Raw genomic sequence first — 57671 nt, 5'->3', positions numbered from 1 at the left:
GATACAACCTGTTGATTTCTTCTATATATGCATTTAGCTTGGGCTTGAGTAATGGTTATTTAAATGATTTTCTAAATAAGAAACTCTCCTGGACGGAACAAACCCGACTGAGAACGATTCTGGGAATTATAGCAACCATTATAGTCAATTTTATAGTCGTATATGCCTGTAATTATGTCAACTATGTTATAATCCAAAAAGTGGCTTCCACAGAAGATTTTTTATCCGGAAAGTATGATTTTACCACTTGGTTTATGATCAACTTTGCCTTGATGATTTCAGCTTTTCTTCATGCCAAAGGCTTTATGGAAGAATTAAAAAAGAATACGAAAAAAGAGGTGGTGGAACAAAAGCTGATTGCAAAATCAGCCAACGCCCAATTCGAATCGCTTAAGAATCAACTGGATCCTCATTTTCTTTTCAATTCTCTTAATGTCTTAACCGCTTTGATTGATGAAAATCCAGAACAGGCACAGAAATTCACGACATCGATGTCGAAGATTTACCGTTATGTTCTGGAACAGAAAGATAAAGAAATGGTAAAAGTGGAGGATGAGATAGAATTTGCGAAAATCTACTGCAACCTTCTGAAAACCAGATTTGAAGATAGTGTTGATTTCACTTTTAATATCAATTCTGATGATTTGCAAAAAATGGTTGTTCCACTTTCATTGCAATTATTATTAGAAAACTGCATCAAACATAATTTCGCAACATCTGGCAGACCTTTAAATATCAGAATCTTCACGGAGGGCAGATTTCTTTGCATCGAGAATAATCTCCAGGTGAGAGAGCAACTGACAGAAAGTGCCGGAATCGGTTTGTCAAACATCGTCCAGCGTTATGCATTGCTTACAAAAGAGAATGTTTTCATAGAAAAATCAGAACACAATTTTAAAGTTAAAGTTCCAATATTAATAAAAAAAGATACGCATCAAATGACAACTTACACAGCACAATCCACAGAAAACATGGCTTACGAGAAAGCCGTAAAAAGAGTAAAAGAACTGAAGGGATTTTACGGAAACCTGATCTCATATTGCATTGTGATTCCGTTTTTGGCCATCATCAACCTCATCACTTCACCAAAAGAAATTTGGTTTTACTGGCCGATGCTGGGATGGGGAATAGGAATCCTGGCTCACGGAATGAACACTTTTGCCATCGGTAAAAACTGGGAAGAAAAGAAGATCCAGGAAATAATGAACAATCAGAAATAATTTAAAAATCAATCATAATGGAAAATATAAATAAAGAAAATCCACGTTACGCAATAGCCGTGGAAAGGGTACAAAAAATCAAAAAATTTTACACAGGACTTTTGGTTTTCGCCATCGTATTTGGAGTAATTTACGGAATCAAATATTTCAAACACGGTTTCCCACAAAATCTTGGAGAGATGCAGATTTCCTGGGTTTTTATCGTCTGGGGATTGATTCTTGTCATTAAAGGCATCAAGTTGTTTTTCTTAAATTCTGATTGGGAAAATGATATGATTAACAAAGAAATCAAAAAACAAAACAATGGAAATTATTAATGATCGGGATAATATCAAGTATCTCGAAGCCAGGAAAAGGGTGAAAAGACTCAAAGGTTTTTATACCCATGTGGCGATTTATGTCCTTGTAAACCTGCTGATTGTATTTATTAATTATCAGGATTTAAAACCGGGCGAAAGTTATTTTCAACCTAAAAATTTCATGACTCTATTTTTTTGGGGAATAGGTTTGATAGCGCACGGGTTGAGTATTTTTGTTCCGCAATTTATTTTAGGAAGAAATTGGGAAGAGAGAAAAATTCGGCAATTGATGGATAAAGAAAAATAATATTTTCCTAAATTTCGATTCAATAAAAAAGAAACTGTTTAAAATGATAAGAACGATAATCATCGAAGATGAAAAACCTGCAGTCAGAAGGCTTGAAAAATTGTTAGGTTTATTCTCTGACTTAGAAGTAGTTGCAAGCCTTAATTCTGTGGAAGAAGCAGTAGGTTGGTTTCAGGAAAATGAACATCCGCAACTCATTTTTTCGGATATCGTTTTAGGCGACGGATTATCGTTTGATATCTTTGATAAAGTTTCAACCAAAGCTTTTATCATTTATACCACAGCCTTTGACCAATATACTTTGAAAGCTTTCAAACTCAACAGCATAGACTATCTTCTGAAGCCGATTGAAGAAGAAGATCTTGCAAAAGCCATTGAGAAGTTTAAATCATTTCTGCCGGAAGAAGGAACAGTTAATTCTCAGGAAATCAGACAAATTGTTCGGAAAGAAAAATCGACGCTTTCCAGAATTTTGGTCAAGATCGGCTATAATCTTAAAGTCGTTTCTATCAATGAAGTCAGTTGTTTCTACAGCGAGAATAAAATCGTTTACCTTCAAACCAAAGAACGAAATTATCCCACAGATTTCACTTTAGATGAACTGGAAAATGTTTTAGACGAAACCAAATTTTTCCGTGTCAATAGACAGTTTATCATCAGTTCGGATTACATTAAAAACATCCATACTTCCCCAAATTACAAAGTCGATTTGGATTTCCAGCCGAATGAAGAGATTACGGTAAGTAGAGAACGAGTGAAGGATTTTAAAGATTGGCTAATTAAATCGTAATAAATTTTATAAATTTGTCAACAGTCAAAAACTAATTCATGAAAAAACTATACTTTCTGCTGACTTTTATGTCAGTATTTATTTATTCACAAAATCAAATCAACTGGGAGGTTCTAAGCCCAAAGCCAACATACAATTCAGGAAAGGATTTACATTTTATTAATGAAATGCAAGGTTTCTTTTTAACAGGAAAGGAGCTAATCGAGACAAAAGATGGTGGTACAAATTGGACGGTCAATAAAAACTTTACTTACGCCAACAGTTTCGATTTACTAAATGATGTGGGAATTGTTGCTCAAAACTTTTGTCAGGTATCAATCACTAAGGATCGAGCTTCTACTTGGCAAACTCAAACTTTGGGAGCACAGGATAATCTGATATATGCAAAGGTTTTTGATAATGATAATTTTGTTGTCGCTTCGAAAAATAAAATCTATTCTACAGTAGATGGCGGCACAACATGGATTACAAAAACGTTTAATATAAGCGCAGCAAATATCGTTTACTTTACCAATAAAAATACTGGTTTTGTGGGCACTACAAATGGAAGTATTTTTAAAACGACAGACGGCGGAAATTCTTGGTCACAAAAAATTTCGAGCAATACTATTCCATCAGATTACTTTACTATGTATTTTTATAATACACAGATTGGTTATGCAGTGCAAGGACATGGAAATGTCATGAAAACTGTGGATGCTGGAGAAACTTGGTTAAAAATCTCAAATCCCAGCGAAAATATTTTTGCCATACAGTTTCTTTCCGAAAGCATTGGTTATGCTGTGGGAGAATATGGGGTGGTATATAAAACAACAGATGGGGGAATTACTTGGCAAACTCGTCTTTTTCAGAATGGGTATATCTATGGAACGTCAATGTTTGGTTTGCACTTCTTCAATGAAGACAAAGGGTTCATTGTTGGTTCTGCAGGAAGAATTCTTAGAACAGATAATGGAGGTTTCAATTGGACACAGTATTCACCATTTTATTCAAGTGTAAACTCTTTAGAGATTACAGAAAATAGTATTTTCGCAAAAGTTGGACTTGATATATTTAAGACTTCTGATTCCGGAGGAAACTGGTCGAAACTTAGTAGACCAGATGATTTACAGCCTACATCGGTTCAGCCTTATGCTAGAGATGTGAAATTTGTTTCGGATAATATAGGATATATAATTGGTGGTAAATATAACACCGAGTCCAACCTTTATAAAACTACCGATGGAGGAATTTCTTGGACCAAGAAAAAGAATTTTTCTGCCTCTGGATTAACTGGTTTTGATTTTTTAAACGAAAATTTTGGAATTATTTGTGGTGGGCAAGGAACGATGACTTATGGTTTGTACAAAACTACAGATGGTGGTGAGACTTGGGTGGAATTAAATGGTCAATATAGCTTTCGTTCTATCAAAATTTTTAGTGAACAAATCATCTATGCAGCCAGTTACAGTCATCTTTACAAAAGTTCTGATGGGGGATTATCTTGGAATTTATTGTTTACTTATGACAACCAAGAGATTGCTGATTTCTTTTTTTTAGATGAGAATAACGGATTTTTAATTGGCGATCCGGATGTAAATTTGAACAGAACTGTAGATGGTGGTGTAACTTGGATAAGGGAACAAATACCTTATGAATGGTATAAACAAATTAAATTTTTAAATAAGAATGTAGGGGTTTTAATAGATGAAGAAGGGCAAATAAATGTCTCGTATGACGGAGGTAGAACCTGGAAATATGACGGCAATCATTATTCTTTTAACTCATTGAAAATTGTAAATAACAAAATTTATATTACCGGAGAAGGTGGCAGAATTTTAAGAGGAAATTTTTTAAACGTACCACAAAATGTAGTAGTAACAAAGCCGGTTGTTGAATACTTTAATGACAGGGCAAAACTTAAGGGATCAGTAGCGAATAACGGAGTAGAAGAACTCACAGATATAAAATTTGAAATTAGTACAACACAGTTTTTTGCGCAACCCTTTTATATTGAAGCGAATCTTTCCCAAGTTTCTTCTAATGATTCGAAAGATATTATTGGTGCAGTCTCAGGTTTGCAACCTAACCAAAAATATTATGTGCGACTTACCGCAAAAAGGAACGGGTTAAAAATCAATGGGAATACTGAAAACTTTACTACTACTGAAAATTTCACACTAAATATATCGACTCCAATGATTTATGGTGATGCCTCAAAGGTTAAACTTGAGGGATTAGCAACAGCAAACGGTGATGATTTATTAGATTTGGTTTTTGAATACGGACTAACGGAAACAGATTTTTCCAATCAGGTAGTTTCTGTGCCAAATGAGGTATTAAAGGAATCTGGACAAAAAACATTGACTGGAAATTTGGTAAATTTATTACCTGCGACAAAATATTATGCTCGAATTAAAGGGCATTATAAAGGAAGCGCGGTTTATAGCAACACCATTTCATTTACTACGAATCAGGAATTTAGTTTTTCTATATCTAATGAGATTGCGAATGAAAAAATATTTTTAAATGCTTTTGTAGATGCATACTATAAAGATATTACTGAATTGAAATTTGAGTACGGCACCTTAGATTTTGAAAATAGTGTTGCTGCTTCACCTGATAATGTTGTTGCTTTATCAAACAAACAGGTTAATGCTTCAATCAATATTTCTTCAATAGATCCTAACAGACCATATTATTATCGTCTAAGTGGAAAAACTAACGGGAGAATTGTTTATAGTGAAAACTCAATATTTACAACTAGTCCTACCACTCCAATTCTTATTAAAGATTCTGTAGTTCCGATAGACAATACCTCAGTGAAAATGAAAGGATTGGTATATGCTGGTCAAAAGTTTCTAACATCAGTAAAATTTGAATATGGCTTAACTCCCGATTTGGGATCTTTGTCGCCAGTTGTTCTAAATTATGTTTATGGAAACGCTGTTCAGCCAATTGAATTTACTTTATCTGGACTCGATATCAACAAGATTTATTATTACAAAATTTCTGCGATGGATGGGTCTGAGAAAATTTATTCGGAACTATATAGTTTCAGAATAAGCGAAATGTTAGGTGTCCAAGAAGATTCATTCACTAAGATTAAAATTTATCCAAATCCTGTGATTGATTTCCTGCATTTTGATTCTCAGGATAAAATTAAAGAAGTTAAAATATTCGATAGTAATGGGCGATTAATTAAAATGCTATCTCTTTTAAATAATAGTAGTGTTGATGTTACATCTCTCACTACCGGAATATATTATCTGGAAGCTGAAACTGATACGAAATCGCAAAGATTCAAGATAATTAAGAGATAAAAAAAGTAATCCGCTTCAATTTTGAGGCGGATTATTTTATTTGTACAGCATAAATATGAAATCTAATCTCGCTTAACTAATCACCCCACTTCCAATCAATTCATCATCAATATACCAAGCAGCAAACTGCCCTTCGGCAATCGCAGATTGAGGATTTTCAAATTCCATATAAAATCCATCTTCGAACTGATAAATGGTTGCTTTTTCCAAAGTTTGTCTGTAACGGATTCTTGCCATTACTTCCATAGATTCGCCAACTTTTAATCTCAAATCTTCCCGAACCCAATGAACTTCAGAATTATCTATTTTTAAAGCTTTGCGGAAAAGTCCAGGGAAATTTCTGCCTTCGCCAACAAAAATAATATTGTTTTCCATTTCTCTGGAAATGATGAAGCAAGATTCCTTATGACCTCCAATTCCTAAACCTTTACTTTGACCAATCGTAAAAAACTGCGCCCCCTGATGCTTACCAATCACTTTTCCATCTTCTCTTTTATAATTGATTTTTGCCGACAAATATTCCAATTCTTTCTGTTTTGAATTGAAAGTTGGCTGAGGTTTATGATATTCTGCAAAATCATTGAAAATTTCTACAATTTCGCCTTCTTTCGGAACTAATTGCTGTTGCAAAAAGGTAGGCAAACTTACTTTTCCAATGAAACAAAGTCCTTGCGAATCCTTCTTGTCTGCGGTTACCAAACCTTGTTCTTTCGCAATTTCACGAACTTCAGGTTTTGTTAATTCCCCAATCGGAAACAAGGCTTTTGACAATTGGTCTTGACTCAACTGACAAAGGAAATAACTTTGGTCTTTATTATTATCTTTTCCTGCCAAAAGGTGGAAAATCTCCTTCCCATTTTCATCAAAAGTCGAGGTAACGCGCGCGTAATGTCCGGTTGCAACTTTCTCAGCACCAAGCGATAAAGCCGTTTTCATAAACACGTCAAATTTCACTTCTCGGTTACAAAGCACATCGGGATTCGGCGTTCTGCCTTTCTGATATTCCTCAAACATATAATCCACAATTCTCTCTTTGTAGAGCTCGCTCATATCGATAACCTGAAACGGAATTCCTAATTTTTGTGCGACGAGAAGCGCATCATTACTGTCTTCTATCCAGGGACACTCGTCCTCCAAAGTTACCGACGCATCATTCCAGTTGCGCATAAAAAGTCCGATAACCTCGTGACCCTGCTGTTGCAAAAGATAAGCGGTCACGCTAGAATCTACACCTCCGGAAAGGCCTACTACTATTTTCATGTGATTTCAATTTTACGAAACTCTTGACGGGAGTTCTTAGTTTGATGCTGCAAAAATACGATTAAAATATTCGCCAAAAAACCATAATTTTAGACATTGAGAAAATCGATAGTGTGAGATAAGGTATAATTAATTTTAATTTGGGCAACTATTCCGCCTTCCACTCCCGCTATTTTTTGCCATCGCTTTTCCAGCCACAAAAAATGAGCTCCGTTCAAGTCGGGTTGCAAGAGATTCGGTTTTCCAAATTCGAGTGATAAATTAAACTCAAATATTATGAAAAAACATTTCACTTTACTATTGATGCACATTAGCTTTTGGTCATTCGCGCAAATTGCAATGAGTTCTGGAAATCAAAATAGCCGTTGGACTTTTGGAGGTGGTTTAGGAGTTGGATTCGGGAGTGATTCTTATTTCAATCTGCAAGTTTCCCCGAGAGTAGGTTACAAAATCACAGACCAATTGGAAGGAGGTCTTTCCGGCAATGTTTCCTGGCAGTCATCCAATTTCTATAAATCGACGATGTTTGGTTTCGGACCATTTGCCAATTATTATTTTGGGCGTTCATTTTTTATTGGAGCTAATCTTCAGCAATATTTCATTAACTCAACTGAGAAATACAGTAATTATAAATTCAGCACAGATGAAACAGCGCTTTATTTAGGAGGCGGTTATATGCAAAATGTAGGTAATAATGCCTTTGTTCAGATCGGGTTGATGTACAATGTGCTTTGGAAAGAGAACAGAAGTATTTTTAGCAGCGGTTTTGTTCCGAGCGTTGGCTTTGTAGTAGGTTTATAAAAGTTCATCGTAAAAAATAAAAAAACCACCTGATTCAGGTGGTTTTTAATTAAATCTATTTCACACTTTCTTTCGTTCCTTTTTCTTTTTGAGGTTTTCCGATAAGTCCGTCTTTCAGTTCATTCACTTCCAGAATAACTTTTTCGCCTTCACCAAATTGTTTGTTTACCAGCATCTCTGCAAGCAAATCCTCAATGTATTTTTGGATAGCACGTTTCAGAGGTCTTGCACCGAAATCTTTGTCCCAACCTTTTTCTGCTATGAAATCTTTGGCTTCATCAGTCAGTTCAACTTTGTAGCCTAATTTTTCAAGTCTGCTGTAAAGCTTTCCTAACTCAAGATCGATGATTCTTCTGATATCGGTCTGCTCAAGAGAATTGAAGATAATAATGTCATCAATCCTGTTCAGGAATTCTGGTGCAAATGCCTTCTTCAGTGCACTTTCAATCGTGGATCTTGCTCTTGCGTCAGAATTCGTTTTCTTAGCACTGGTTCCAAATCCGACACCATCTCCGAAATCTTTCAGATCTCTGGTTCCTATATTAGAGGTAAGTATAATAATGGTATTTCTGAAATCAATTTTTCTGCCTAATGAATCCGTAACGTGACCCTCATCCAGAATCTGTAATAAAATATTGAAGACATCAGGATGTGCTTTCTCGATCTCGTCCAAAAGAACAACTGCATAAGGTTTTCTTCGCACGGCTTCAGTCAGCTGTCCGCCTTCTTCGTATCCAACATATCCCGGAGGCGCACCAACCAATCTTGACACTGCGAATTTTTCCATGTATTCACTCATGTCAATTCTGATCAACGCTTCATCGGAATCGAATAATTCACGAGCCATTACTTTCGCTAATTCGGTTTTACCAACACCTGTCGTTCCGAGGAAGATAAAAGTTCCGATTGGACGGTTCGGATCTTTCAGTCCGGCTCTGTTTCTTTGGATGGCTTTCACCACTTTCTTAACAGCATCTTCCTGACCGATCACTTTGCCATTAAGTTTTTCGTCCATCTGGGCCAGTTTATCCAGTTCGTTTTTACCAACTTTGGTTACAGGGACACCACTCATCATAGACACCACTTCCGCAACATTTTCCTCGGTCACTTCTTCTTTTTTCTCCTTCACATCTTTGTCCCATTGTTCCTGAGCGATGTTGAGTTCGATTTGTAGTCTTTCCTCTTCATCTTTCAGTTTTCTGGCTTCCAGGTAATCCTGAGCTTTCACAGCTTGTTGCTTGAGTTCTTTAACCTCTTCGATGCGCTTTTCGTGATCGATGATTTCTGTAGGCACTTTCATATTTTTGATATAAACTCTGGATCCTGCTTCGTCCATCGCATCAATCGCTTTGTCCGGTAAGAATCTGTCTGTTATATATCTTGCTGTTAAATTAACACAGGCATTAATGGCTTCATCAGAATAATGAACATTGTGATGATCTTCATATTTATCCTTGATCTGATGCAGGATCTGAATAGTTTCTTCAATAGAAGTCGGCTCAACCATTACTTTCTGGAATCTTCTTTCCAAAGCGCCATCTTTCTCAATGTACTGTCGGTATTCGTCCAATGTCGTTGCACCGATGCATTGGATTTCTCCTCTTGCCAAAGCAGGTTTGAACATGTTAGAGGCATCCAGGCTTCCTGTTGAACTTCCCGCACCAACAATCGTATGTAGCTCATCAATGAAAAGAATGACGTCTCTGTTTTTCTCCAATTCCGTCATAATCGCTTTCATTCTTTCCTCAAATTGTCCACGGTATTTAGTTCCGGCAACTAGACTTGCTAGATCCAGCGTAATCACTCTTTTACCATAAAGAACCCGGGAAACTTTTTTCTGCTGAATCCTCAAAGCCAAACCTTCTGCAATTGCAGATTTACCAACCCCGGGTTCACCGATCAAAAGAGGATTGTTCTTTTTTCTTCTGGATAAAATCTGAGAAACTCTTTCAATCTCTTTTTCACGGCCAATGACCGGATCCAATTTTCCATCTCTTGCAAGAGACGTCAAATCCCGGCCGAAATTGTCTAAAGTGGGTGTTTTACTTTTCTGTGCGCCAAGATTTCCAGTTGGTTTTTTCATCTGGCTGTATGGCTCTTCCTTCTCCTCATCGTCATCATAAGCGCTGTTCTGTGGTAGCTGATCGGTGTTTTTCAACATCGTTCTGTATGCTTTCTGCACCGCATCATAATCGATATCGTAGGCCTGCAGAATGCTTGAGCTTGGATCTTCTTGTTTATACAAGATTCCCAGCAAAAGATGCACCGTGTTGATATCTGCAGATTGGTACTGGCGGCATTCCAGTTCTGATCTTTTTACAGCCTGATCGGCCATTTTTGTAAAAGAAATACTTCCCATGTTGGATGTGAAAGGGTTAGAGTTCACAGCACTCAGGGTTTCTATTTTTCGCTTTATTTGGGTGAGGTCTGCGCTAAGATTTTCTAAAATCTCTTTTGCAGAATTTTCAGTTTTGATAATTCCTAAAAGGAAATGTTCAGTATTCAGAAACTCACTCTGCAAACGCCTTGCTTCATTCTTGCTTTGCTTGAACACGCGGTTCAAACCGTCTGAAAATTTATAATCCATAATTAAAAATATTCACTAAGTTATGTTTTTTATGAATAATCCTACAATAATTAATTGTAAAATTTACAAAGTTTATTTGCAAATTAATTGCCAATTGAAAAAAACGGACTTTCTGACTTGATTTTTTTATAAACTTAAAAATGTTTAGGTTTGTAGTCCTCAAAAATTAAACTATGAACAATTGGGCAGAATATGTGGGTTATATTGCATCGGCTTTTGTGGTCGGCAGTTTTTTATTAAAACAGATAAAAACAATCAGGTTGGTGAATCTGGTGGGCTGTATCTGTTTTGTGATATACGGTATCTATAGCGGAATGCTTTGGCCAATTATCATTCCAAACGCAATATTAGCGGTTGTTCAGGTTTACCATCTCATTAAGAACGATTAACTGATGAAAGTTATTGTAAGTGTTTTTAATAATCTGCATACCGACCAGCGCGTGGAAAAGGTTTGCAAAACACTTTATGATAACGGTTATCATCCAGTTCTGATCGGAAATAACTGGATGGGTACACCTGATATGGAAAGACCTTATCCATTCTTCCGAATCGATCTGCAATCCAGAAAAACACGGTTCGCTTATATCGAATTCCAGCGGAAACTTTATAATGAACTTAAGAAATATGCTGACAATAAGACCATTTTGTTGGCTAATGACCTGGAAACAATAGTGCCAAATTATCTGATTTCTAAAAAATTAGGGATTCCGCTGGTTTTTGACAGCCACGAGATTTTTACCGAGATGCCAACAATACAGGGTAGATGGGTAAAAAAAATATGGAAAACTATTGAAAAGACTTTCGTTCCGAAAATAAAAAGAATGATCACTGCAAGCGATTCCTACGCAGATTGGTTTGTGAAGGAATATAGGATCAAAAGACCGGTTGTGGTAAAAAATCTTCCGAGAAAATTAAAATTCGAAGGGACAAGTGAAAATTTTAAAAAAATAATTCTCTACCAGGGCTGGCTCAATTATTCACGAGGCGTTGATAAAGCGATTCTGGCAATGCAGTTTATTGAAAATGCAGAGCTGTGGATCGCAGGATGTGGACCGGCGGAAGCAGATTATCACAAAATCGCAGATGAAAATCAGCTGAATCATAAAGTCCGGTTTATGGGAAAACTTTCTCCGGATGAACTTCGGAAAATTACCCCGAAAGCAGATGTCGGAATAAGTATCGAGGAAAATAACGGCTTGAGTTATTACTATTCTCTTCCGAATAAAATCTCAGATTATATCCAGGCCAGAGTTCCGGTTGTTGTTTCCGATTTTCCTGAAATGAAAAAAATTGTCAGCACTTTTGGCGTAGGAGAAATTATTGAAAATCATTCTCCGGAACATCTTGCTGAGAAGCTGAAAATAGTCTTGGGAAAGGGAAAAGCGGCATATCTACACCAACTGAATGTGGCTGCGGATGAACTCTGTTGGGAAAATGAAGAAAACAAAATTCTGATCATTTTTTCCGATGCAGGTAAAGAGATTTTTTAAAGAATTAACTTTCCTGATATTCTGATATCTAAACAAAAACTTTGTATAGTTTTTGATTAAGAATCCAATATAATATTCAAAATGAGAACATTAATTATAATGATGGGCGCTTTTTTTGCAATGCTCAGCTGCAGCTCACAGGTCTATCTGGATCCGCAAACACTGGCTTCTGCTATTGAAAGTAAAGAGTTTGACTTCAATGCAACCAAAGCATTCCCGATGGGAAATGATGCTATAAATGTGATGAATTCTTTACCTGGTTCTAATGCGAACAGAATTATGAATCTCGATCCCGGCTATGGTTTCAATCTGAAAAAAAATCTGTTAAGTGTCTATTTGCCATATTTTGGCAGAGCTTTTAATATTAGTCCTGCAGATGTGAACAATGGCGGAATCAAGTTAGAGTCCAAGGACTTTACGGTTAGTCAAAAGGCAACCAAAAAAGGAAATACCCTTTTTGTAATCACGCCGAGGGATGCGAAAGAAAATTATGTTTTCAATCTGGAAATTTTCAAGAACGGAAGTGCGTTTCTTTCAGTAAGTTCCAATAACAGGCAACCCATTAGCTTTGATGGAAATGTTTCTGTGGCTAAGTAATTTAATTTCCTAATAGTTTTTTAACAAAATCACTGGCCTCGGAACTTGGATTATACAAAAGTTCTGAAGCATTTTTTTTATGCTCCTGAAAAGAGTCTTTCAAGAGATGGTCATTTTTAGCTTTCTCAAGGATATATTCTTTTACCCAAAATTCAAACCGTTTCTGAGCCTGATTTTTTCTGGTTTCTAAAAAGGTTCTGTTTTTAGTTTTCAGAGAAATATAGTCCTCTATTTTATTAAAAATTTCATCGAGTCCGTTTTGTTCTAAAGCTGAACCGAGAATCACCGGGATTTTCCAGTCTTTTTCTTTCGGCGTTATGAATTGTAAAGCTCTTGTCAATTCCGTTTTCGTCATTTTTGCTTTAGAAAGATTCTCGGAGTTGACTTTATTGATGAAAATCAGATCTGCCATTTCCATTATGCCGCGTTTGATACCTTGCAGTTCGTCGCCGGTACCAATGATTTTTAAAAAAAGAAAAACATCCGTAATGTCATTGACTAAGGTTTCACTTTGACCAACGCCAACAGTTTCTATCAAGATATAATTAAAACCTGCCGCTTCGCAGATCAGAAGACTTTCAAAAGTGGTGTTGGCGATTCCGCCCAAAAATCCTGAGCTAGGACTTGGGCGGATAAACGCATTCGGGTCTTTTGCCAGTTCTTCCATCCTGGTTTTATCACCGAGAATGCTTCCTTTGTTGATAGATGAGCTTGGGTCAATGGCCAGAACAGCTACTTTTTTACCTTGCTCAATGGCATATTTTCCAAAACTTTCTATGAAGGTTGATTTTCCTGCGCCTGGAACGCCAGTAATGCCAATCCGAACAGATTTTCCTGTGGAAGGTAAAATTTCTTTCAGGAGTTTATCTGCCAGTTCCCGATGTTCTGGTTTTTTACTTTCAACAAGCGTAATGGCCTTCCCAAGAATCCTTTTGTCAGACGCTTTGATCCCTGCGATGTAATCGTCTAAGCCGAATTGTTTTGCCATTTTTCTGAATTTGGAATTGTTACAAATTAGTGACCAGCGTTATAAGCTGACAACAAATTAATTATTTTTGATAAAAACAAATTCAAAAATAATGAAAAAATACATATATACTTTGTGTCTTCTTGGTGTTATCGTTTATTCCTGTAAAACGCAACAAGCAACAAAAACCGCAGCAGAAGCCACAGTTGTAACTGCAAATCCCAACAATGAGGAAATGTTAAAAGGTGAAGTCTTGTACAATCAGCGTTGCGGAAGATGCCACGATTTGCCAAAACCGTCGGACTTAACAGTAGAACACTGGAAACCCATTATGGCATCCATGGCACCAAAAGCAAAACTATCTGCTGAAGAAACCAACTGGGTTTTGGCGTATGTGAATGCGAATGCGAAGAATTAATTATCTTTTCCAATTATGTCTAAAGAAAAATAATTTTCCATTGGATCCTCACCTTCATTTAGGTTAAGAGCTATTATACTATTATCGGTCATGGCTGAAATTGATTTGTAATAGTATAAATTTTCAAAGTCTAAATCATCATCGAGTCCGCTAAATATTTCCATATTTGATATTCGTGGAAAGTCATCATCTTCATTATTATAAAACTTGACATTGGCAAAATTTTTAAAATTTTCCAGGGATAAAAATCGAAACGTATCAGGAAAAAAATCATGCAATAGCAATGTGATTTCTTTTGCTTCCTGTAATGTTAAGTTGGTTTTGATAAGGAAACATTTTCCGTCGATAAATTTAAAAATGGGATCAGGTTTTTCAATTCCAAAGAGATTTAAAGAGCCATTTTTTAAACTCGCATCTAAGGTTGGGAATGGAAAGCCATCTTTTATAGAAGGTTCGGTCTCAAGTAAAACCAATAGGTCTTGAAGCTCTGTTAAGGTTTTTTTTAAAAAGGTTTCTGGTGTTAGTGCTTTTTTCATCATTTAATTTTTTTATGTTATGTTAAAAATTTTTCTAAAATCTCAACCGCACATTTCGGCAAGTTGGTTCCGGGACCGAAAATAAAATCGGCGCCGTTGGCATATAGAAACTCATAATCCTGTTGAGGAATGACACCGCCTACAACAATCGTAATATCATCAGCACCAAGTTTTTTCAGTTCTTCTACAACCTGGGGAACCAGCGTTTTGTGGCCTGCGGCCAAAGAAGAAACACCCAAAATATGAATGTCATTTTCAACAGCCTGTTTCGCCACTTCTTCAGGCGTTTGGAACAATGGTGCAACATCCACATCAAATCCCATATCGGCAAAGGCTGTCGCGACGACTTTAGCGCCACGGTCGTGACCGTCTTGTCCCATTTTAGCTACCATAATCCTTGGTCGTCTTCCTTCTACATCTTCAAATTTCTGACTTAGAGAAACTGCTTTTTCGAAGTATTCATTTTTTCCTGCATTCATAGCGTAAACTCCTGATATGGTTCTGATATTGGCTTTGTAACGTCCGAAGCTTTCCTCCATTGCATCGCTCATTTCGCCCAACGTTACCCTTCTTCTTGCCGCTTCTATGCAAAGTTCGAGAAGATTTCCGTTTCCTGTTTTAGAAGTTTCCCGGATTTTATTTAGAATTTCTTCGACAGATTTTGGATTTCGTTCGGCTTTTATTTTTTCCAGACGTTCGATCTGTTTTCTGCGGACTTCCGTATTATCGATGTCGAGAATGTCTATTTCAGTCTGTTTGAGGTTGGATTTGAAGGAATTAACACCGATGATGAATTCTTCTCCGCTGTCGATTTTTGCCTGTTTTATTGCCGCTGCTTCTTCGATTCTCATTTTCGGGATTCCGGCTTCAATGGCTTTTGTCATTCCGCCTTCTTTTTCGACTTCATCTATATATTTCATTGCTTCGTCAATCATTTGTTGTGTCAATGATTCTACCAGATGACTTCCGCCCATCGGATCAACTACATCACAAATTCCTGATTCCTGCTGAAGAATAATTTGGGTGTTTCGGGCGATTTTTGCGGAATAATCTGTTGGTAAAGCAATTGCTTCGTCTAAAGCGTTTGTGTGAAGCGATTGTGTTCCGCCTAAAGCTGAAGACAAGGCTTCAATCGTGGTTCTTGTGATATTATTGAACGGTTCCTGTTCTGTCAAACTCCAGCCAGAAGTTTGTGAATGCGTTCTTAAAGCCAAAGATTTTTGATTCTGAGGATTGAAATGTTTCAGCAAAGTTGCCCAAATGTATCTTGCGGCTCTCATTTTGGCAATTTCCATAAAATGATTCATCCCGATTGCCCAGAAGAAGGATAATCTCGGAGCAAAATCATCAACGTTCATTCCGGCTTTGATTCCGGTTCGGACATATTCTAAACCGTCTGCTAAAGTGTAGGCCATTTCCAAAACTGGAGTTGCGCCAGCTTCCTGCATATGATAACCAGAAATGGAAATCGAGTTGAATTTCGGAATGTTTTTAGAAGTATATTCGAAAATGTCGGCGATGATTTTCATAGATGGCGTCGGCGGATAGATATAGGTATTCCGAACCATAAATTCTTTCAAAATATCGTTCTGAATGGTTCCTGAAAGTTTGACCTGAGAAACGCCTTGTTCTTCTGCTGCTACGATATAAAATGATAAAATTGGCAAAACAGCACCATTCATCGTCATAGAAACTGAGATTTCGTCCAGTGGAATTTGGTCAAACAAAATCTTCATATCCTCGACCGAATCAATTGCAACGCCTGCTTTTCCGACATCTCCGACAACTCTTGCGTGGTCGGAATCGTAACCTCTGTGTGTTGCCAGATCGAAGGCTACGGAAAGTCCTTTTTGTCCGGCTGCGAGATTTCGTCTGTAAAAAGCATTGGATTCTTCGGCGGTAGAAAATCCTGCGTATTGACGAATGGTCCAAGGTTTCTGAACATACATTGTGGAATACGGACCACGGAGAAAAGGTGCAATTCCTGCAGAACTGCTCAAAATGCTTTTGTTTTTAACGTCTTCTGCATTGTATTTCGATTTCAGTTCCAAACCATCTTTTTCAAAGGTATAATTTTCTGAATTCGAATTGAATTTAATGTTTTGAAAATCAGGGTTTTGGTTTTTTATTTTGTGGCGCATCTTGCTTTGGTCTTGATGAAAGTAAATGTAAGGATTTTTGAAAATGTGATGAACCACAAAAGGCACAAAGTTTTTTTTTACACTTAAGTTAGCTTGAGTTGATACTAATAAATGGATATTAAGAACACATAAATTTTTTAGAAATGCACTTTGACTCCGCTCAGTGTGACAACTCTAATGCAATCTGTAGAATTTTAAAAGTGTCAGTCTGAGCGGAGTCGAAGACTTTTTACTTGAAGCGACAATTTGTCATTATTTTTTGGATGGTCTTTTTTTTGTGAAGTTTGGTTTGACTGTACAAACCCGCGACAGGGATAGTAGTGGAAATCCTTTTGCTTTTGGTGCTTTTGTTTAATTTGGAAAGACACAAGTTCTAAAAGCAAAAGATTGCAACGGATAGCCCGGTGACAAAATAGCGCAGGGAAAGTTTTGGCTTTTGGCAGTCGCCCGAATGGTGTGGGAGAGTTTGAGAGTGGGAGAGTTTGAGTGTAAACAGTAATTAAAAAAATAAAATAAATATGTCAACAGGAAGTATTAATGTGTCGGTGGAGAATATTTTTCCGCTGATTAAAAAGTTTCTTTACAGCGATCACGAAATTTTTCTGCGTGAGCTGATTTCTAACGCAACGGATGCGACGACTAAGCTGAAGCACCTAACAACAATTGGTGAAGCGAAGGTTGAATATGGCAATCCAATTATCGAAGTGAAGATTGATAAAGATGCGAAAACGCTGACTATCAAAGATCAAGGTCTTGGAATGACGGGTGAAGAAGTGGAGAAATATATCAATCAGGTTGCATTTTCCGGAGCTGAGGAATTCCTTGAAAAATATAAGGATTCGGCAAAAGATGCCGGGATAATCGGGCATTTTGGTCTCGGATTTTATTCGGCGTTTATGGTGGCGGAGAAAGTTGAGATTTTCACTAAATCTTATAAAGAAGACTCGAAAGCGGTTCGATGGGTTTGCGATGGAAGTCCGGAATATACGCTGGAAGAAACGGAAAAATCTGACAGAGGGACGGAAATCGTGCTTCATATTGCGGAAGATTCGACGGAGTTTTTGGAAGAGTTCAGAATCCGTGAATTGCTGACAAAATATAATAAATTCAACCAAATTCCGATTAAATTCGGGACAAAAACGGAGACTTTGCCTTTGCCAGAGGGTTCTGCGGAAGATGCAAAAGCTGAAACGGTTGAGGTTGATAACATCATCAATAACCCAAATCCGGCTTGGACAAAATCGCCGTCTGAACTGAAAGATGAGGATTACAATAGTTTCTACAGAGAGTTGTATCCGATGCAGTTTGAAGACCCGTTGTTTCACATCCATCTGAATGTGGATTATCCGTTCAATTTGACAGGTGTTTTGTTCTTCCCGAAATTGGGCAACAACCTGAATATCGAAAAAGATAAAATTCAACTCTATCAAAATCAGGTTTTTGTGACCGATGAGGTTAAAGGTATTGTTCCCGACTTCCTGATGTTGTTGAGAGGTGTGATCGATTCTCCGGATATTCCGCTGAACGTTTCCCGTTCTTATCTTCAGGCTGATGGTGCTGTGAAGAAAATCTCTTCTTACATCACGAAAAAAGTGGCGGACAAAATGGTTTCTCTGATTAATGAAAACCGGGAAGATTATGAGAAGAAATGGAACGACATCAAAATCGTGATCGAGTACGGAATGATTTCAGAAGATAAATTCTTTGAAAAATCTGACAAATTTGCGCTTTATCCAACGACTGACGGAACGTATTATCTATGGAATGATCTGATTGAAAAAATCAAACCAACTCAGACTGATAAGGACGGAAAGACAATAATTCTTTATGCTAACAATGCCGATGAACAGCACAGCTACATCGAGTCTGCGAAAGAAAAAGGTTACGAAGTTCTTTTGTTGGATTCTCCGATTGTTCCACACCTGATTCAGAAACTGGAGGCATCAAAAGAGAACGTTTCTTTTGCGAGAGTGGATGCTGACCATATCAATAATTTGATTAAAAAAGATGAGCCGAAGATTTCTAAACTAAATGATTCGGACAAGGAAACTTTGAAGAAGAATATTGAGGAATCGATTAATGACACAAAGTTTACCGTTCAGTTAGAGGATTTGGATTCTACAGATGCGCCGTTTACATTGACTCAGCCGGAGTTTTTCAGAAGAATGAAAGATATGCAGGCAACTGGCGGTGGCGGAATGTTCGCAAAGGGCGGTTTCCCAGAGATGTATAATCTGGTGGTGAATTCTAACTCAGATTTTGCCGAAGAATTATTGAAGAAAGATAATGACGATGAGAAAAAAGCAATGATTAATCAGGCTTTGGATTTAGCAAAATTATCTCAGAATCTTTTGAAAGGAAAAGAGCTGACGGATTTTATCAAGCGTAGTTTTGAGGGATTGAAATAATAAAGCATTTCATTGAGCATAAAAAAGCGGAACTAAATTTTAGTTCCGCTTTTTTTATTATTTAATTTTCGAAAGCACATCTACTGTTTCTTCCAGATAGAAATCCCGTTCAAGGTTTTTTCTCCAGTTTTCTGTTTTCTTGGCAAATGCTTCATCTTTTTTGATTCTTTCTGCTTCGTCGGTGTGAAGTGTGAATTTCAATCCGTTATTGAATTTTTCCAAACCTTTGAACTTTTCGATCTGTGCTTTACGCTTTTTCATCAGTTCATTGAATTTGGTTTGATTCAACGTGATGGTTTCTTCTTTGTCTAGTGCTTCTTTCCACTCCGCAGATTCCTGCAACATTTTGTAGTTGTTGTTATCTTGCAACTGTTTGTCCAGTTCTGACTGTAATTGAGGAACATTCAGTCCTGTCAATTTCTTGTAAGAAGTCGTTTCGATTTTATCCCAAGGCAAAGCAAATTGGTCAAAACGTTCTCCAACCTCCGCATAAGAGAAGAAATCTTTCATTTTAAGGTCAGCTTCTACACCTTTTCTCTGAGTCGATTCTCCGGAAACTCTGTAGAATTTTTGAATCGTCAGTTTCAAAGCTCCGAAATCGTCACTGGTATTCAGGAATCTATTCAATTCCACAAAAGTCTGAACAGTTCCTTTTCCGAAAGAACTTGGCGAACCAATCACTGCCGCTCTTCCATAATCCTGGAAAGCACCCGCCAAAATTTCTGAAGCCGAAGCCGATAATTCATTTTGCATCACAACCAACGGACCAGTCCAGATTGGCTCATTCGATTTGTTACTAAGAACCTGAATTTTTCCACGGCTGTCTTTCACCTGAACATAAGGACCAGCGTTCATAAACAATCCCATAATATCGCCAACTTCAGTCAAAGAACCGCCGCCGTTGCTCCTTAAATCAAGGATTATTCCTTCTACATTTTCTTTCTTAAGTTTAATTAATTCCGCTTTGATATCGTCCGATGCATTTCTGCCTTTTGGATTTTCAAAGTCAACATTGAAACTTGGAAGATAGATAAAACCGTATTTTTTACCATTCTTAGAATTAACCACAATGCTTCTTGCGAACGTATCTTCAATTGCCACTTCTTCACGAATCATCGTTACCTCTTTGATGGTCTTGTCTTTTTTCTCAACGGTCAAAGTGACAGGCGTACCTTTTTCTCCTCGGATTAATCTTACTGCTTCGTCAGACAACATTCCGACAACATTCACTGGTTCTTCGTTGGGTTTTGATCTCACTTTCAGGATTTTATCGCCTGCAGTCAATTGTTTTGATTTCCACGCTGGAGCGCCAATTGTCAATTCACCAAGGTATAAATAACCTTTCTTTTCCTGGATTATTGCACCAATGCCAATCACTTTTCCAGTGAACTGCATATCAAATTCCTCCTTGTTTTTCGGAGAAAAATAGTTGGTGTGTGGGTCAAAAACTTCGGTATAAGCATTCATATAAACTGTGAACCAGTCCATTTTCTTTCTCTTTTTGAATCTTCTGAAAGAATCCGTAATCAAATCTTTAACTTCAGAAGTGGCTTTGATGCGCTTCTGTTCCGCTGTTGTTGGCGCGTATTTTATCGTGTCCGGAAGTTTATTGTTTACGACAGAGTCCTTCTTCTTTTTCTGAGCTTCCTCCTTGCTGTTCAGCGTTTCAATTTCCTGAAGGATATTGTACTTGATGTACTTTTTCCATTCTTCACGTTGTTGTTTTGCATCAACAGGATTGGTTCTTTTCTTTGGTTCAAGGATTAATTCGTCATTTTCCTCCAGATTAATTGGTTTGGAAAGAATATCCTGGGTCATTTTATCGATCTCGTCAACTCTTTGATATAGTCTGTCAATTGTGAGTTTATAGAAAACAAGATTTCCCTGATTGAGGTAATCGTCAAGTTTTGTGTAATGCTTTTTGAATTCGTCCATATCAGATTGCAGAAAATATCGTTTGGAAGCATCTACGCTTTCAAAATATTTCTCATAAACATCCTGAGAATAAGCATCGTTGATCGGTTTTGGACTGTAATGAAGATAGGAAAGTGTATTTTTCACGCTTACCATTATGGTCTGCATTTTTTCGTCATCATTTTGTGGGGAGTTGAAACAGAACATCAGCGTCATCAGGGGCGCAAACATCAGCAGTTTCTTGAACTTGATTTTTTTGAACATATAATTTTTAAATCTGTACTTGGATTAGTATTTTTTTCGTTTTGAATGTTACGAATGTATTCAAAAACAAAACCAAATTTAACACCTTATTTTATTTTACTCATTATAATTTGGTTATTTTTGGATAGATTTTAAAAAATCGTCAAAAAAATAAAAAAATAAAAACGGAAAATTATGAAAAGACCATTGATCTTGGTAACCAATGACGACGGAATCACTGCGCCCGGCATCAGAAAATTAATCAATATAGTTAACGAAATCGGAGACGTCATCGTAGTCGCTCCGAACTCTCCTCAAAGTGGTAAAGGTCACGCCATCACTATCAACTCCACACTAAGCTTCGAAGAACTGAATCTGGATGGGCCTCAAAAAGATTTCTCCTGCTCCGGAACACCTGTGGATTGTGTAAAAATGGCTTTGGACAAAATTTTGCCAAGAAAACCGGATTTGGTAGTTTCAGGAATCAATCATGGCGCCAATTCTTCCATTAATGTCATCTATTCCGGAACAATGTCTGCGGCTGTGGAAGCCGGAGTAGAAGGTTTGCAGGCTATAGGATTTTCTCTTTCTGATTTGAAATGGGAAGCCGATTTTGACCAGGCTGAAGATTTCATCAGAGATATTATTCTGAAAACCTTGGAAAACCCAATGCCTAAAGGTGTAGTTCTGAATGTTAATATTCCGAAATTAAATAAATCAGACATCAAAGGCATCAAAGTCTGCAAGCAGGCCAACGCCAAATGGGAAGAAAGCTTCGACGAAAGAACCAATCCGCATGGCAGAAAATATTACTGGCTTACAGGCTATTTCAATAATATGGATGAATCTGAAGATGCGGACGAAACGGCTTTGACAAACGGCTTTATCAGCATAGTTCCTGTGAAATTTGATATGACAGCGTATGAATATATGAACGAACTCAATTCAATTTATAAATAAAAATGGATGGAGTTTATCAGACAATATTTGCTTTCTAAAAAGATTCCTCTTGACGAGAAACAATGGACAGAATTCGCAAAGAAAAATATCCGGACAGAATTTAAAAAGAAAGATGCTATTTTAAAAGTTGGAGAAGTTGAAAATTACCTGTCGTTTGTAGAAAAAGGAACAGCGAGACTTTTCTTCGAAAAAGAAAATAAAGAACTGACAATCAGATTTGTTTTTGATTACCAATACCTCACGGCTTACGATTCTTTCACGCAACGGACACCTTCCAGATGTAATGTAGAAGCGCTGACGGATATGGTAGTCTGGCGGGTTCATTATGATGATCTGCAGGAGCTTTACAGAACGCATACAGTCGGAAATCTTGTCGGCAGATTGACGGTTGAAGCCCTGTATGTGGAAAAACTGAATAGAGAATTTTCTTTCCTGAGTGAAACTGCGGAAGAGCGATATCTGAAATTGATGAAAGAGCAGCCTGAACTTTTTAAACTGATTCCCCTTAAACATATTGCCTCTTACATGGGAATAACGCCACAAGCTTTAAGCCGGATCAGGAAACGAATTTCTTAACCATGGTTCATTTCGCAGGAGTATATTAAACAATACCTTTGCAGACAATTCAGATTAAAAAATCCGAATGAGGGAAAAAAATTGCATTCAGAAATATTCTGAATGCTTTTTTTATTGTGTGAAAAAAACTGTCTGATAGATAATTAATTAAAAGCATTGTCATAAGTCATCGATGAAAAATCGATTTTCAGAATAGCTTTGGAATCTACAGGATTTCCGTTGCATTTTGCCGGGATCCAAGTTTTGTTCACCTTTGTTGCTGCGTCTTTAAGATCTTTCAGGAAGGGTTCGCTATTGGCCACTTTTGGTCCGGCTTCAACTTTGGAAATAACACCATCCTTGGTAATGTCCAGCTTTACAAAAAATAACCCGTTCACAGAATAAGTATTCCAGTTTACATTTTGCTGAAGTTTTTCTTTCAATTCTTTTATATAAGCATCAGAACCTCCGGGATATCTCAAACTTTTAAACTGAGAAGGATTACAAGACTCATCTTTTATCTGATAAATACCGCGAATGCTGTAAGTTACAGAACTTGTAGAAGCATCAGCCATCGGAATGTCAATATTCAGGGACTCTTCTACGTCATTATTTTGAGCGAATGTCAGCGAACCTATAAGAACGCTCAATGAGAATAGTATTGATTTCATAGTATTTTTGATTTATATAATTTTAGAATGAAATTTTATGCCAAAATCATTCTCATTAACAATAATTTATAGAACTTCAATCTGATTTTTTAATAAATCCTCAAACTCATCTCTTTTTCTGATGAGATGCGCCTTTCCATCAAGGAACATGACTTCTGCCGGTTTCAGTCTGGAATTGAAATTAGAACTCATTTCAAAACCATAAGCGCCAGCATTTCTGAAAACAATCACGTCTCCTTCTCTCACTTCATTGATTTTTCTGTCCCAGGCAAAAGTGTCTGTCTCACATATATTTCCAACAACGGTGTAGATTCTTTCCGGACCTTTCGGATTAGAAAGATTTTCGATGATGTGATAAGAATCGTAGAACATCGGACGAATCAAATGATTGAATCCTGAATTAACACCCACAAAAACAGTCGCAGTGGTTTGCTTGATAACATTAGATTTTACTAAGAAATGCCCACTTTTACTCACAAGGAATTTCCCCGGTTCAAACCAAAGCTGGAATTTTTTACCTGTAGATTCTTCGTGTTTTTTAATTGCAACATTCACTTTTTTACCTAGAGATTTTACGTCAGTTTCCAAATCGCCGTCCTGATAAGGTACTTTGAAACCGCTTCCCATATCCAGATATTTCAGATTTGGGAAATGTTCAGCCAATTCGAACATAATTTCAAGACCTTGCAGGAAAACATCCGGGTCTTTGATTTCGCTTCCCGTGTGCATATGAAGACCTTCCACATTGATGTTGGTCGATTTCATGACACGTTCGATATGACGAAGCTGGTGAATGGATATTCCGAATTTGGAATCGATATGCCCTGTTGAGATTTTATAATTTCCTCCGGCAAAAATATGCGGATTGATTCTCACAAAAATCGGATAAGAACCACCGAATTTGTTCCCAAATTGCTCCAAAATCGAAATATTATCGATATTAATATGAACGTTCAGAGACATTGCTTCCTCGATTTCTGCAAGGTCAACGCAATTAGGTGTAAAGAGAATTCTGTCGTTGGAGAAACCGGCTTTCAAACCTAATTTCACTTCGTTGATAGAAACGCAATCCAAAGATGCACCAAGCTTTTCGACATATTTCAGGATGTTGATATTGGTTAAAGCTTTGGCTGCGTAGAAAAATCTTGTGTTCTTCGAGAAAGAAGAAGTCAGTTTTTCATATTGTTCGCGTATCGAATTAACGTCATACACATAAACGGGTGTCCCGAATTCTTTTGCTATAGCCAGCAAATCCTGATTTGTCATAAGGTAGATTTTTAAAAATAAAAAGGCAGATTCTTATAAAAAGAGTCTGCCGCAATAGATATCTTATGCACGCAACTCTTTACACATTCCAAACCTTAGAGAACCTTACAGCTCCCTTTTTTCCGATTTTGCTTTGTTTAAAATATTGCATTGCTTTGTTTAAAAATTTTTGCAAAATTAGAGTTTATCTGTAAAACTCGCAATGTTTTGAGTTGGTTTTTATTTTAAGAACCGTTTGAGCAAGAAATCCCTCCTAGAAAATTAAAGTTTAATTTTCCGGATACTTCAATGCTTTATCGATTTCAATAGGATTGTTATTTTCCCTGATATAACGTTGTCTGGACTCGGTTAGTTCTTTAAATTGACTGATGTCTTTAACATCAACACCATTAATGCTGAATGTAGCATTGGGATTTTTTTTGAATTCTTCGCGAGTGTCGTGATAAGGATCTTTATACTCGTTCATCAGCATCTTATCGATATTTTCCGGAGTTGTTTTTATCGGTTTCTGACCATAAAAACTTTCGATGAACGGCGTTTTATAATTAAAATTCAGCTTAAAACTTTTCACCAATGTAAAATCAAAATTATTCCTGTCATCATAAATTTGAAAAATCATTCCGGGCAAACCACGGAATTTATATGGACCTTCAGAAATATTTATTTCTTTACAAAACCAGGCGATCCATTGGCGTCCGCCAAAAGTGGTTGTTGCTTTCTGCAAAGTATAATTCTCAAATTTTTTGGTTTCTTTTTCGAGATTCCAGTTTATTTTGTTTTCGGTATCGTAAACAAATACATCATTGATTAAAATGTAGTTGCTGTTTGTATTAGAATTTTTAACTCGTACAATAACAGGCGTGGAAGTATCCCAAAGTTGGCTGTTTTGTCCTTTTGTAATATTCGTAGAGTCAATCGTGACATAATGGTAATTATAAAATTTGACATTATCAGGATTGATATCCAGAGTCATATTTTCTTTCTTAAACTCAATTTGCTTTGGATTTTGCTTGAATTTAAATTCATAAATAAAGCGATGGGTTTGGGCATTGACTAATCCGAAGATTAATGAAAAAGTGAGAAAAAGAAATTTCATGACAAGGGTTTTTAATAGTTTTTTTAAATTAATTCTTAGGCAACTCCGTCACATCATACTCATTCCTCAAAAGTGCCAACTGCAAATCATTCTGCAAATCTTGCGTAAATCTGGAAACCGGCAACATCAGTTTTTTGATTTTCTCCAAAGACTGAATCTGATGATACAATTCGTAAAAACCGAAACCAGTCAGTTTTCCGTTCTCTAAAATGAGGAAAGACTTTTCGCCCAAAGTTCTTCCGGAAGAAGTCCAGATTTCGTTGCGTTTTTTGAGATTGATTTTCTGAGTCAGTTCATTCAAATCTTTCAGTTCTTCTCTTGATTTGATGTAATTGATAGCCTTCAGACCTTGCGTGAAACTTTTGAATTTCAGCAAAGGTTTTTCTTCCTGTTTTTTTGTTTTTTCCAGGACAAATTTGTTTTTTCTGTAAAACAGGCCGAAGGTTAAAGGCTGTCTTTTCTGGATGCCTTTATTATGCATCATTAGCTTGGCTATCAGGTCAGTTCCGGTTAACTCGTAAGAAATTTTCTCGGTGTCTTCCTGGATTTTTTTTAATCTGATTTTATCTGATTCCAGGATTTTCTTGGCAGATTTATAAAGGTCATCCACCACATCAGAAAAAATAATTTTACCATCAGAATTCTGGAAGTAAAGAATCCCGCGTTCATTCGGAAGGTCTTCCGTAAGAATCTGAATTTTGCTGATGTAGTTTTTAGCATGATTTTCTTCCTGCTGAGACTCTATGATTTCGTTGTCTTTGTCTTTAATCATCAGCAATTTGAACAGATCGAGCGTGGCTCTGGCATCACCGCTTGCACGGTGCGCTTCGCTCAACGGAATTCCTATGGACTTACAAAGTTTGCTTAATGAATAACTTTTCTCATTCGGAATTAATTTTTTGGCAAGAGGAATAGTGTCTAAAGTGTTGATATTGAATTCGTAGCCAAGTCTTTTGAACGACTGGCGAAGCATTCTGTAATCGAAATCTATATTATGTCCTACCAAAGTAGAATCCTGAGTGATTTCTACCACTCGTTTGGCAATTTCATGAAATTTCGGGGCGGTCAGAACCATTTTTGCCGAGATTCCCGTCAGCTTTTGGACAAAAGCTGAAATCTCGTCCTCAGGATTCACGAGAGAGATGAACTGATCTGTAATTTCATGACCGTCAAAACGATAGATGGCAATCTCAATGATGCTTTCTTTCCGGAATGGTGCGCCGTTACTTTCTATATCTATTACTGAATACATCTACATTTTTTCGTTCTACAAAGTTAATTTTATTATTGTAATCCAAAATTTCATTTTAGCATACGATTATTGATTAATTCCACTTTCTCTATAGAACCAGTTGGAGAAATCGTGATGTTTTTCTGTCCTTTCTCTACGAAGAAATAATAAACACTGTTAGAATCAATCATATACACTTCTGCAGTTTTCCCCGAATCATAGGTTATTTTATAATCGAATGTCATTTTGTTGTTTTCAATTCTGTCTCTTGCAGTGATTCCAAATCCAATGCCTCCGCCTAAGAAGAAACAAGCGACCATCATCAGAAGCGAATTTAAAAATTGGTTTTTAATGTGATTTTTGAAGTCTTGCTCAGTTGCGCTTTTATGGTTTGCCCAAAATTTTTTGTACACAAAAGAACTCCGGACCCAATTTTTATGACTGTTCTTAACTTGATATCGGTTGTAAAGAAACAGCGCATAATTGATAGCTATAACAGCAATTAACAGAACTGGATACCGTGTCAAATCGGCAATAGGGCTCATCAAAACATCTGTAATAGAAGAGAATTTGATGAAATTAATTCCCAACATATAGAAAAAAACACCGTCCTTCAAAATCCCTAGAACAATCAGGTAAAAATATCCCAAAGGAAGCAGTGTCTGTAATCTCGAAATCAATTTGTAATCCATCGTTACCTTCTTTTTTTCATACTGAACATTCCCAGAATGAACTTCGCACCTTCTCTTGCCAAAGTGTTCAGAAAGGTTTTTCCGGCCCGGCTTTCGATGACTTGTTCAAACATTCCCGGTTCTTCTTTTGGTTGCGCTGCTTTCCCTCTTGTCGGTTTAGGAATAACGGTTTGTGTATGTTCCTCGATTCTTTTGTTTAGGATTTCGTAGGCACTTTCTTTATCGATACTTTGCTCATATTTTCTGACAAGGTCCGAATTTCTGGTCAGTTCATCGATTTCTGATTCGGTCAGAATATCCATTCTGCTTTCCGGCGAAATCAAGTATGTTTGAACTAATGGCGTTGGAATTCCTTTCTCGTCCAAAGCCGTTACAAAAGCTTCCCCGATTCCAAGGTTTTGAATGAGTTCATTGGCTTTATAAAAGTCAGTGGTTGGATAATTTTCCACAGCTTTTTCAATTTGTTTTCGGTCTTTCGCCGTAAAACCTCTCAAAGCATGCTGGATTTTCAAACCTAACTGACTCAGGATGTTTTCCGGAACATCACCCGGGACCTGAGTAATGAAATAAATTCCGATTCCTTTTGACCGGATCAGTTTTACCATCGTTTCGATTTGGGAAAGCAAAGTTTTTGAAGCTTCATTAAAAAGTAAATGCGCTTCATCTATGAATAAAACCAGCTTCGGTTTCCCGCTGTCGCCTTCCTCGGGAAAAGTCATATAGATCTCTGCAAACAATGACAGAATAAAGGTTGAGAAAAGATTCGGTTTGTTCTGGATGTCATCAACCCGGAAAATATTCACAACACCTTTCCCGTCTCTTATTTTCAAAAGGTCTTCAACATCAAAACTCGGTTCACCGAAAAACGTAGTAGCACCTTGCTGTTCCATCGCCACAATCGAACGAAGAATGGCGCCCAAAGATGCGGAAGCGATCGAACCATAATTATCTGCCAATTCCTTTTTTCCAATCGGATTATCCGTTACATATTGCAAAACTTTCTTCAAATCCTGCAAATCCACCAGGGGCAAAGCTTTATCATCACAATATTTGAAAACAATGGACATGATGCTTTGCTGCGTGTCATTCAAACCAAGAATTTTGCTCAATAAAATCGGTCCGAATTCCAAAACCGTCGCACGAAGTTTGACGCCTTTTGCGCCGGAAATGGTCATCAATTCTACCGGGAAACTTTGTGGCGAATAAGGCAGTTTCGTTTTAGAATATCGGTCTTTGATGTTGTCATTTTCTGTCCCGGCTTCAGCAATTCCGGATAAATCACCTTTGATGTCCATAACCAAAGTCGGTACTCCTGTGTGAGACAACTGCTCTACAAAAACCTGAAGCGTCTTGGTTTTCCCTGTTCCTGTTGCGCCGGCAATCAGTCCATGTCTGTTCACGGTTTTCAGCGGAATAGAAACGTTGACTTCGGTAACAACTTCACCGTCCAGCATGCCTTTCCCCAGAATGATATGCTCGCCTTTCGGATTATATTTTGCATTCAGCGCGGTTATGAATTTTTCTTTATCTGACATCGATTGGTTTTTAAAAGTCTAAATTTAAAAATATTTCGATTAAGTCTATCTGAAAATTAATAATTCTAACACTTATCTTTGCAAATAATAGTTTTTGTTTATGCGCGCCTATAACACGAAAAATTTCCTTAAAATACTAATCAGCCTTCACAAATCGGATACGCTGAAGATTCTTTTTCCTTCGATATTATTGGTAGGAGCATATTCCTACGGGATTTATTTCCTGGAAGTTGAATACCTGAATCTTACTTCAAAATCTTCCATAAGTAATATTGGGATGATCCATTCTCTGCTAGGATTTGTTTTATCTCTGCTATTGGTTTTCAGGACAAACACAGCTTACGACCGGTGGTGGGAAGGCCGGAAACTTTGGGGCAAACTGGTGAATGATTGCAGGAATTTTATCATCAAGATCAACAGTATTCTTCCGGAAACGGATGTGAAAAACAGGAATCAGATTGCAAAATACCTGAGGTTTTTACCCTATTTTCTATCGAGCCATCTTTCTAAGGAATCTACCAGACTGGTTCTGGACAAGGATTTTTCTGACCTTGCAAAAGAACTGCAGCATCATCCTCCGGCAGAGCTGGTTTTCCTTTTAACAAAGAAATTATACCAGCTAAAAAAAGAAGGAAAAATTTCTGACACGGAAATGCTGTTTCTGGATACCCAATTGTCCGGATTTCTGGATGTTTGCGGCGGTTGCGAAAGAATTAAAAACACACCGATTCCTTATTCTTATTCTTCTTTCATCAAGAAGTTTATCATTTTTTATGTCATGGCTCTGCCGATTGCCAATGTTGTGATTCTTGGCATTTTTATGATACCGATTACAATGTTTGTTTATTATGTCCTGATGAGTCTGGAGCTGATAGCAGAAGAGATTGAGGATCCGTTCAATAATGATGAAAATGATATTCCGATGGAAGCTATTTCCCAAAATATAGAAAGAAGCATCAATTTAATTTCAAATAAAGCCTAATGACGAAGAAACTGAAACTCGAAGAACTTGGAAGAATAGATGTCGAGACTTTTAAGAATACGGCAAAAATTCCGTTGGTTGTAGTTCTTGACAATGTGAGAAGCATGCACAATGTCGGTGCGATTTTCCGAACCGGCGATGCTTTCTTGATAGAAAAAATCATTCTCTGTGGCATCACTCCCCAGCCGCCTCACCGCGAAATCCATAAGGCAGCACTTGGTGCAACGGAAAGTGTGGACTGGGTTTATGAAATGGATATTAATGTCGCTATTGAAGATCTTAAGAAAGAAAACTTCGAAATTATCGGTATTGAACAAACTTCATCCAGTCAACTGATCTCTGATTTCCAAATTGACTCAGAGAAAAAGTATGCTCTGATTCTCGGAAATGAAGTGGATGGAATCAGTGATGAAGCTTTGCCTAATATTGGTACTTTCCTGGAAATTCCTCAACTCGGAACAAAACATTCTCTGAATGTAAGTGTCTGTGGGGGGATTGTAATCTGGGAATTTGCAAAAAATTTGAACTAAAACTATATACTATGAATACTACAAATGTTGAGAAAGTGTTTGATTTATATGTCAAAAAATCTTACAGTTCAGAAATCGAAAAGTATCTAAGCTCATTGGATGTTTCTGATGAGGAAAAGCAAGAAATTAAACAGTCAGCTTATGAAAAATACACAGATTACAGTGTGAAGAGACTGGTTAATAAGAATAAATTTTATCTTATTTTATCTTTATCTTCGGCTATTATTTTACTTTTTGTGTTCTTTTACATAATTCCTAAGCAAAATATCAACAATGACTTTTTTTACTGTATTGGCGGAAGTGTTCTGATCTCCTTTTCTCTTTACTGTTCTTTTGTATTTCTCACCTCAATTGATAAAGAAAAAATGAGATCTGTTGCTCATAGCCAGGGATTTGATTACAGCGCTTTTTTTACGTTGTTTTTTGCTATGGGAATTATTCCTGGAGTAATGCTTTACTTTCTTATTTCCTGGACGATAGAAAGCGGACAAGGTAAAATTCTCGAAGAAACTAAGATTTTCACAACAGCTACTGTGATAGACGGGAGATCTGTAGAAAGAACCAGCCTGAGAGGTCGGAAATCTGATACCACATATATAATTGTAGAATTCGAAAATAAGAAAGGCGAAAAAGTCAAAAGAAAAATTGATATCAGCAAATATGAATTTGGAGATTTTGGGAAAGACCAACATGTAAATTTGATATATTCAAGCGTAAATGATTATAATATAAAAGTCCTTAATAAAGATGCAGATTTAGCAAAATACACACATTCTCAGCAACGGGATTTTACAATTAATGATCTTGTAGCACTTTTTGATGAAGATGATGTTGTAAAATTTCTCAATAATATACGATACGGATGGGAAAATCGTGGTCCGGAAGAATGGATCAATGAAAATGACCAGTCCATAATCAAGAAAGAAAAGGATGTGCTGATCTATTTTGGCAGCAATAAGGATTATTTGAAATTCACAAGAAATATGAGTAATGATTATCGGGAAATCGTTGATGAAAATTCAAAAAACTATATGATTCCTTTTGGTAGCAAAACTTATGAAAATGACAAATATAATATTGTAATAGAACCTCTTACAGAGAACGGCCAGCCGGTAAATACAGTTGTGAATATTTCCCTGAAAAAAACCAATGTTTCCAATAAATAAAAAACTGCAAGCACAATGAAGTGCCGCAGTTTGAAATAAATCTAATAAAAAGTAAAAATGAAAGGCGACAAAGATATATTTTTAGTTTAATACAAAGCAATAGTTTTGTTAAAATTTATAAAAAAATTTAAAAATATTGGTAGCCATGGATTTTTTGTAAATTAGCATAATGTTTATCAAAGACTATATTTCCAAAGATTATCCGGCTTTTGCTGTCAGAGACTCTATTGAAGAAGCTTCTGAAGTGGCTAAGGAGTTTGGATATTCTCATGTTTTTATTGTTAACAAGGGGATTTTCCTCGGTGGTTTAAGCCAATCTTTTCTGGAAGACAGCCCGGAAGGAAGCCTGGACTCACTCAGCATCCATTATGAACGTTTCGCAATAATGGAAGACAGCAGTCTGCTGGATAGCATCAAGCTTTTTTATACCTTCAATGCCAACGTGGTTCCGGTGATTTCCAAGGAGGAAAAATATTTAGGGTACATTTCCTGCGATGACATTTTCAATGAGTTCTCAAAATACCCTCTGTTCTCTGAGAATGGAGCAATTCTGACGGTTCAGACCAATGGATTACATTACTCTATGACTGAGATTTCGCAGATTGTTGAAAGTAATAATGCTAAGATCTACGGCACTTTTATTAATGCTATCAAAGAAGACAGTATTGAAATAACGCTCAAAATAAGCAATGAAAATCTCAGCTCTATTGATGAAACGTTTGAAAGATACGGCTACACTGTGATTCATAAACATTATAATGACGAAAAAGAAGAGCTGTTGAAAGACCGCTTCGGATTTTTCCAGAAATTTTTGGAAATTTAATATATGAAGGCAGCCATTTATTCTCAAAAAAAAGACCTCGATACATTTCTGTATCTTAACAGATTTATTTCTGAATTGGCACTCAGAGACGTTTCAGTAGTTCTTCACAGGGAAATGGCGGAGAATCTGAATTTTTCAAAAGACTTTGATACATTTTACGGAAAAGAAGAGTTGAGCGATAAAAAAGTCAATATCGTGTTCAGCTTTGGAGGAGACGGAACGATTCTTAATGCATTGACATTTATACAGGATCTGGAGATTCCTATTATCGGTGTCAATACAGGAAGATTGGGTTTTTTGGCCAATTTCCGAAAAGACGAGATTTTTAATGAACTCGATTCTATTATTCTTGAGAAAAACTATAACATCAGCGAGCGTTCCGTTATCAAAATAACCACGGACAGCAATACCGATATCGACTTTCCGTTTGCGCTGAATGACGTGAGTCTTTCCAGAAAGGAAACAACATCCATGATTACGGTAGAATCTTACATCAATGATGAGTTCCTGAATGTTTTCTGGGGTGATGGGCTCATCGTTTCCACGCCGACAGGTTCGACAGCATATTCACTTAGTTGTGGAGGACCGATTATCTCGCCCAGCAATGACAACTTTGCGATATCTCCAATAGCACCACACAACCTGAATGTCCGCCCACTTATCGTAAAAGATGACTCGAAAATAAAACTGACGGTGAAAAGCCGTGTCCCGGAATATACACTGGCCCTGGACTCCAGGCTTTACCACATGGAAGTCGGAAGCGAAATCATCATCGAAAAAGCAGAGTTCTCCCTGTTTCTCATTAAACCAAAAAAATTCAGCTTTTATGAAACAATTCGGCAGAAACTGCTTTGGGGAAATGATAAAAGGAATTAATATTAAAATTATCGTCAATATATCATGTTGAAATTGAAATTATAATTGTTAATAATTTCGTAACTTTACAGTCCAAAAAATCTTAAAAATATAATAAAAATGAGCAGAAAATTTCCGGCAGGAGTTGCCACTGGTTCTTTAGTAACAGAAATATTTGAATATGCCAAAGAGAAGCAGTTTGCACTTCCGGCAGCCAATGTAATTGGTTCCAGCAATATCAACGCAACTTTGGAAACTGCTGCGAAACTTAATGCACCTGTAATTATCCAGTTTTCCAACGGAGGTTCAGTCTTTAATGCTGGAAAAGGTTTGAACAATGATGGGCAAAAAGCAGCAATTCTTGGAGCTGTCGCAGGCGCAAAACATATCCATACCTTGGCAGAAGCTTACGGAGCAACGGTGATCCTTCATACAGACCACTGTGCAAAAAAATTGTTACCTTGGATAGATGGACTTTTGGATGCCAGCGAAGAATTTTACAAGCAAAACGGGAAATCACTTTATTCCTCCCATATGTTAGATTTGTCAGAAGAGCCGATTGAAGAAAACCTTGAGGTGTCTTCAAGATATTTTGAAAGAATGGCGAAGATGGGAATGACTCTCGAAATCGAATTGGGTGTAACAGGAGGTGAAGAAGATGGTGTAGACAATTCTGACGTGGATAGCTCAAAATTATATACACAGCCGGAAGAAGTGGCATATGCATATGAAGTCCTGAAAAAAGTGTCTGACAATTTCACCATTGCAGCTGCTTTTGGAAACGTACACGGTGTTTATAAACCTGGAAATGTAAAATTAACCCCGAAAATTCTTGATAATTCTCAGAAATATGTGCAGGAAAAATTCGGAACTGGAGAAAAACCTGTGAATTTTGTATTCCATGGTGGTTCCGGTTCTACTTTGGAAGAGATCAGAGAAGCTATCAGCTATGGTGTTGTAAAAATGAATATCGATACTGATTTGCAGTTCGGATACACAGAAGGTATCAGAGATTACATGACAGAAAAAATTGATTATCTTAGACATCAGATCGGAAATCCAACTGGAGCAGATGCGCCGAATAAGAAATTCTACGATCCTAGAGTCTGGGTAAGAAAAGGCGAAGAAACTTATATCAAGAGATTGACACAGGCTTTTGAAGACCTGAATAATATTAATACACTTTAAAATATTTGTAAAAAGTAAAAGGTACAAAGTAAAATGTAAAATTTGCATTAGCTTTGTACTTTTTACTTAATACTTTTACTTAATACTAAGACAATGGCATTTGATTGGTTTAAAAGGAAAACCCAAAACATTACAACTTCTACAGAGGACAAAAAGGACGTTCCGAAAGGGCTTTGGCACAAAACACCAACCGGGAAAATCATAGAAGCAGAGGAACTCAGAGCAAATAATTTTGTTTCTCCGGAGGATGGGTTCCATGTGAGAATCGGAAGCAGAGAATATTTTGATATGCTTTTTGATGACAATAAATTCAAGGAACTGGATGCAGATGTGGAAAGTGTGGATATCCTGAAATTCAAGGATACAAAATCCTACACAGACCGTCTGAAAGAAGTAAAATCGAAAACCAAACTAACCGATTCTATCCGTAATGCTGCGGGAAAAGTGAACGGTGTGGAAATGGTGGTTTCCTGTATGGATTTTGCCTTTATTGGCGGTTCATTGGGTTCTGTAATGGGAGAAAAAATCCGAAGAGCCATTGACTACTGTATCAAGAACAAATTGCCTTATATGATCATCTGCCAGTCTGGTGGAGCAAGAATGCAGGAAGCAGCTTACTCACTGATGCAATTGGCGAAAGTTCAGGCGAAGTTGGTTCAGCTTTCTGATGCAGGTTTGCCTTATATTGCCTATCTGACAGATCCGACTTTTGGCGGTATCACGGCTTCGTTTGCAATGACAGCAGATGTTATTATCGCGGAACCAAGTGCTTTGATCGGATTCGCAGGACCAAGAGTTATCCGGGAAACTATAGGCAAGGATTTGCCGGAAGGCTTTCAGACCTCAGAATTTTTGCAGGATAAAGGATTTGTTGATTTCATTGTAAAAAGAACCGAAATCAAAGAGTCAATTTCAAGAATTGTAAAATTACTGGTACACGAGTATCATTAATTTTAATTAAATAAAAAAAATCACTCTCTCAACTCTGAGAGAGTTTTTTATGAGATTTATAGGAATATTTTTCAGAGCATTAAAAACATTGACCTTAACAAAATTGCTTAAGGTCCTTTCTGTTGGTATTATGCATCCGTTGTTTGCATTTTTATATACTTATGCAAGTTTTAGGGCATTCACAAAAGCAAAGGAATTGTATCCAAAAACCAACTCCAACAGTGGCAAAGGCAATGCGTTCCGACATGCGTACTGGTGTTGCCTGATAATGATGTATTTCTGCAAAGTCTCATCAGTGGAAAAATCTCTGAAATGGTGCAGAAAGCTTACCAATATGCACGAAGAGCTGTTCCCCAATAAGCCTTTGGAAACCAGGATGGATATTCATAATAATAAAGTTGGAATGGACTATTTTATGAGTCTGGTTCCGGGAATCCACCGCCAGTTTTTTGAAAGCAGTTTTTTCATCACAGAATTGCAAAAGCGAACGCAAAATGCAGTCTTAATAAGCTGGGTAGATGAAAAGGTAGAACAAGACCGGTTGATATATCTGGAATAGGTTTTTTTCAATACTTTGATTATTCGATTTTCTTTTTTCTTACATTTACTAAAATTAATTTCCACAAATGGTTCTAAGCAGGATTTGGGCCGCATTTATTATCATAGCAATTGCGGTTGCATCCATCAAATACTTCAGTTCGGAAAGCTACAGTCAGATTTTCAACGATATGGTCGTTGGAAAAGGCGGTGATACCATTCAGATCGGTCAGAAACCATTGGCTGAGATTTCTCCCGAGATCCGAAAAGAGCTACTGAACAATACAGAATTTGAAAACAATCATATTCATTATAAATCAGGTGAATCCAGCGATGTAAAAATCTACCGAGTTCAGGAAACAGACGGCGTTATAGGAACCAGCGAAACAGCGGTTAATATCTGCCTGAAACTCATTGGGATAATGGCGCTTTTTATGGGTTTTATGAGCATTGCCGAAAAAGCGGGTGGGATCAATTTCCTTAGCAGGCTGATCCAGCCATTTTTCTCCAAATTATTTCCAGACATTCCGAAAAATCATCCATCTTTCGGACACATGATGCTGAATTTTAGTGCGAATTTATTAGGTCTGGACAATGCGGCAACACCGTTCGGACTAAAAGCGATGGAAAGTCTCCAGACTCTGAATCCGGATAAAGACAAGGCCAGCAATGCGCAGATTATGTTTCTCTGCCTGCACGCCAGCGGTCTGACACTGATTCCTGTTTCTATCATTGCGATTCGTTCATCAATGGGTTCGGAGACACCGACCGATATTTTCCTGCCTTGTATGATTGCCACTTTCTGTGCAACGATGGCGGCAATGATAATAGTTTCCGTCAGACAAAAAATAAACCTTTTCCAGCCGATAGTTCTGGCTTATGTCGGTGGGATTTCTGCGGTTATTGCGTTACTGGTTATTTATTTGGTTCAGATGAGTAAAGAGGAATTGGATTCTTTCAGTAAAGTGATGAGTAACGGAATTATTCTATTGATTTTCATTGCTATAGTTTTAGGAGGTGTTTATAAAAAGATCAATATTTTTGATGCGTTTATCGACGGGGCAAAAGAAGGTTTCACGGTTTGTGTGAAGATTATTCCGTATTTGGTGGGGATGTTAATAGCGATTTCTTTACTCAGAACAAGTGGTGTTTTCGATGTAATTATTGACGGAATGAAATGGATTGCCAGTGCATCACAACTCGATACCAGATTCGTGGACGGGTTGCCGACCGCTTTGATAAAACCATTGTCAGGATCAGGAGCACGCGGAATGATGGTGGACACGATGAAAACCTTCGGAGCAGACAGTTTTCCGGGGAAATTGTCTGCCATTTTGCAAGGAAGTTCTGATACTACTTTTTATGTTATAGCCGTCTATTTTGGTGCGGTTGGAATCAAGAATACAAGATATACTGTTGGGTCGATGCTTTTGGCAGACTTGGTCGGCGTTAGTGTTTCAATAATCCTTGCTTATTTGTTTTTTGGTTAATCCTCTATATATTAAAAATAAATTTAAAACTCAAAATCATTAATGATCCAAGATAAAGACTTTACATTAAGATTGATTAGGCAATTAACTCAGGCTTTAGAAAAACTATTGCTGGGAAAACCGGAAGAAAGCCTGATGCAGAAAGAACTGGATTTCGATTCTCTGATGAAGGATATTTTTAAAATTAATTTCGAAGAACTAGCTTCGAAATCAAAAGAAGAAATTATCGAAATTGTAAAGCAAAGAGAAACCAAAGATCATACAGATTATTATGAAATGCTGGGAAATCTGTTTATGTTTCATTACCGAACAGAAAGTAAAACAGATTATGGTAACAAAGCAAAAATTTTTTATGAACTTTATCTGCAAACGAGTGGCATTTTTTCGCTTCCGGTGATCAACCGGATCAATGAGCTTAAAACGGTATTGAATTAAATTAAAACAATGTATTAGCAAGCTTGGCACAAAAATTAATCTTTTATTCGTAATTTTGGCGGGCTATCGATAGAGCAATATGATTTTTAAAACTAAGAAAGACAGGAAGTACACTTATCTGGAAGCGGGAGAAGGCCATCCAATGGTTCTTTTACACGGACTGATGGGCGGATTGAGTAACTTCGATAAAATGATAGATTTTTTTTCGGACAAAGGATATCAGGTCTTTGTGCCGCAATTGCCAATTTATGATTTGCCGATTCTTAATACCAATCTGACATCGATCTCAAAATTCGTTGCCAAATTCATCACAGACGTTATAGGAAAACCGGTAACAATTGTCGGGAACTCCATGGGCGGACACATCGGTTTGATTCTGACAACATCCCGTCCCGAACTGGTAAGAAATCTCGTTCTGACAGGTAGCTCCGGGTTGTATGAAAGAACCTTTGGAGATAGTTTCCCAAGAAAAAGTGACAAAGAATATATCAAGAAAAAAACGCAGGATGTTTTTTATGACCCGATTGTGGCAACAGATGAGTTGGTAGATGAAGTATTTGCAGTTGTAAATGACAGGATGAAAGGCATTAAAACTGTGATGCTCGCAAGAAGTGCCATCAAGCACAATATGCTGAATGATCTTCCGAAAATCACTTGCCCAACTTGCATCATCTGGGGAAAACAGGATAATGTAACACCTCCGGAAGTTGCGGAAGACATGCACAAATTTATCCCGAATTCAGAATTGCACTGGCTGGATGAATGCGGACACGCGGCGATGATGGAAAAACCGGATGAGTTTAACGAAGTTCTTTACACCTGGCTGAAAAAAGTGATGTAATCCCCATCAGGAAAAAACAAATCGGAACCATTAAGAAATTGATTTTTAGCAATATAAATTTGATTCTTAATGGTTTTTAAATTATAAAAATATGCAGATCAAAACCGCAGAATTCGTAAAAAGCAGCCAGAAATGGCAGGAATGTCCGGAGCCAGTAATGCCGGAATATGCTTTTATCGGGCGCTCCAATGTGGGCAAATCTTCTCTAATCAATGCGATGATGGGAAGAAAGGACCTTGCAAAAACTTCCGGAACTCCAGGAAAAACACAGCTTATCAATCATTTTTTGGTCAATGAAAACTGGTATCTTACTGATTTGCCGGGTTACGGTTACGCAAAAGTATCCAAAAGCCTTAGAAAAGATTTTGAAAAATTGATCACCAACTATATCCTCAACAGAAAAAATCTCGTCAATCTTTTTGTTCTCATCGATATCCGGCATAATCCCCAGAAAATCGATCTGGAATTCATAGAATGGTGTGGTGAGAGTGGTATTCCGTTTTCTATCGTTTTCACAAAATTGGATAAAATGAAACCTAATGCAGCCAAAGAGAATGTAGAAAAGTATAAAGCCGAACTCATGAAAGCATGGGCAGATCTGCCAGAAATCTACGTGACATCTGCCGAGAAGAAAGAAGGAACGGATGAGATTCTGAGATTTATTGGAAAAACAAATGAATTTCTCGTGAATAATAAAGTAGATTTTAATGGATAATCTGGTCTGGAAAATCAAAACATTTGATGAGATCTCTACACAGGAGTTGTACAGCGTTATCAAAGCGCGGATCAATGTTTTTGTTGTAGAGCAGGATTGTCCTTATCCGGATCTGGATGATTATGATCAGAAAGCCATCCATCTCTGGGCAGAAATTGACGGCGAAGTTCTGGCTTATTGCAGAATTTTCGACAAAGGAATAAAGTATCAGGAAACGTCCATCGGAAGAGTTGTGACCACGGAAAAAGGACGAGGAACCGGTCTGGGGAAACAATTGATAAACTATGCGCTGGAGGTTATAGAAAACCGGTTAATGACTTCGGAAGTAAGGATTTCTGCACAGGATTATCTGCTGCGTTTTTACGCCGGATTCGGATTCCAGGACACCGGAAAAAAATATCTGGAAGATAACATACCGCATACAGAAATGCATAGAAAAATAAAAGAGCTCTAAATAACTTAAAGCTCTTTTCAGAAATATAAATGTTTATTTCAATTGTGTTTTTACGGTTATTAGTCTGATGCAAAATTAGATACATAAAACCACATTTCCTTACGGGAAACCGTAAAATGGTTAAATAATTAAAAAAAATTCAGATTATTCCGAGGTCTTTGCATTTGGCAATCAACTGTTCGTTGTTTGTTACCTTCAGAAGTATCTTCATCCCATTGATTTTCTTTTCAATACTGCTAAGGCTGTTGGGGCTTATATTCTTTGTTTGCAAAACCGGCGGAATGTTTTTTTGTAGAATACCTTCCGACAGTAATTTCAATAGAATGATATCAAAATTGCTGAATTCCAGTGTGTTCATTGCTTTTACAGGCAGTTTGAGGTCGTGTGAGATATACTTGTCACCATTATAGACGTGCTCTACGGCTTTCTTCAGTTCCTTGCTGTCTGACCTGGCTTTTCTCACGAAGGCATTGATTTTCAGCTGTTGGAACAGCATATCAATAATTCCGATTTTGTGCTCTGCGGAAAAGACAATAACTTTTAGCCCGGGATCAATACTGCGGCAGCTTTTTATCAGTTCTTTACCGTCTTTTATCATTTGCTTTCTGTGATCTTCCTCAAAGTTGAGATCCGTAATCAGCAGATCGAACGGTTTTTCATTATTAAGAGATTTTTTGAAATTGGAAAAGGCATCATCACAGTAATAAAAATATTCGACAGAGGAAATATTAAGATCCTGCAAAACCTTCTGTACGGAAAAATTACTGCTTTCGTGGTCTTCCGCAATCATCACTTTACCGAACATATCACATTATATTTATACAAAATTACGATAAAAGAATCTAGGCATCAGAATTTTCCTGCCATCTGATAGAGATTTTCATTCCAATCTCCCGGTTTTGGATGTCCATCGTGGCATACATCTCTTTCAGCCTGGATTTTATGTTGGTAAAGCCATTTTTTTCTATGATGTTTTCCGGTAATCCGATTCCGTTATCAGAATAGAATATTTCGTAAAACTGATGATCCTGTACAAACCTTAGAATTACCTGTGTTGCGGCACTATGTTTTCTCATATTCACCAGGAGTTCACGGATGATCTGGAAGAGATCCTCTTTTTTATCATTAGCAATATTTTCCCAAAAGCCTGGTTCATTCCCAATGATAATAATAGGTGTTTCATCATTATCAAAAGAATGAACCAGTCCGGAGATTCTTTTATTAAAATTCGTTTCAGATTCATTACTATAAGATAGATCACGGGATTTTTCGTACATCAGCTCCAGTTTGTCCAGGATCTTTTCCTTAGGAATCTCATTCTGGTTTTCAATGGTGGAGATTACTTCGTATAATCCATTCGCAACCACATCGTGGACTTTTTTGGAAAAATTGAGATGCTGTTCTTGTAAATTGTTATTAGCTTGCAAAATCATTCTTTCCCTTCTTCTTTTAATCCAGAAAGCAGTAACAACTGTGATCATTAAAAAGACAACGATCATAAGCCAGATCATTAGTTTTTGTTGATTTACCTGATACTGCTGCATGGCATGTTCTTTCTGTAAACGGAGGTTTTCTGTCTTTGCTTTTTCACTTTCAAAACGGATCAGCGCAAATTGATTTTTCGCCTCATTTTGGCTGCTGATGACGCTATCCTGAATCTTTGAATATTCATCAAAGTATTGCAGGCTCTCTTTACCATTGGTCAATTTGATTAGATTTTGCAGAGCTTCCAATTGATCAGACGGATATTTCAGTCGCTTTGCAAGTCTCAACATCTTTCTGGCATAATATTCGGAAGAATCTGTGTTTTTATCCAGATAATAAACAGAAAGGTAGGAATAAGCAGCATCTGTTGTCCAGTTATCTCCATTACTCTGGCTCATTTTTATAACATGATGATAGTTGCTGACCGGATTATATTCTGGATTCTGAAACCATTTGGATCTGTTGTAATTCAGTAACATTTTAGGGTAAAATTTGTTTTCTTTACCAATACTGTCAACTAGTTTTTTATAGATTTCTACGGCTTCACTATATTTTTTTTGATTATGAAATATGACTGCAATATTGTTGTCAATCATCATTTTATCAATAGAATCATTAGTAAATGACAGTGCTTTTCTGTAAAAATTACTGGCATCATTATAATTTTTCAGATTATTGGAAGCTACGCCAAGATTGTTATAATTACTAAAAAGAAATGAAAAGTGGGCAGGATTTTTTTCTTCAAAAAATTCTGATGCAGCGAGACTGGTTTCAATGCTTCCGAAATTATCGCCCAGACATTCCTGAATGATTGCCATATTGACAAGACTTTTTCCGGCACCAAAACTGTCATTTCTTTTTAAGAAGAGCTCTCTTGCTTTATCAAAGTACACGAACGCACTGTGTTGTTTATCCTGATCCAGCAATACAAATGCTTTTTCATAAAAAGGATTGGTCTGTTCTTTTACAGGCAGATTTTTTTTTTCGGATTCCTTTTCTGAACACGAAAACATAATCATCAACAAAAAATAAAAAATGGATTTTTGCAAATTTTACAATTTATCCGAAATTTAAAAAAAAAAGACTAAAATCTATGGAAATTAGGTTTTAAATAATGAATAACATTATTTTTGTTGATCATTCAGATTTGCAGATGTCTATTAATGTTTTAGAACAATATCTTCCGGAAAACACGCTCCCTTTTCTCAAAAAGTGGTTTGGGGATTATACGATTCATATCAGGATAACGAAAGGCAGAAACAGCAAATTGGGAGATTACAGAAAATTGCAGGATAAGTCTCATCAGATCACAGTAAACTCTACTCTGGACAGGCAACTGTTCTTTTTTGTTCTGACGCATGAGCTGGCACATATGCTTGCATTCGAAAAGTTCAGCAACAGGATCAGCGCACATGGAAAAGAATGGAAAGACACTTTCCGCGAGATGTTGCTGGAGAGCATTGATATTTATACCAATGATTTAAGACCGATTATTTTGAGATTTTTAAAAAATCCAAAAGCCAATTTCATGGCAAGTCCTGAACTTGTTAGATATTTCCATATAAAAGATTCCGACGAGAATTTTGTTTTTATTGAGGATTTATTAACGAATGATAAATTTATCTACAGAGGCGATAACTACGAGATCCTCGAAAAAAAGAAAAAGTTATATCTTTGCATTAATTTGAATAACTCAAAAAAATATATGTTTCGCCCTTTGGCGAAAGTGGAAAGATTATAGATGGAGAAAAATAATAATTATTGCGTAATAATGGCGGGTGGTATCGGAAGCCGATTTTGGCCGATGAGTACACAAAAATTTCCAAAGCAATTTCACGATATACTGGGGACGGGGAGAACGATGATCCAGCAGACTTTTGACAGGATCAGCCAGCTGATCCCTGCTGAGAATATATATGTCATCACAAATCAGGAGTATGTAGAGCTATCGCAACAACAATTGCCGGAAATCCCTGCCAATAATATTGTGGGTGAGCCGGCTATGAAAAATACATCGGCCTGCAACCTTTATATGGCAAAGAAAATAGAAAATACAAATCCTAATGCCAATATCATTGTAATGCCTGCGGATCACCTGATCATGAAAGAAAAAATATTTCTTGAGAAAATCGGACTTGCTCTTGATATTGTTTCAAAAAATGATTACCTGATTACACTTGGCATAACACCGACAAGACCCGACACCGGTTATGGATACATACAGTTCATCCAGGAAAAGAACGAAAACTATTCCAAGGTAAAAACCTTTACTGAAAAACCGGATCTGGAAATTGCAAAAAGCTTTATAGAATCCGGAGATTTCCTTTGGAACGCCGGGATTTTTATTTGGAGTGTAAAAAGTATTCTGAAAGCATTCAAAAGATACTTGCCGGAGATGACAAACCAGTTCAATACATGCGAGTATAATAGTGAATCCGAAAAAGAAAGTATGGATGTCATCTATCCGACAGTAAGCAAAATATCCATTGATAACGGAATCCTGGAAAAAGCAAATAATGTCTATGTAATTCCTGCAAACCTTGGCTGGAGTGATCTTGGCACCTGGACATCCGTTTACACGAATGCCGACAAAAATGATGATAATAACGCTGTTAATTCCAAAAATGTACTGACTTACAATTCTAAAGGGAATGTTATAAGGATAAAGAATCAAAACAAAGTGGCAGTTATCGACGGATTAAAAAATTATATTATTGTAGATACGGAAAAAGCACTCCTGATCTGTCCAAGAGAAAATGACCAGCTCATAAAAGATTATGTTTTGGATCTTAAAAATCTTAAAAAAGGGGAAAGATTTATGTAATATCTGCCCTGCGAATAAAATATTATGAACTCTTTGATTATTTTTCAAAGAGTTTTTTTAATTTTAAGTCCAAATAAAACACAAATGCTGGTTAAAGTTTATGGTGCAGCTATCCATGGTGTTTCTGCACAGATCATCACTATAGAAGTCAATGTAGATCAAGGCGTCGGCTATCATCTAGTGGGATTGCCGGATAATGCCATCAAAGAAAGCAGCTACAGAATTTCGGCAGCGCTCAAGAACTCAGGTTTTAAAATTCCGGGTAAGAAGATAACTATCAATATGGCGCCAGCTGATCTCAGAAAAGAAGGTTCATCTTATGACATGAGCATTGGTTTGGGGATTCTGGCGGCATCGGATCTGATTACAGCTGAACAATTATCAGAGTACATCATCATGGGAGAATTGTCTCTGGACGGGGGATTACAGCCTATAAAAGGTGTGCTTCCAATTGCCATAAAAGCAAGGGAGATGGGTTTCAAAGGTATTATCCTGCCCAGACAAAATGCAAGAGAAGCGGCTATTGTTAATAATCTGGATGTCTATGGTGTGGAGAATATCAAAGAGGTTATAGATTTTTTTAATGAAGATTTGCCATTAACCAGGTTTGAGATTGACACCAGAAAAGAATTTCAGGATAAGGTAGATCATTTTCCTTTTGACTTCGATGAGGTTAAGGGACAAGAAGCTGCAAAACGGGCGATGGAAGTCGCAGCAGCAGGCGGCCATAATATCATTCTTATAGGATCTCCCGGAAGTGGCAAAACAATGATTGCTAAACGTCTCCCGAGTATTCTTCCGCCACTCAGTCTCAAAGAAGCTTTAGAAACTACGAAGATCCATTCCGTGGCAGGAAAAATGGGAACAGAAACATCATTGATGACGATTCGTCCTTTCCGGTCGCCACATCATACCATTTCGGATGTTGCTTTGGTTGGTGGCGGAAGTTATCCTCAACCGGGAGAGATTTCCCTGGCGCATAATGGAGTTTTGTTTCTGGATGAGATGCCGGAGTTCAAAAGAGCAGTTCTGGAAGTAATGAGACAGCCGCTGGAAGATCGTGTAGTAACAATTTCAAGGGCAAAGTTCACTATAGAATATCCTGCAAGCTTTATGCTGGTCGCAAGTATGAACCCAAGTCCGAGCGGCTATTTCCCGGATGATCCTAACAATACTTCATCAGCATTGGAAATGCAGCGCTATATGAATAAATTATCAGGACCACTGCTGGACAGAATCGATATCCACATAGAAGTATCCAAAGTGGAGTATGAGCAACTGGCAGAAAAACGAAAAGGAGAAAGCAGCGAAAGCATCAGAAGAAGAGTAATGACCGCCAGAAATATCCAGACAGAACGATACAGTGACCTTGAAATCAATTACAATGCCCAGATGGGGCCAAAAGAAATTGAAAAATATTGTGAACTGGAAGATGATTCCCAGCAACTTATAAAAACTGCCATGCTGAAGCTCAATCTATCTGCAAGAGCCTATGACAGAATCCTAAAGGTAGCCAGAACAATCGCCGATCTGGAAAGCTCTGAGAAGATACAGGGCGACCATATCTCGGAAGCGATACAATATAGAAGCCTTGACCGGGATTTTTGGAATGCTTAGAACATTCCGCCATCATTCTGATTCTCAAAAAAAGCATCAATAGCCAGGTTGTCAGATTTCGAAGCAGCAACAGCCAGCTGGTCACAGATTTCGTTTTCGGGATGTCCTGCATGACCTTTGATCCAGTGGAATTTAGGATTGTGAAGTTGATATAATTTGTAAAACGCTTGCCACAGATCGGGGTTTTTAACATTTTTCCAGCCACGTTTTATCCATCCGTAGATCCATTTTTGGTTGATAGCATCTGCAACATATTTGCTGTCGGTATAGATATGTACATCGTTATCAGAAGTTTTTAAATTGCTGAGCGCTACAATCACGGCCATCAGTTCCATCCGGTTATTGGTGGTCTTTCGAAAACCTTTGGAGTAAGTTTTCTGATAATTTTTTTCGGGAACACGCATCAGGATTCCATAACCGCCCGGTCCGGGATTTCCACTGCAGGCACCATCTGTGAAGATTTCGACTTTTAAACTCAAAACAATTATTTAAAACGGCATATCATCGTCGTCGTCATTATTCATGGCAGAGCCGGAAACCTGATTGTTATTAGGAAGCCCAAACGCAGCGCCCGGATCGATGGTGAAGTTGATCTTGTCAAAGCCCGACGGTTCATCTTTCTGCCCGAAGCTGGAAGGCGTATAGTCATAGTTGGTTCCAAGGTCGGCAAACTTACCAATATTCTTATGGAATGCTAATCTTACGTCAGCTGTAGCACCATTTCTGTGCTTGGCAATGATAATCTCCGCCTGGTTTTCTGTGCTGGTTTCTGCGCCTTCTTCATCATTATCCCAAACAGCAATCTTATAATATTCTGGTCGGAAGATGAAAGACACGATATCGGCATCCTGCTCGATTGCTCCGGATTCCCGTAGGTCAGACAGCATCGGTCTTTTTCCTGGTCTTGTTTCCACACTTCTGGATAACTGGGACAATGCGATCACAGGAACATTCAGCTCTTTTGCTATAGCTTTTAAGGATCTCGAGATCATTGCAATCTCCTGCTCACGGTTGCCGGCACCTTTCCCGGAATTAGCCGTCATCAACTGGAGATAATCAACCATGATGATCTTCACCCCGTGCTGCATAACAAGCCGTCTGCACTTCGCGCGGAAATCGAAGATGGAAAGAGATGGAGTTTCATCAATATAAAGTGGTGCATTTTCCAAAGCAGAAACGTTGGTAAAAAGCCTTTGCCATTCTTCATCAGCCATTTGGCCTTTTCTCAGTTTCTCTGATGAAATACCGGTTTCTGATGAGATCATCCTTGTGATCAGCTGTACAGAAGCCATCTCCAGAGAGAACAGCGCCATCGGAATATTGTGATCTACGCAGATGTTTCTTGCCATTGATAGGATGAAAGCTGTTTTCCCCATCGCCGGTCTTGCAGCAATGATGATGAGGTCGGAGTTTTGCCAGCCGCCGGTCTCCTTGTCTAATGCAGAGAATCCGGACGGAATCCCGGATAAGCCCTCTTTGTCCTTTAATGATTTGATCTTGTCAATCGCTTCTTTCACCAATGAGTTGGCAGTATCGAAGCCCTTTTTTATGGTTCCGTTGGTGATTTCAAAAAACGATTGTTCTGCTTTATCCAATAATTCAAAAACGTCGGTCGTTTCTTTGTAAGAACTGTCAATGACATTTGCAGAAACATTGATCAGGGAACGAAGGATGAATTTTTCCAGGATCACACGCACATGATATTCGATGTGGGCGGAAGAACTTACACCCATTGTCAGATCGATAATGTAATGGTCACCACCTGCAAGATTAAGTTTTTCATTCTTTTTAAGATCCTGTATCACTGTCATCAGGTCGATGGGCGAGTTGCTCTCATACAGTTTCAGTATGGCGGAGAAAATGGTTTGATGTCGCGGATCATAAAATACATCCGGCGTGAGCAGATCAATAGAATGATCGAGCCCTTTTCTGTCTATCAAAAAAGTTCCAATCACAATTTTCTCAAAATCCAATGCATTGGGAGGCATTTTGCCATCCGAAATAGAAAGTTCCTTTGCAAAATTACCGTGAATCAAAGACGATAATGTATCCTTTTCTGCCATTGTACAAAGATAGAATTTTTATGACTTTTCAGCATTTTAGTTATACGCAAACAATCCACATTTATCCACTCAGAATGTTAATAAAACAAATATTATTGTAACATTTTTATAGAAAACCGAACTTAATATATAGAAATATTGGCAAATTCTAAATTTCATTAAATTAACAAAAAAAGAAATCTTTATGCTGCAACGATTTATCAGGTTAGAATTCAAAAGTTTTTTCAGGTCCAGTTCTTTGGCGGCGAATATCGTCGTTAAGATTTTCCAGCTCTTGGGAATGTTGTATATGCTGGCGGTATTTGTCTTCATTGCTTTTGGCGCTTTTTACTTTCCGAAAAAAGAACTACATGCCGATCCATTGCCTTTTATGAGCAAATTCTTAGTTTACTGGTTGGTGGCAGATCTGTTCCTGCGATACTTTTTTCAGCAGATGCCGACTCAGAATATCAAGCCATTTCTGACAATGAACATCAGTAAAAATACGCTGGTCAATTATATGATCAGTAAGACTTTTACATCTTTTTTCAGTTGGGGCGGACTTTTCATTTACATTCCGCTTTTAGGGATTTTGCTGTATAATGGTTATTCAACAGCCGGAAGTTTTTCCTGGATTTTTGCGATTATTATTCTCGTTTTCTGTAGTAATTTTCTCAATATTTTATTGAACGGAAAAGATATTGTCGTTTGGATTGTCGGAGCGGTTTTGGTTTTGACAGCGGGATTGGATTATTACAAAATTATTTCGTTATCGAATTTTTCCGAACTCATTTTTATGCAATTCTACCAACATTGGTGGCTTATCATTATTCCGGTTTTATTTATGGCTGGCGGGTTTGTTTTCACAAGACGATACATCAGGGGCAATTTCTATCTCGACAAAGGCCTGGAAATGAAACAGGAAGTCGGGAAAACAGAAAGCATTCAGTTTCTTAATAAATATGGTGTTCTTGGAACGTTCATCAACAACGATATCCGGATGATCAAACGAAGCAAAGCGGCAAAATCTATCGCAATAGGAAGCTTTTTCTTTCTGTTTTATGGTTTGCTCCTGTTTAGTTCTCCGACTTATAAAACAGCTTATATGCAACTGTTTATGGGGCTTTTTGTGACCGGAGGTTTTTTGTTTTTGTTTGGTCAGCGTGTCCCGTCTTTTGACAGTTCCTACTACCCGCTGATGATGACGCTGAACGTTCCTTACAAAGAATATCTGAAAGCCAAATGGTGGATGATTGTGAGTGCTGTGGCTGTGAGTATGGTTTTGGCAGTCGGATATGCATTTGTGAGTTGGGATTTGTATTTCACGTTTCTGGCGGCTGGTCTTTACAATGTCGGTGTCAATTCTCAGGTCGTTTTGTTATCGGGCGCATTTAACAAAAACCCGATTGACCTGAATGCGAGAGGAAAAACATTAGGTAAGAAAAATAATTTCAGCTTCAAAAACATTCTTCTTCTTTTGCCACAGATGGTTTTGCCAATGGCAGTTTTCGGCGTTTCCAAATATTTTTTCGGAACAACAGCAGCTGTGGCGAGTTTGGGTGTTTTAGGATTGATTGGCTTTTTCCTAAGAGAAAAATTCTTCGATTTCATTGTCAAATTATATAAAAAAGAAAAATACTCAACCATAAAGGCCTTCAAAGGAAATTAAAATAATTTGGGCAGCTATTTCCGTCTTCCGCTCCCAATCTTTTTATTTTTTAGCAAAAAAACAAAAAGGATTTCCGCTCAAGCCGGGCTGCATGCAATTCAACGTAAAAAACTAATACCTAAATACTAACATCTAATACCTCAATAAAATGATAACAATAAATAACCTTTCCAAAGTTTATGAAACCAAAAAAGTCTTATCCATAGAAAACCTGGATTTCCAAAAAGGGCAAACCATTGGTTTGGTCGGGAACAACGGTGCGGGAAAAACCACGTTGTTCAGTCTGATTCTCGATCTGATAGAGCCAAGCACAGGCTATGTTTCCATCGACGGAGAAAAAGTCAATGAGTCCGAGAACTGGAAAAACAAAGTCGGTGCTTTTATCGATGAAACTTTTCTGATTGGCTATCTAACTCCGGAAGAATATTTTTATTTTTTAGGAGAACTAAGAGGACAAAGTAAAGCCAATGTGGATGAATTTCTTAAAAACTTTACCGATTTCTTCAACGGAGAAATCCTGAATGCGAAAAAATATATCCGTGATCTTTCCAAAGGAAATATGAAAAAAGTCGGAATCATCGGCGCATTAATCGGAACGCCGGCGATTATTATTCTGGATGAACCTTTTGCCAACCTTGACCCTTCAACACAAATCAAACTGAAAAACCTTATCAAAGATTGGTCACAAAACTCAGATTCCACATTCCTGATTTCCAGTCACGATTTGGCTCACACCACAGAAGTTTGCGAAAGAATCGTAGTCATCAACAAAGGCGAATTGGTAAGAGATATTCAAACGTCCCCAGAAACATTAAAAGATTTGGAACAATATTTTGCAGACCAGGTTTCTGTTAAATAATCAATTAATAAAATGTAAAAAGCCTCAGAATTATGAGGCTTTTTTAATAGTCAAAAATCTAATTTAAGAACTAGCATCTACTTCAGGCTACCCACCATATCTTCAGGTTTAACCCACTCATCAAATTGCTCGGATGTTAACAATCCAAGATTGATGGCTTCTTCTTTCAGAGTTGTACCGTTTTTGTGAGCTGTTTTAGCGATTTTTGCCGCATTTTCGTAACCGATGTGGGTGTTAAGCGCAGTTACCAACATCAGAGATTTGTCAACCAATTCTTTGATTCTCGGTTTATTCGGCTCAATTCCAACAGCACAATGGTCATTGAAAGAAATCATCGCATCCGCCAATAACTGTGCAGACTGCAGGAAGTTCGCCGCCATAACCGGTTTGAAAACATTCAGTTCGTAATTTCCTTGTGTTCCTGCGAAAGAGATTGTAGTGTCGTTTCCAAGAACTTGTGCGCAAACCATTGTCATGGCTTCGTTCTGAGTTGGATTCACTTTCCCTGGCATGATAGAAGAACCTGGCTCATTTTCAGGGATGTGGATTTCACCGATTCCGGAACGTGGGCCGGAAGCCAATAATCTGATATCCTGAGCAATTTTATAAAGTGAAACGGCCAATTGCTTCAGTGCGCCGTGAGTTTCTACAATTCCGTCATGCGCCGCCAAAGCTTCAAATTTATTGGGCGCTGTTACGAATGGCAACCCTGTGAAATCTGCAATGTATTTTGCCACCAGAACATCATAGCCTTGCGGCGTGTTCAGTCCTGTTCCAACCGCCGTTCCGCCAAGAGCCAACTCTTTCAGATGGTCAAGCGTATTGTTGATGGCTTTTTTTGCATAATCCAACTGCGCTACATAACCGGAAAATTCCTGGCCCAAAGTCAACGGCGTGGCATCCATCAGGTGTGTTCTCCCGATTTTTACAATATTCTGGAATTTCTTCGCTTTTTCGTCCAGCGTATTTCTTAATTTTTCCAAAGCAGGCAAAGTTTCTTTCACCACTTTCGTGTAAGCCGCGATGTGCATTGCCGTTGGATAAGTGTCATTGGAAGACTGAGATTTGTTCACATCATCATTGGGATGGATCCATGTTTTTTCTCCAAGCTTTCCGCCTTTCAAAACGTGCGATCTGTTGGCAACCACTTCATTCACATTCATGTTGGACTGTGTTCCGGAGCCGGTTTGCCAGATAACCAACGGAAACTGATCGTACAGTTTTCCTTCAAGGATTTCTTCACATACTTTCCCGATCAGGTCTCTTTTTTCATTATCAAGAACGCCCAGTTCGGCATTGGTGTAAGCTGCTGCTTTTTTCAGGTAAGCAAATGCATCGATGATTTCGCGAGGCATACTTCCTTCCGGTCCGATTTTGAAATTATTCCTGGAACGCTCTGTCTGCGCACCCCAAAACTTATCAGCGGGTACCTGCACTTCGCCCATCGTGTCTTTTTCGATTCTGAAACTCATTATATTTGATTTAAATTTATTAGGAGCTGTTTCCCGCTTTTCGTTACAATCTTTTTGCTCGTCATAGCCTCTCGCAAAAAGGATTTCCACTACAATCGGGGCTAGTTGACAAAGGCTTTTTTATAAACTTTTCAACCATCTTTTCATTGATTTTTACAACCTTACGAAATTACTAAAAACTAAAAGTTTATCAAAATGAAAAAAATCAATCCGGAAATTTTGTGAAATAAAATAAAAACGTCTATTTTTGCTCAAAATATGTAGCATTATGATGTTATCAGCATTCTGGCCGTTTTACCAATTTCTTTGGACCGTTTATTTCTTCACAATGATGTTGTGTGGATTCTGGTGTATTCTGATGTTCTTCGGATTCATCGTTCCACTTTGGTTAACAGAGGGTGTGGCAGAATATTTCGGGAAAATCAACAAGAATTTTGACCCGGAACAGGTAAGATACAAAAAACTGTATGAGCAGGAAGGTGTAGAAGTAATCTATCAGAGACCTGCAGGAGAAAAGCCGGCAAATCACGGTCATCACCATTAATCTGGCAATTTTCTTTTCGTGAGAGATTGCACTCAAAGCGAAACAATATATAAAGAATCGTCTTCAAATTTTTGAGGACGATTTTTATTTGAGGATCGAAACAATTTTTCGTGAAGCCTAAGTCTCGAATCTTGTCTCTTTCTTCTTGTTTCTTAAATCATTATCTTTGCCAACTAAAATTTACCTATGTCTAAGTCATTAATTCCGAAACTGGAAGCGATAAAACAACGATATAATGAGGTCGCAGATCTTATCATTCAACCGGATGTGATCACGGATCAGAAAAGATATTCTGCGCTCAACAAAGAATACAGCGATCTTGGAAAGATTGTAAAAGTTTTTGATGAATATAAAGGAGCACTGGATACCATTGCAGAATCAGATGAAATCATTGCAGACGGCTCTGATAAAGAATTCGTGGAAATGGCGAAGCAGGAAAAGTATGACGCTCAGGATAAGCTTCCGGCTTTGGAAGAGGAACTGAAATATCTTCTGATCCCGAAAGATCCTGCCGATGATAAGAACATCATTCTGGAAATGCGTGCAGGAACCGGTGGCGATGAAGCAGCGATTTTTGTGGAAGATATGTACAGGATGTATTCGATGTACTTCAAAACCAAAGGCTGGAAACACGAGATCACCGATTCCAGCGAAGCATCCAAGGGTTATAAGGAACTGATCATGAAAGTAGAAGGCGAAAGCGTTTATGGCATTATGAAGTTCGAATCCGGCGTCCATCGTGTACAACGTGTTCCGGAGACAGAATCCCAGGGCCGCGTCCACACTTCTGCAATAACGATTGCCGTTTTACCGGAAGCTGAAGAAGTAGATGTTGAAATCAATCCCGCAGATATCGAGATGCAGACTTCCCGTTCCGGAGGTGCGGGTGGGCAAAACGTTAATAAAGTTGAAACAAAAGTTCAGCTGACACATAAGCCTTCCGGATTGGTTGTAGTTTGTCAGCAAGCGCGTTCTCAGCTGGCTAACAGGGAATTAGCTATGGAAATGCTGAGAGCAAAGCTCTATGATATCAAACTTCAGGAAGTCGTTGGTGATATTGCCGCCCAGAGAAAAACGATGGTTTCCACAGGTGACCGCTCTGCAAAAATCAAAACCTATAATTATCCTCAGGGAAGGGTGACAGATCACAGGATCAATAAGTCAATTTATAATCTTGATGCTTATATGAACGGTGATATCCAGGAAATGATGGATGCCGTGATTATGGCAGAAAATGCAGAAAAGCTAAAAGGCGAAGAGGAAGGAATTGCTTGATAGAAGTGATAAGTTAGAAGTAAAAAGTAAGAAGTTAGAAGCGTGATGTTTCTAAACTTAAAAAATAATTAATAAAGCTCAGTGAAATTTCATTGGGCTTTTTTATTTGAATTTATCAATGCCTCTCAAGCCGTTGAACCGAATGCCATATTTCCAGTTACAATAGGCGAAGAACTGGTACAATCTGTATTCGAAATCGAAGCCATAGTTTTCTTTGGGGTCATAATCGATAGCAACCTCATAAAAACCGGGATTTGCGCCAGAATAGAACCTGCTGTTCCATTCCGTCACAAGCATCTGGTTTCTTGCTTTCAGGCCGGTTTCCGTGAACATCGATTTGGGTTGCGCTCTTGATGCGAGAAATGTTTCATAATCGGTATCGAAAACAGTAATTTCCCACTCATCTGCTGAGTCTGCTTTTTTCTGGGCAGAAATCCCGGGTTTCGAATTGGTTGCTGTTTTTCCCAATCCAGAAGCGCAAGACCAAATGAATACGGAAATGATTATTATGGCGAAAAGATTTTTCATTGCAATGATTTGTTTAAAATTATGACTTTTTTTATAACCACTGAATCATCTCTTAATTTGTTTTTTTAGTTGATGAAAGAAGAATGTATATGTGCAGTCAAATTTGTTTGTCGAATTTCACGCAGCCCGGCTTGAGCGGTTATCCTTTTTGCGAGAGGCTATGTCGAGCAAAAAGATAATAGCGGAAGACGGAAAAGCTGCCATAAAAAATAAATGTTAAGTAGTTTTCAATGTAATCAAATAGCTGCCCAAATAAAAATAAAAACCGTTCCAAAAAATTGAAACGGTTGATTTTATTTAAGGTTCTTTTTGCAGAATCACAAACGCCGGGAAGTGATCGGAATACCCGCCGGTAAACTTGTCGCCATTCCAGGATCGGAACGGATAGCCTTTGTAGTTGCCTTCTTTGGTGATCAGATAATCCGGAGCATATATCTCTGCCTTAAAAACAGAATAGTCTTTTCTCAGCTGATTGTTTGGAGAATAAAGGTTAGAGGATACAATGATCTGGTCAAACAGGTTCGGAGCATCCTGATAAGCCAGAGATGCTACTCCTTTTTTATACAGAGGATACATCAGGTTCAGATAATGATTATCTTCATTCAGATCTTTCGGATTACCGACTGCTTTAAGGTAGTTTTTCAAACTGGAACTCACAGGGTCATCATTGAAATCTCCCATTGCAAAAAGTTTGGTAGATGGATCCAGGGCTCTCACACTGTCCATCTGTTGCTTCAGGACGGTTGCAGCAGCATTACGCTTCGGAAGCGAGATGGCTTCTCCGCCTCTTCTTGATGGCCAGTGATTAAGGAAAAATGCTACTTTCTCGTTGTCAAGAAAACCTGTCATCACCACGATATCCCTTGTATATTCTCTGTTTCCGCTGTCCCCGAAAATTTTAATTTCTTTTTTCCACGATTTGGAAGGAGTAAATCTCCTTTTCTGATAGATAAAAGCAATATCAATTCCCCTGTAATCATAAGAATTGTAATGAACAATGCCGTAATCATATTTAGCGATAGCGGGTTCTTTTACCAAATCTTCAACCACCTGCCTGTTTTCAACTTCTATAAGTCCGACAACCACAGGTGCTGTTCCTGTATAAGATCTTCCCATTTCTGAGATTACCCTGGCTTCGTTTTCCAGTTTTTGCTTATAAACTTTATAAGTATAGTTTTTCCCGCTTTTTGGGGTGAACTCTTCCGAACCACCTTGTATTCTTACCACTTTTTTTCCAATCAGCGATTCGTCATTCCACGGACCTTTGTAATCTTTGTCTGTCACTTCAAGATATTTTATAGAATCCAAAGGTACACTTCTGTGGAAAGCAGGGTTGCTTCTGTCTTTTGTTCCGTCTATATAATCCGCAGAACGAACGGTGTCCCAGAGGTTTTCCACATTCAGAAAACCAACAGTCGCAGCACGTACCTGTCTTTTTTGCTGAGCTGATGATAAAGAGATGCTAAGGATAGCAAGTAAAGTAAATAAATTTTTCATAATAAAAAATGTAAGGCTACAAAAGTAATTTTTTTTAGATAGTTGCAAAATAAAAATTTGAAGTTTTTCTAAAATGATAATATATTTCTAAAAATTGATATTTTGTTAAAATAAAAATAAAATGTTAAAAAGTTTTAATTATCAAAAAATTATTTACATTTGCCTTCCCGTGTATAACGGACTGTATAATAGAAAAAAAGAGCAAACAAAACCTAATTGATTTATGATTAAAAAATTATCATTAATCTCCTTATTCACAATGCTTCCGGCATCATTTTACTTTGCACAGACTACGGTCTTTGCATACCTGAAAGATGCTGACGGGAAACCGGTAGAAAAAGCACAAGTTAGTCTAAAAGGAGAAGGTAATGATGTTACGGCAGACAAAATTGGTTATTTCCAATTCGTGGATCTGAAGTCCGGACATTATCAAGTAGTGGTGACAAAACCGAATTTTGAGCCTAAAACTCTCGAATTTGATGTTACTACAGAAAAGAGAAAAGATTTAGGGGTTATCACCCTTTATTCTACATTGACAGGTGCAGATCAAGGTCTTGCTATACTTGATAATGCAGATGACGAAGGCAGCGGCCAGACTTCTACAGTTGGTCTTCTGCAATCCTCTCAGGATGTTTTTAACAGGATAGCTAGTTTTGACCTTGGATTCTATTGGTTCAGGCCTAGAGGTATAGACGGAAGAACTTCCGAGAATATGATGAACGGTGTTTCTATGGTGAAATCTGACAACGGAAACGTAGACTTCTCCAATTGGGGTGGTCTTAATGAAATTGTAAGATATCCTGAAATTTCTTCTAACCATGCCCCTTCTGAGTATGCTTTTGGTGGTGCAACTGGTGTAATCTATAAAAACACCAAGGCCAGCGAATACAGAAAAGGTTTCCAGGCGGTTTATTCTATAACTAACAGAAACTACCGTCAAAGGGTTTCGCTTCGGTATACATCAGGTATGTCAAAAAGCGGATGGGCTTTCACAGTAATGGGCGCCAAACGATGGGCAGAGGAAGGAATCCAGGAAGGCACTTTCTACGATGCTTACGGAACTTATTTGGGTGTTGAAAAGAAATTCAATGATAATCATACGATGACCTTCAATGCTTTTGCATCACCTTACAGAAGATCAACATCCAGCCCTAGTACGCAGGAAGTTTACGACTACAGAGGGGTTCATTATAACTCCTATTGGGGATGGCAAAATGGAGAAAAGAGAAGTGAAAGGGTAAGAAAAGGCTTCCAGCCAATCTTCCAATTACAGGATTTCTGGAAAATCAATAAAAAATCGAATCTTTGGACATCTGTTTCTTATCAGTTTGGTAAAGACAAAGGATCTAGATTGGATTGGCAGAATGTACCGAATCCTTCACCTACGTATTATAAAAACCTTCCAAGCTACGCACAGAACAGTATTCTGTACAGCATGACAAATATTGGGACTGGAACGACTCCTGTAGATTATGAAGCACTTAGGGCAGAGAGAGACTATCTTACGAATGCCTGGAGAACAAATGACCAATCCATCACACAACTTAATTGGAACAGACTTTATCAAACCAATTATCAAAGTCCAAACGGACAAGCTCGTTATTTC

Annotated in this window: 53 protein-coding genes (2 of these 53 running past the window's edge); 34 read left to right on the top strand and 19 right to left on the bottom strand. The window is 37.7% G+C overall.

All coding sequences use genetic code 11. The annotated features are described in order from the left end of the window. The 5 genes in view from BUA97_RS07020 to BUA97_RS07000 are tightly spaced (at most 43 nt apart) and all read left to right on the top strand, a layout consistent with a single transcriptional unit that may run on beyond the window. Positions 1-1220 carry the 3' portion of a 2TM domain-containing protein gene (locus BUA97_RS07020; protein WP_072997084.1) on the top strand. Its footprint begins 100 nt before the window's first position, so 1220 of the gene's 1320 nt are visible here — the last part of the coding sequence; its start codon lies off the left edge, out of view; its stop codon occupies positions 1218-1220. A 17-nt stretch (positions 1221-1237) separates the two neighbouring features. Next, complete coding sequence (locus BUA97_RS07015) at positions 1238-1537, top strand: 2TM domain-containing protein (protein ID WP_072997083.1); 300 nt, start codon at positions 1238-1240, stop codon at positions 1535-1537. After that, the gene (locus tag BUA97_RS07010; RefSeq protein ID WP_072997082.1) at positions 1524-1826 is read left to right on the top strand and encodes a 2TM domain-containing protein; all 303 of its coding nucleotides are present in this window, start codon (positions 1524-1526) and stop codon (positions 1824-1826) included. Before BUA97_RS07015 ends, BUA97_RS07010 begins: the two co-directional genes overlap by 14 nt. A gap of 43 nt (positions 1827-1869) precedes the next feature. Further along, positions 1870-2616 carry a LytR/AlgR family response regulator transcription factor gene (locus BUA97_RS07005; RefSeq protein WP_084081268.1) on the top strand — a complete coding sequence of 249 codons (747 nt, stop codon included), beginning with the start codon at positions 1870-1872 and terminating at the stop codon, positions 2614-2616. Between the two features lie 38 nt (positions 2617-2654). Then, complete coding sequence (locus tag BUA97_RS07000; RefSeq protein WP_072997081.1) at positions 2655-5918, top strand: YCF48-related protein; 3264 nt, start codon at positions 2655-2657, stop codon at positions 5916-5918. Positions 5919-5990: 72 nt separating this feature from the next. Here BUA97_RS07000 and mnmA read toward each other — a convergent pair whose 3' ends face one another. Further along, a complete protein-coding gene (gene mnmA, locus BUA97_RS06995) occupies positions 5991-7178 on the bottom strand; it encodes a tRNA 2-thiouridine(34) synthase MnmA (RefSeq protein WP_072997080.1) in 1188 nt (395 codons plus the stop codon). Between the two features lie 276 nt (positions 7179-7454). Between mnmA and BUA97_RS06985 the strand changes: the two genes are divergently transcribed. Next, a complete protein-coding gene (locus BUA97_RS06985) occupies positions 7455-7979 on the top strand; it encodes a hypothetical protein (RefSeq protein WP_072997078.1) in 525 nt (174 codons plus the stop codon). 55 nt (positions 7980-8034) lie between these two features. Here BUA97_RS06985 and BUA97_RS06980 read toward each other — a convergent pair whose 3' ends face one another. After that, complete coding sequence (locus tag BUA97_RS06980) at positions 8035-10566, bottom strand: ATP-dependent Clp protease ATP-binding subunit (RefSeq protein ID WP_072997077.1); 2532 nt, start codon at positions 10564-10566, stop codon at positions 8035-8037. 173 nt (positions 10567-10739) lie between these two features. On the opposite strand from BUA97_RS06980, the gene BUA97_RS06975 reads away from it, so the two are divergent. The 3 genes from BUA97_RS06975 to BUA97_RS06965 all read left to right on the top strand — a co-directional run bounded on the left by BUA97_RS06975 (position 10740) and on the right by BUA97_RS06965 (position 12653). Next, complete coding sequence (locus BUA97_RS06975; RefSeq protein WP_072997076.1) at positions 10740-10955, top strand: uroporphyrinogen decarboxylase; 216 nt, start codon at positions 10740-10742, stop codon at positions 10953-10955. A gap of 3 nt (positions 10956-10958) precedes the next feature. After that, positions 10959-12056 (top strand): glycosyltransferase, encoded by a 1098-nt coding sequence (locus BUA97_RS06970; RefSeq protein ID WP_072997075.1) that lies wholly within the window; start codon positions 10959-10961, stop codon positions 12054-12056. 81 nt (positions 12057-12137) lie between these two features. Then, complete coding sequence (locus BUA97_RS06965) at positions 12138-12653, top strand: DUF4251 domain-containing protein (RefSeq protein WP_084081267.1); 516 nt, start codon at positions 12138-12140, stop codon at positions 12651-12653. A gap of 1 nt (position 12654) precedes the next feature. Here BUA97_RS06965 and meaB read toward each other — a convergent pair whose 3' ends face one another. Beyond that, positions 12655-13641: a methylmalonyl Co-A mutase-associated GTPase MeaB gene (gene meaB / locus BUA97_RS06960; protein WP_072997073.1), complete on the bottom strand. Its 987-nt coding sequence runs from the start codon at positions 13639-13641 to the stop codon at positions 12655-12657. A gap of 91 nt (positions 13642-13732) precedes the next feature. Here meaB and BUA97_RS06955 point away from each other — a divergent pair, with 91 nt between their 5' ends. After that, a complete protein-coding gene (locus tag BUA97_RS06955) occupies positions 13733-14038 on the top strand; it encodes a cytochrome c (protein WP_072997072.1) in 306 nt (101 codons plus the stop codon). Here BUA97_RS06955 and BUA97_RS06950 read toward each other — a convergent pair. Together BUA97_RS06950 and scpA are read right to left on the bottom strand one after the other, a co-directional pair. Next, on the bottom strand, positions 14035-14577 hold the full coding sequence (locus tag BUA97_RS06950; RefSeq protein ID WP_072997071.1) for a hypothetical protein: 543 nt from the start codon (positions 14575-14577) through the stop codon (positions 14035-14037). The genes BUA97_RS06955 and BUA97_RS06950 overlap by 4 nt on opposite strands. 14 nt (positions 14578-14591) lie before the next feature. After that, the gene (gene scpA, locus BUA97_RS06945) at positions 14592-16715 is read right to left on the bottom strand and encodes a methylmalonyl-CoA mutase (protein WP_072997070.1); all 2124 of its coding nucleotides are present in this window, start codon (positions 16713-16715) and stop codon (positions 14592-14594) included. 518 nt (positions 16716-17233) lie between these two features. Here scpA and htpG point away from each other — a divergent pair. Further along, a complete protein-coding gene (htpG, locus tag BUA97_RS06940) occupies positions 17234-19123 on the top strand; it encodes a molecular chaperone HtpG (RefSeq protein WP_072997069.1) in 1890 nt (629 codons plus the stop codon). A 57-nt stretch (positions 19124-19180) separates the two neighbouring features. Here htpG and BUA97_RS06935 read toward each other — a convergent pair whose 3' ends face one another. Next, entirely contained in the window at positions 19181-21301 is a 2121-nt protein-coding gene (locus BUA97_RS06935; RefSeq protein ID WP_072997068.1) for a carboxy terminal-processing peptidase, read from the bottom strand. Between the two features lie 174 nt (positions 21302-21475). On the opposite strand from BUA97_RS06935, the gene surE reads away from it, so the two are divergent. Both surE and BUA97_RS06925 read left to right on the top strand, forming a co-directional pair. Continuing rightward, the gene (gene surE, locus BUA97_RS06930; RefSeq protein WP_072997067.1) at positions 21476-22240 is read left to right on the top strand and encodes a 5'/3'-nucleotidase SurE; all 765 of its coding nucleotides are present in this window, start codon (positions 21476-21478) and stop codon (positions 22238-22240) included. A 6-nt stretch (positions 22241-22246) separates the two neighbouring features. After that, a complete protein-coding gene (locus BUA97_RS06925) occupies positions 22247-22816 on the top strand; it encodes a Crp/Fnr family transcriptional regulator (RefSeq protein WP_072997066.1) in 570 nt (189 codons plus the stop codon). A gap of 143 nt (positions 22817-22959) precedes the next feature. On the opposite strand, the gene BUA97_RS06920 is transcribed toward BUA97_RS06925, so the two are convergent. The 6 genes from BUA97_RS06920 to BUA97_RS06895 form a co-directional block, all read right to left on the bottom strand. After that, positions 22960-23466 (bottom strand): energy transducer TonB, encoded by a 507-nt coding sequence (locus BUA97_RS06920; RefSeq protein WP_072997065.1) that lies wholly within the window; start codon positions 23464-23466, stop codon positions 22960-22962. Between the two features lie 66 nt (positions 23467-23532). Beyond that, positions 23533-24732, bottom strand: a complete 1200-nt coding sequence (lysA, locus tag BUA97_RS06915) for a diaminopimelate decarboxylase (protein WP_072997064.1) — start codon at positions 24730-24732, stop codon at positions 23533-23535. Between the two features lie 268 nt (positions 24733-25000). Continuing rightward, positions 25001-25828: a GLPGLI family protein gene (locus BUA97_RS06910; RefSeq protein WP_072997063.1), complete on the bottom strand. Its 828-nt coding sequence runs from the start codon at positions 25826-25828 to the stop codon at positions 25001-25003. Positions 25829-25856: 28 nt separating this feature from the next. Next, a complete protein-coding gene (locus BUA97_RS06905) occupies positions 25857-27080 on the bottom strand; it encodes a 3'-5' exonuclease (RefSeq protein WP_072997062.1) in 1224 nt (407 codons plus the stop codon). 50 nt (positions 27081-27130) lie between these two features. Beyond that, positions 27131-27751, bottom strand: a complete 621-nt coding sequence (locus BUA97_RS06900) for a hypothetical protein (protein WP_072997061.1) — start codon at positions 27749-27751, stop codon at positions 27131-27133. Between the two features lie 2 nt (positions 27752-27753). Further along, a complete protein-coding gene (locus tag BUA97_RS06895; RefSeq protein ID WP_072997060.1) occupies positions 27754-29286 on the bottom strand; it encodes a helicase HerA-like domain-containing protein in 1533 nt (510 codons plus the stop codon). Positions 29287-29386: 100 nt separating this feature from the next. On the opposite strand from BUA97_RS06895, the gene BUA97_RS06890 reads away from it, so the two are divergent. The 13 genes from BUA97_RS06890 (at position 29387) to BUA97_RS06830 (ending at position 40253) form a co-directional block, all read left to right on the top strand. After that, the gene (locus tag BUA97_RS06890; RefSeq protein WP_072997059.1) at positions 29387-30268 is read left to right on the top strand and encodes a bestrophin family protein; all 882 of its coding nucleotides are present in this window, start codon (positions 29387-29389) and stop codon (positions 30266-30268) included. Further along, positions 30268-30798, top strand: a complete 531-nt coding sequence (locus BUA97_RS06885) for an RNA methyltransferase (protein ID WP_072997058.1) — start codon at positions 30268-30270, stop codon at positions 30796-30798. The genes BUA97_RS06890 and BUA97_RS06885 overlap by 1 nt, the downstream gene beginning before the upstream one ends. An 11-nt stretch (positions 30799-30809) precedes the next feature. After that, on the top strand, positions 30810-31964 hold the full coding sequence (locus BUA97_RS06880; protein WP_072997057.1) for a hypothetical protein: 1155 nt from the start codon (positions 30810-30812) through the stop codon (positions 31962-31964). Between the two features lie 169 nt (positions 31965-32133). Beyond that, entirely contained in the window at positions 32134-32787 is a 654-nt protein-coding gene (locus tag BUA97_RS06875) for a CBS domain-containing protein (protein ID WP_072997056.1), read from the top strand. A gap of 3 nt (positions 32788-32790) precedes the next feature. Then, on the top strand, positions 32791-33663 hold the full coding sequence (locus BUA97_RS06870; protein ID WP_072997055.1) for an NAD kinase: 873 nt from the start codon (positions 32791-32793) through the stop codon (positions 33661-33663). Positions 33664-33762: 99 nt separating this feature from the next. After that, positions 33763-34830, top strand: coding sequence for a class II fructose-bisphosphate aldolase (gene fbaA / locus BUA97_RS06865; RefSeq protein ID WP_072997054.1), 1068 nt, complete (start codon positions 33763-33765; stop codon positions 34828-34830). Positions 34831-34923: 93 nt separating this feature from the next. Continuing rightward, positions 34924-35781 carry an acetyl-CoA carboxylase, carboxyltransferase subunit beta gene (gene accD, locus BUA97_RS06860; protein ID WP_072997053.1) on the top strand — a complete coding sequence of 286 codons (858 nt, stop codon included), beginning with the start codon at positions 34924-34926 and terminating at the stop codon, positions 35779-35781. Between the two features lie 49 nt (positions 35782-35830). Then, positions 35831-36340: a DUF6973 domain-containing protein gene (locus BUA97_RS06855; protein ID WP_072997052.1), complete on the top strand. Its 510-nt coding sequence runs from the start codon at positions 35831-35833 to the stop codon at positions 36338-36340. A gap of 67 nt (positions 36341-36407) precedes the next feature. Next, the gene (locus BUA97_RS06850; protein WP_072997051.1) at positions 36408-37808 is read left to right on the top strand and encodes a nucleoside recognition domain-containing protein; all 1401 of its coding nucleotides are present in this window, start codon (positions 36408-36410) and stop codon (positions 37806-37808) included. A gap of 42 nt (positions 37809-37850) precedes the next feature. After that, the gene (locus tag BUA97_RS06845) at positions 37851-38243 is read left to right on the top strand and encodes a hypothetical protein (protein ID WP_072997050.1); all 393 of its coding nucleotides are present in this window, start codon (positions 37851-37853) and stop codon (positions 38241-38243) included. A 79-nt stretch (positions 38244-38322) separates the two neighbouring features. Beyond that, a complete protein-coding gene (locus BUA97_RS06840) occupies positions 38323-39084 on the top strand; it encodes an alpha/beta fold hydrolase (RefSeq protein WP_072997049.1) in 762 nt (253 codons plus the stop codon). Between the two features lie 91 nt (positions 39085-39175). Continuing rightward, positions 39176-39799 (top strand): ribosome biogenesis GTP-binding protein YihA/YsxC, encoded by a 624-nt coding sequence (gene yihA, locus BUA97_RS06835; RefSeq protein ID WP_072997048.1) that lies wholly within the window; start codon positions 39176-39178, stop codon positions 39797-39799. Beyond that, positions 39792-40253 carry a GNAT family N-acetyltransferase gene (locus BUA97_RS06830; protein ID WP_072997047.1) on the top strand — a complete coding sequence of 154 codons (462 nt, stop codon included), beginning with the start codon at positions 39792-39794 and terminating at the stop codon, positions 40251-40253. Before yihA ends, BUA97_RS06830 begins: the two co-directional genes overlap by 8 nt. Positions 40254-40392: 139 nt before the next feature. Here the strand turns inward: BUA97_RS06830 and BUA97_RS06825 are convergent, their stop codons facing one another. Continuing rightward, the gene (locus BUA97_RS06825) at positions 40393-41058 is read right to left on the bottom strand and encodes a response regulator (protein ID WP_072997046.1); all 666 of its coding nucleotides are present in this window, start codon (positions 41056-41058) and stop codon (positions 40393-40395) included. 37 nt (positions 41059-41095) lie between these two features. Continuing rightward, on the bottom strand, positions 41096-42757 hold the full coding sequence (locus BUA97_RS06820) for a tetratricopeptide repeat protein (RefSeq protein ID WP_139258251.1): 1662 nt from the start codon (positions 42755-42757) through the stop codon (positions 41096-41098). Positions 42758-42852: 95 nt separating this feature from the next. Here BUA97_RS06820 and BUA97_RS06815 point away from each other — a divergent pair, with 95 nt between their 5' ends. From BUA97_RS06815 to BUA97_RS06805, 3 genes are all read left to right on the top strand, one after another. Beyond that, on the top strand, positions 42853-43479 hold the full coding sequence (locus tag BUA97_RS06815) for a SprT-like domain-containing protein (RefSeq protein WP_317041418.1): 627 nt from the start codon (positions 42853-42855) through the stop codon (positions 43477-43479). Beyond that, entirely contained in the window at positions 43480-44562 is a 1083-nt protein-coding gene (locus BUA97_RS06810; RefSeq protein WP_072997044.1) for a mannose-1-phosphate guanylyltransferase, read from the top strand. It begins immediately after the preceding gene. 84 nt (positions 44563-44646) lie between these two features. Next, the gene (locus BUA97_RS06805; RefSeq protein WP_072997232.1) at positions 44647-46179 is read left to right on the top strand and encodes a YifB family Mg chelatase-like AAA ATPase; all 1533 of its coding nucleotides are present in this window, start codon (positions 44647-44649) and stop codon (positions 46177-46179) included. Here the strand turns inward: BUA97_RS06805 and rnhA are convergent. Continuing rightward, positions 46176-46658 carry a ribonuclease HI gene (rnhA, locus tag BUA97_RS06800; protein WP_072997043.1) on the bottom strand — a complete coding sequence of 161 codons (483 nt, stop codon included), beginning with the start codon at positions 46656-46658 and terminating at the stop codon, positions 46176-46178. The two genes, BUA97_RS06805 and rnhA, sit on opposite strands and share 4 nt — an antisense overlap. Positions 46659-46667: 9 nt before the next feature. After that, on the bottom strand, positions 46668-48242 hold the full coding sequence (dnaB, locus tag BUA97_RS06795; RefSeq protein ID WP_072997042.1) for a replicative DNA helicase: 1575 nt from the start codon (positions 48240-48242) through the stop codon (positions 46668-46670). A 184-nt stretch (positions 48243-48426) separates the two neighbouring features. Between dnaB and BUA97_RS06790 the strand changes: the two genes are divergently transcribed. Further along, positions 48427-49890 (top strand): DUF5687 family protein, encoded by a 1464-nt coding sequence (locus BUA97_RS06790; protein ID WP_072997041.1) that lies wholly within the window; start codon positions 48427-48429, stop codon positions 49888-49890. Positions 49891-50038: 148 nt separating this feature from the next. After that, positions 50039-50749 (top strand): ABC transporter ATP-binding protein, encoded by a 711-nt coding sequence (locus BUA97_RS06785; protein ID WP_072997040.1) that lies wholly within the window; start codon positions 50039-50041, stop codon positions 50747-50749. A 77-nt stretch (positions 50750-50826) separates the two neighbouring features. Here the strand turns inward: BUA97_RS06785 and fumC are convergent, their stop codons facing one another. Beyond that, entirely contained in the window at positions 50827-52221 is a 1395-nt protein-coding gene (gene fumC / locus BUA97_RS06780) for a class II fumarate hydratase (RefSeq protein WP_072997231.1), read from the bottom strand. A 268-nt stretch (positions 52222-52489) separates the two neighbouring features. On the opposite strand from fumC, the gene BUA97_RS06775 reads away from it, so the two are divergent. Continuing rightward, positions 52490-52765, top strand: a complete 276-nt coding sequence (locus BUA97_RS06775; RefSeq protein ID WP_072997039.1) for a hypothetical protein — start codon at positions 52490-52492, stop codon at positions 52763-52765. Between the two features lie 186 nt (positions 52766-52951). Continuing rightward, positions 52952-54040: a peptide chain release factor 1 gene (prfA, locus tag BUA97_RS06770; protein WP_072997038.1), complete on the top strand. Its 1089-nt coding sequence runs from the start codon at positions 52952-52954 to the stop codon at positions 54038-54040. A 102-nt stretch (positions 54041-54142) separates the two neighbouring features. Here the strand turns inward: prfA and BUA97_RS06765 are convergent, their stop codons facing one another. Together BUA97_RS06765 and BUA97_RS06760 are read right to left on the bottom strand one after the other, a co-directional pair. After that, entirely contained in the window at positions 54143-54568 is a 426-nt protein-coding gene (locus tag BUA97_RS06765; RefSeq protein ID WP_072997037.1) for a DUF6146 family protein, read from the bottom strand. A gap of 297 nt (positions 54569-54865) precedes the next feature. After that, positions 54866-56065, bottom strand: coding sequence for an endonuclease/exonuclease/phosphatase family protein (locus tag BUA97_RS06760; RefSeq protein WP_072997036.1), 1200 nt, complete (start codon positions 56063-56065; stop codon positions 54866-54868). 223 nt (positions 56066-56288) lie between these two features. Here BUA97_RS06760 and BUA97_RS06755 point away from each other — a divergent pair, with 223 nt between their 5' ends. Beyond that, positions 56289-57671, top strand: the 5' portion of a protein-coding gene (locus BUA97_RS06755) for a carboxypeptidase-like regulatory domain-containing protein (RefSeq protein ID WP_072997035.1). 1458 nt of this gene lie beyond the right edge of the window; the window shows 1383 of its 2841 coding nt (coding positions 1-1383); its start codon is at positions 56289-56291; its stop codon lies off the right edge, out of view.

The sequence above is a fragment of the Epilithonimonas mollis genome (assembly GCF_900142325.1).
Lineage (GTDB): Bacteria > Bacteroidota > Bacteroidia > Flavobacteriales > Weeksellaceae > Epilithonimonas > Epilithonimonas mollis.
Note: the sequence above shows the minus strand (reverse complement) of the source record. Positions and strands in the feature narration are given on the sequence as shown.

Bases quoted from the DNA above. Each gene is read 5' to 3' on its own strand.
- BUA97_RS07015 (WP_072997083.1), top strand. From the start codon at position 1,238: ATGGAAAATATAAATAAAGAAAATCCACGTTACGCAATAGCCGTGGAA.
- BUA97_RS07010 (WP_072997082.1), top strand. From the start codon at position 1,524: ATGGAAATTATTAATGATCGGGATAATATCAAGTATCTCGAAGCCAGG.
- BUA97_RS07005 (WP_084081268.1), top strand. From the start codon at position 1,870: ATGATAAGAACGATAATCATCGAAGATGAAAAACCTGCAGTCAGAAGG.
- BUA97_RS07000 (WP_072997081.1), top strand. From the start codon at position 2,655: ATGAAAAAACTATACTTTCTGCTGACTTTTATGTCAGTATTTATTTAT.
- mnmA (WP_072997080.1), bottom strand. From the start codon at position 7,178: ATGAAAATAGTAGTAGGCCTTTCCGGAGGTGTAGATTCTAGCGTGACC.
- BUA97_RS06985 (WP_072997078.1), top strand. From the start codon at position 7,455: ATGAAAAAACATTTCACTTTACTATTGATGCACATTAGCTTTTGGTCA.
- BUA97_RS06980 (WP_072997077.1), bottom strand. From the start codon at position 10,566: ATGGATTATAAATTTTCAGACGGTTTGAACCGCGTGTTCAAGCAAAGC.
- BUA97_RS06975 (WP_072997076.1), top strand. From the start codon at position 10,740: ATGAACAATTGGGCAGAATATGTGGGTTATATTGCATCGGCTTTTGTG.
- BUA97_RS06970 (WP_072997075.1), top strand. From the start codon at position 10,959: ATGAAAGTTATTGTAAGTGTTTTTAATAATCTGCATACCGACCAGCGC.
- BUA97_RS06965 (WP_084081267.1), top strand. From the start codon at position 12,138: ATGAGAACATTAATTATAATGATGGGCGCTTTTTTTGCAATGCTCAGC.
- meaB (WP_072997073.1), bottom strand. From the start codon at position 13,641: ATGGCAAAACAATTCGGCTTAGACGATTACATCGCAGGGATCAAAGCG.
- BUA97_RS06955 (WP_072997072.1), top strand. From the start codon at position 13,733: ATGAAAAAATACATATATACTTTGTGTCTTCTTGGTGTTATCGTTTAT.
- BUA97_RS06950 (WP_072997071.1), bottom strand. From the start codon at position 14,577: ATGATGAAAAAAGCACTAACACCAGAAACCTTTTTAAAAAAAACCTTA.
- scpA (WP_072997070.1), bottom strand. From the start codon at position 16,715: ATGCGCCACAAAATAAAAAACCAAAACCCTGATTTTCAAAACATTAAA.
- htpG (WP_072997069.1), top strand. From the start codon at position 17,234: ATGTCAACAGGAAGTATTAATGTGTCGGTGGAGAATATTTTTCCGCTG.
- BUA97_RS06935 (WP_072997068.1), bottom strand. From the start codon at position 21,301: ATGTTCAAAAAAATCAAGTTCAAGAAACTGCTGATGTTTGCGCCCCTG.
- surE (WP_072997067.1), top strand. From the start codon at position 21,476: ATGAAAAGACCATTGATCTTGGTAACCAATGACGACGGAATCACTGCG.
- BUA97_RS06925 (WP_072997066.1), top strand. From the start codon at position 22,247: ATGGAGTTTATCAGACAATATTTGCTTTCTAAAAAGATTCCTCTTGAC.
- BUA97_RS06920 (WP_072997065.1), bottom strand. From the start codon at position 23,466: ATGAAATCAATACTATTCTCATTGAGCGTTCTTATAGGTTCGCTGACA.
- lysA (WP_072997064.1), bottom strand. From the start codon at position 24,732: ATGACAAATCAGGATTTGCTGGCTATAGCAAAAGAATTCGGGACACCC.
- BUA97_RS06910 (WP_072997063.1), bottom strand. From the start codon at position 25,828: ATGAAATTTCTTTTTCTCACTTTTTCATTAATCTTCGGATTAGTCAAT.
- BUA97_RS06905 (WP_072997062.1), bottom strand. From the start codon at position 27,080: ATGTATTCAGTAATAGATATAGAAAGTAACGGCGCACCATTCCGGAAA.
- BUA97_RS06900 (WP_072997061.1), bottom strand. From the start codon at position 27,751: ATGGATTACAAATTGATTTCGAGATTACAGACACTGCTTCCTTTGGGA.
- BUA97_RS06895 (WP_072997060.1), bottom strand. From the start codon at position 29,286: ATGTCAGATAAAGAAAAATTCATAACCGCGCTGAATGCAAAATATAAT.
- BUA97_RS06890 (WP_072997059.1), top strand. From the start codon at position 29,387: ATGCGCGCCTATAACACGAAAAATTTCCTTAAAATACTAATCAGCCTT.
- BUA97_RS06885 (WP_072997058.1), top strand. From the start codon at position 30,268: ATGACGAAGAAACTGAAACTCGAAGAACTTGGAAGAATAGATGTCGAG.
- BUA97_RS06880 (WP_072997057.1), top strand. From the start codon at position 30,810: ATGAATACTACAAATGTTGAGAAAGTGTTTGATTTATATGTCAAAAAA.
- BUA97_RS06875 (WP_072997056.1), top strand. From the start codon at position 32,134: ATGTTTATCAAAGACTATATTTCCAAAGATTATCCGGCTTTTGCTGTC.
- BUA97_RS06870 (WP_072997055.1), top strand. From the start codon at position 32,791: ATGAAGGCAGCCATTTATTCTCAAAAAAAAGACCTCGATACATTTCTG.
- fbaA (WP_072997054.1), top strand. From the start codon at position 33,763: ATGAGCAGAAAATTTCCGGCAGGAGTTGCCACTGGTTCTTTAGTAACA.
- accD (WP_072997053.1), top strand. From the start codon at position 34,924: ATGGCATTTGATTGGTTTAAAAGGAAAACCCAAAACATTACAACTTCT.
- BUA97_RS06855 (WP_072997052.1), top strand. From the start codon at position 35,831: ATGAGATTTATAGGAATATTTTTCAGAGCATTAAAAACATTGACCTTA.
- BUA97_RS06850 (WP_072997051.1), top strand. From the start codon at position 36,408: ATGGTTCTAAGCAGGATTTGGGCCGCATTTATTATCATAGCAATTGCG.
- BUA97_RS06845 (WP_072997050.1), top strand. From the start codon at position 37,851: ATGATCCAAGATAAAGACTTTACATTAAGATTGATTAGGCAATTAACT.
- BUA97_RS06840 (WP_072997049.1), top strand. From the start codon at position 38,323: ATGATTTTTAAAACTAAGAAAGACAGGAAGTACACTTATCTGGAAGCG.
- yihA (WP_072997048.1), top strand. From the start codon at position 39,176: ATGCAGATCAAAACCGCAGAATTCGTAAAAAGCAGCCAGAAATGGCAG.
- BUA97_RS06830 (WP_072997047.1), top strand. From the start codon at position 39,792: ATGGATAATCTGGTCTGGAAAATCAAAACATTTGATGAGATCTCTACA.
- BUA97_RS06825 (WP_072997046.1), bottom strand. From the start codon at position 41,058: ATGTTCGGTAAAGTGATGATTGCGGAAGACCACGAAAGCAGTAATTTT.
- BUA97_RS06820 (WP_139258251.1), bottom strand. From the start codon at position 42,757: ATGATTATGTTTTCGTGTTCAGAAAAGGAATCCGAAAAAAAAAATCTG.
- BUA97_RS06815 (WP_317041418.1), top strand. From the start codon at position 42,853: ATGAATAACATTATTTTTGTTGATCATTCAGATTTGCAGATGTCTATT.
- BUA97_RS06810 (WP_072997044.1), top strand. From the start codon at position 43,480: ATGGAGAAAAATAATAATTATTGCGTAATAATGGCGGGTGGTATCGGA.
- BUA97_RS06805 (WP_072997232.1), top strand. From the start codon at position 44,647: ATGCTGGTTAAAGTTTATGGTGCAGCTATCCATGGTGTTTCTGCACAG.
- dnaB (WP_072997042.1), bottom strand. From the start codon at position 48,242: ATGGCAGAAAAGGATACATTATCGTCTTTGATTCACGGTAATTTTGCA.
- BUA97_RS06790 (WP_072997041.1), top strand. From the start codon at position 48,427: ATGCTGCAACGATTTATCAGGTTAGAATTCAAAAGTTTTTTCAGGTCC.
- BUA97_RS06785 (WP_072997040.1), top strand. From the start codon at position 50,039: ATGATAACAATAAATAACCTTTCCAAAGTTTATGAAACCAAAAAAGTC.
- fumC (WP_072997231.1), bottom strand. From the start codon at position 52,221: ATGAGTTTCAGAATCGAAAAAGACACGATGGGCGAAGTGCAGGTACCC.
- BUA97_RS06775 (WP_072997039.1), top strand. From the start codon at position 52,490: ATGATGTTATCAGCATTCTGGCCGTTTTACCAATTTCTTTGGACCGTT.
- prfA (WP_072997038.1), top strand. From the start codon at position 52,952: ATGTCTAAGTCATTAATTCCGAAACTGGAAGCGATAAAACAACGATAT.
- BUA97_RS06765 (WP_072997037.1), bottom strand. From the start codon at position 54,568: ATGAAAAATCTTTTCGCCATAATAATCATTTCCGTATTCATTTGGTCT.
- BUA97_RS06760 (WP_072997036.1), bottom strand. From the start codon at position 56,065: ATGAAAAATTTATTTACTTTACTTGCTATCCTTAGCATCTCTTTATCA.